This is a genomic window from Collimonas rhizosphaerae (genome assembly GCF_038896935.1).
Lineage (GTDB): Bacteria > Pseudomonadota > Gammaproteobacteria > Burkholderiales > Burkholderiaceae_D > Collimonas > Collimonas rhizosphaerae.
On the sequence record NZ_JBANDC010000027.1, the window covers coordinates 1 to 44,716 of the forward strand.

At 61.2% G+C, this 44,716-nt stretch carries 51 protein-coding genes; 19 read left to right on the forward strand and 32 right to left on the reverse strand.

Translation table 11 applies throughout. The annotated features are described in order from the left end of the window. Window positions 1–116: 116 nt before the first annotated feature. The 6 genes from V8G57_RS24525 to V8G57_RS24550 form a co-directional block, all read right to left on the reverse strand. Complete coding sequence (locus tag V8G57_RS24525) at window positions 117–1,325, reverse strand: hypothetical protein (RefSeq protein WP_342831592.1); 1,209 nt, start codon at window positions 1,323–1,325, stop codon at window positions 117–119. Window positions 1,326–1,365: 40 nt separating this feature from the next. Further along, window positions 1,366–2,064, reverse strand: a complete 699-nt coding sequence (locus V8G57_RS24530) for a hypothetical protein (protein WP_092400651.1) — start codon at window positions 2,062–2,064, stop codon at window positions 1,366–1,368. A gap of 39 nt (window positions 2,065–2,103) precedes the next feature. Then, a complete protein-coding gene (locus V8G57_RS24535) occupies window positions 2,104–2,637 on the reverse strand; it encodes a hypothetical protein (RefSeq protein ID WP_092400649.1) in 534 nt (177 codons plus the stop codon). Next, window positions 2,634–2,912, reverse strand: coding sequence for a DnaJ domain-containing protein (locus V8G57_RS24540; RefSeq protein ID WP_092400647.1), 279 nt, complete (start codon window positions 2,910–2,912; stop codon window positions 2,634–2,636). The genes V8G57_RS24535 and V8G57_RS24540 overlap by 4 nt, the downstream gene beginning before the upstream one ends. Before the next feature lie 351 nt (window positions 2,913–3,263). Next, window positions 3,264–3,890 (reverse strand): tRNA-uridine aminocarboxypropyltransferase, encoded by a 627-nt coding sequence (locus tag V8G57_RS24545; RefSeq protein WP_342831593.1) that lies wholly within the window; start codon window positions 3,888–3,890, stop codon window positions 3,264–3,266. Between the two features lie 49 nt (window positions 3,891–3,939). Next, a complete protein-coding gene (locus tag V8G57_RS24550; protein ID WP_092400626.1) occupies window positions 3,940–4,902 on the reverse strand; it encodes a LysR substrate-binding domain-containing protein in 963 nt (320 codons plus the stop codon). A 112-nt stretch (window positions 4,903–5,014) separates the two neighbouring features. Here V8G57_RS24550 and V8G57_RS24555 point away from each other — a divergent pair, with 112 nt between their 5' ends. Then, the gene (locus V8G57_RS24555; protein ID WP_342831594.1) at window positions 5,015–5,284 is read left to right on the forward strand and encodes a hypothetical protein; all 270 of its coding nucleotides are present in this window, start codon (window positions 5,015–5,017) and stop codon (window positions 5,282–5,284) included. A gap of 12 nt (window positions 5,285–5,296) precedes the next feature. On the opposite strand, the gene V8G57_RS24560 is transcribed toward V8G57_RS24555, so the two are convergent. Further along, window positions 5,297–6,199 carry a 1-aminocyclopropane-1-carboxylate deaminase/D-cysteine desulfhydrase gene (locus V8G57_RS24560; RefSeq protein ID WP_342831595.1) on the reverse strand — a complete coding sequence of 301 codons (903 nt, stop codon included), beginning with the start codon at window positions 6,197–6,199 and terminating at the stop codon, window positions 5,297–5,299. Between the two features lies 1 nt (window position 6,200). Next, window positions 6,201–7,208: an LLM class flavin-dependent oxidoreductase gene (locus V8G57_RS24565; protein ID WP_092400622.1), complete on the reverse strand. Its 1,008-nt coding sequence runs from the start codon at window positions 7,206–7,208 to the stop codon at window positions 6,201–6,203. Window positions 7,209–7,429: 221 nt separating this feature from the next. Between V8G57_RS24565 and V8G57_RS24570 the strand changes: the two genes are divergently transcribed. After that, window positions 7,430–7,909, forward strand: a complete 480-nt coding sequence (locus tag V8G57_RS24570) for an HAD domain-containing protein (protein ID WP_342831596.1) — start codon at window positions 7,430–7,432, stop codon at window positions 7,907–7,909. Window positions 7,910–7,950: 41 nt separating this feature from the next. Then, window positions 7,951–8,808: a cysteine hydrolase family protein gene (locus tag V8G57_RS24575; RefSeq protein ID WP_342831597.1), complete on the forward strand. Its 858-nt coding sequence runs from the start codon at window positions 7,951–7,953 to the stop codon at window positions 8,806–8,808. Here V8G57_RS24575 and V8G57_RS24580 read toward each other — a convergent pair. The 3 genes from V8G57_RS24580 to V8G57_RS24590 all read right to left on the reverse strand — a co-directional run bounded on the left by V8G57_RS24580 (window position 8,802) and on the right by V8G57_RS24590 (window position 11,789). Beyond that, entirely contained in the window at window positions 8,802–9,284 is a 483-nt protein-coding gene (locus V8G57_RS24580) for a hypothetical protein (protein ID WP_342831598.1), read from the reverse strand. The genes V8G57_RS24575 and V8G57_RS24580 overlap by 7 nt on opposite strands. 12 nt (window positions 9,285–9,296) lie before the next feature. Beyond that, complete coding sequence (locus tag V8G57_RS24585) at window positions 9,297–10,694, reverse strand: eCIS core domain-containing protein (RefSeq protein ID WP_175501117.1); 1,398 nt, start codon at window positions 10,692–10,694, stop codon at window positions 9,297–9,299. 171 nt (window positions 10,695–10,865) lie between these two features. Next, complete coding sequence (locus tag V8G57_RS24590) at window positions 10,866–11,789, reverse strand: LysR family transcriptional regulator (protein WP_342831599.1); 924 nt, start codon at window positions 11,787–11,789, stop codon at window positions 10,866–10,868. Window positions 11,790–11,927: 138 nt separating this feature from the next. On the opposite strand from V8G57_RS24590, the gene V8G57_RS24595 reads away from it, so the two are divergent. Next, window positions 11,928–12,686: a 3-oxoacyl-ACP reductase family protein gene (locus tag V8G57_RS24595; RefSeq protein WP_342831600.1), complete on the forward strand. Its 759-nt coding sequence runs from the start codon at window positions 11,928–11,930 to the stop codon at window positions 12,684–12,686. 33 nt (window positions 12,687–12,719) lie between these two features. Here the strand turns inward: V8G57_RS24595 and V8G57_RS24600 are convergent, their stop codons facing one another. Next, complete coding sequence (locus V8G57_RS24600; RefSeq protein WP_342831601.1) at window positions 12,720–13,496, reverse strand: dienelactone hydrolase family protein; 777 nt, start codon at window positions 13,494–13,496, stop codon at window positions 12,720–12,722. A 91-nt stretch (window positions 13,497–13,587) separates the two neighbouring features. Next, on the reverse strand, window positions 13,588–14,004 hold the full coding sequence (locus tag V8G57_RS24605) for an ester cyclase (RefSeq protein ID WP_342831602.1): 417 nt from the start codon (window positions 14,002–14,004) through the stop codon (window positions 13,588–13,590). A gap of 148 nt (window positions 14,005–14,152) precedes the next feature. Here V8G57_RS24605 and V8G57_RS24610 point away from each other — a divergent pair, with 148 nt between their 5' ends. Then, on the forward strand, window positions 14,153–14,992 hold the full coding sequence (locus V8G57_RS24610) for a helix-turn-helix transcriptional regulator (RefSeq protein WP_092400608.1): 840 nt from the start codon (window positions 14,153–14,155) through the stop codon (window positions 14,990–14,992). A 51-nt stretch (window positions 14,993–15,043) separates the two neighbouring features. Then, window positions 15,044–15,406, forward strand: coding sequence for a VOC family protein (locus tag V8G57_RS24615; RefSeq protein WP_342831603.1), 363 nt, complete (start codon window positions 15,044–15,046; stop codon window positions 15,404–15,406). Between the two features lie 75 nt (window positions 15,407–15,481). Here V8G57_RS24615 and V8G57_RS24620 read toward each other — a convergent pair whose 3' ends face one another. From V8G57_RS24620 to V8G57_RS24630, 3 genes are all read right to left on the reverse strand, one after another. Next, window positions 15,482–17,350 carry a DUF885 domain-containing protein gene (locus V8G57_RS24620; protein WP_342831604.1) on the reverse strand — a complete coding sequence of 623 codons (1,869 nt, stop codon included), beginning with the start codon at window positions 17,348–17,350 and terminating at the stop codon, window positions 15,482–15,484. Window positions 17,351–17,632: 282 nt separating this feature from the next. Beyond that, window positions 17,633–17,917, reverse strand: a complete 285-nt coding sequence (locus tag V8G57_RS24625; RefSeq protein WP_014004094.1) for an HU family DNA-binding protein — start codon at window positions 17,915–17,917, stop codon at window positions 17,633–17,635. A 313-nt stretch (window positions 17,918–18,230) separates the two neighbouring features. Next, complete coding sequence (locus V8G57_RS24630) at window positions 18,231–18,890, reverse strand: Rossmann-fold NAD(P)-binding domain-containing protein (RefSeq protein WP_092400602.1); 660 nt, start codon at window positions 18,888–18,890, stop codon at window positions 18,231–18,233. Between the two features lie 132 nt (window positions 18,891–19,022). Here V8G57_RS24630 and V8G57_RS24635 point away from each other — a divergent pair, with 132 nt between their 5' ends. Continuing rightward, entirely contained in the window at window positions 19,023–19,646 is a 624-nt protein-coding gene (locus V8G57_RS24635; RefSeq protein ID WP_342831606.1) for a TetR/AcrR family transcriptional regulator, read from the forward strand. On the opposite strand, the gene V8G57_RS24640 is transcribed toward V8G57_RS24635, so the two are convergent. From V8G57_RS24640 to V8G57_RS24655, 4 genes are all read right to left on the reverse strand, one after another. Beyond that, window positions 19,540–20,637 (reverse strand): amidohydrolase family protein, encoded by a 1,098-nt coding sequence (locus tag V8G57_RS24640; protein WP_342831608.1) that lies wholly within the window; start codon window positions 20,635–20,637, stop codon window positions 19,540–19,542. The genes V8G57_RS24635 and V8G57_RS24640 overlap by 107 nt on opposite strands. Before the next feature lie 53 nt (window positions 20,638–20,690). Beyond that, on the reverse strand, window positions 20,691–20,825 hold the full coding sequence (locus V8G57_RS24645; protein WP_342831609.1) for a hypothetical protein: 135 nt from the start codon (window positions 20,823–20,825) through the stop codon (window positions 20,691–20,693). A 74-nt stretch (window positions 20,826–20,899) separates the two neighbouring features. Further along, entirely contained in the window at window positions 20,900–21,403 is a 504-nt protein-coding gene (locus tag V8G57_RS24650) for a hypothetical protein (protein ID WP_342831610.1), read from the reverse strand. A gap of 167 nt (window positions 21,404–21,570) precedes the next feature. Beyond that, window positions 21,571–22,536 carry an SDR family NAD(P)-dependent oxidoreductase gene (locus tag V8G57_RS24655; RefSeq protein WP_342831611.1) on the reverse strand — a complete coding sequence of 322 codons (966 nt, stop codon included), beginning with the start codon at window positions 22,534–22,536 and terminating at the stop codon, window positions 21,571–21,573. A gap of 100 nt (window positions 22,537–22,636) precedes the next feature. On the opposite strand from V8G57_RS24655, the gene V8G57_RS24660 reads away from it, so the two are divergent. Next, window positions 22,637–23,560: a LysR family transcriptional regulator gene (locus tag V8G57_RS24660; protein ID WP_342831612.1), complete on the forward strand. Its 924-nt coding sequence runs from the start codon at window positions 22,637–22,639 to the stop codon at window positions 23,558–23,560. Continuing rightward, on the forward strand, window positions 23,548–24,462 hold the full coding sequence (locus V8G57_RS24665) for a LysR family transcriptional regulator (protein ID WP_342831613.1): 915 nt from the start codon (window positions 23,548–23,550) through the stop codon (window positions 24,460–24,462). The genes V8G57_RS24660 and V8G57_RS24665 overlap by 13 nt, the downstream gene beginning before the upstream one ends. Here V8G57_RS24665 and V8G57_RS24670 read toward each other — a convergent pair. The 3 genes from V8G57_RS24670 to V8G57_RS24680 all read right to left on the reverse strand — a co-directional run bounded on the left by V8G57_RS24670 (window position 24,441) and on the right by V8G57_RS24680 (window position 27,014). Beyond that, the gene (locus tag V8G57_RS24670) at window positions 24,441–25,544 is read right to left on the reverse strand and encodes an alkene reductase (protein ID WP_342831614.1); all 1,104 of its coding nucleotides are present in this window, start codon (window positions 25,542–25,544) and stop codon (window positions 24,441–24,443) included. The genes V8G57_RS24665 and V8G57_RS24670 overlap by 22 nt on opposite strands. A 39-nt stretch (window positions 25,545–25,583) precedes the next feature. After that, window positions 25,584–26,144, reverse strand: a complete 561-nt coding sequence (locus V8G57_RS24675; RefSeq protein ID WP_342831615.1) for an ester cyclase — start codon at window positions 26,142–26,144, stop codon at window positions 25,584–25,586. Window positions 26,145–26,399: 255 nt separating this feature from the next. Then, entirely contained in the window at window positions 26,400–27,014 is a 615-nt protein-coding gene (locus tag V8G57_RS24680; protein WP_092400590.1) for a TetR/AcrR family transcriptional regulator, read from the reverse strand. A 582-nt stretch (window positions 27,015–27,596) separates the two neighbouring features. Here V8G57_RS24680 and V8G57_RS24685 point away from each other — a divergent pair. After that, on the forward strand, window positions 27,597–28,019 hold the full coding sequence (locus V8G57_RS24685; protein WP_092400588.1) for a DUF4148 domain-containing protein: 423 nt from the start codon (window positions 27,597–27,599) through the stop codon (window positions 28,017–28,019). A 110-nt stretch (window positions 28,020–28,129) separates the two neighbouring features. On the opposite strand, the gene V8G57_RS24690 is transcribed toward V8G57_RS24685, so the two are convergent. Beyond that, a complete protein-coding gene (locus tag V8G57_RS24690) occupies window positions 28,130–29,044 on the reverse strand; it encodes a LysR family transcriptional regulator (RefSeq protein ID WP_092400586.1) in 915 nt (304 codons plus the stop codon). Between the two features lie 129 nt (window positions 29,045–29,173). Here V8G57_RS24690 and V8G57_RS24695 point away from each other — a divergent pair, with 129 nt between their 5' ends. Further along, window positions 29,174–29,917: an SDR family NAD(P)-dependent oxidoreductase gene (locus V8G57_RS24695; protein WP_342831616.1), complete on the forward strand. Its 744-nt coding sequence runs from the start codon at window positions 29,174–29,176 to the stop codon at window positions 29,915–29,917. A gap of 66 nt (window positions 29,918–29,983) precedes the next feature. Further along, complete coding sequence (locus V8G57_RS24700) at window positions 29,984–30,196, forward strand: 2-hydroxymuconate tautomerase family protein (RefSeq protein WP_342831617.1); 213 nt, start codon at window positions 29,984–29,986, stop codon at window positions 30,194–30,196. 27 nt (window positions 30,197–30,223) lie between these two features. On the opposite strand, the gene V8G57_RS24705 is transcribed toward V8G57_RS24700, so the two are convergent. Then, on the reverse strand, window positions 30,224–31,654 hold the full coding sequence (locus V8G57_RS24705) for an aminotransferase-like domain-containing protein (RefSeq protein WP_092400580.1): 1,431 nt from the start codon (window positions 31,652–31,654) through the stop codon (window positions 30,224–30,226). A gap of 157 nt (window positions 31,655–31,811) precedes the next feature. Between V8G57_RS24705 and aptA the strand changes: the two genes are divergently transcribed. Both aptA and V8G57_RS24715 read left to right on the forward strand, forming a co-directional pair. Next, a complete protein-coding gene (gene aptA / locus V8G57_RS24710; protein ID WP_342831618.1) occupies window positions 31,812–33,140 on the forward strand; it encodes an omega-aminotransferase AptA in 1,329 nt (442 codons plus the stop codon). Window positions 33,141–33,152: 12 nt separating this feature from the next. Continuing rightward, window positions 33,153–34,664 (forward strand): CoA-acylating methylmalonate-semialdehyde dehydrogenase, encoded by a 1,512-nt coding sequence (locus V8G57_RS24715; protein ID WP_342831619.1) that lies wholly within the window; start codon window positions 33,153–33,155, stop codon window positions 34,662–34,664. A gap of 39 nt (window positions 34,665–34,703) precedes the next feature. Here the strand turns inward: V8G57_RS24715 and cysS are convergent, their stop codons facing one another. Beyond that, window positions 34,704–36,083 carry a cysteine--tRNA ligase gene (cysS, locus tag V8G57_RS24720; RefSeq protein ID WP_342831620.1) on the reverse strand — a complete coding sequence of 460 codons (1,380 nt, stop codon included), beginning with the start codon at window positions 36,081–36,083 and terminating at the stop codon, window positions 34,704–34,706. A 253-nt stretch (window positions 36,084–36,336) separates the two neighbouring features. Between cysS and V8G57_RS24725 the strand changes: the two genes are divergently transcribed. Further along, complete coding sequence (locus V8G57_RS24725; RefSeq protein WP_342831621.1) at window positions 36,337–37,314, forward strand: aldo/keto reductase; 978 nt, start codon at window positions 36,337–36,339, stop codon at window positions 37,312–37,314. A gap of 3 nt (window positions 37,315–37,317) precedes the next feature. Here V8G57_RS24725 and V8G57_RS24730 read toward each other — a convergent pair whose 3' ends face one another. Beyond that, window positions 37,318–38,016: a right-handed parallel beta-helix repeat-containing protein gene (locus tag V8G57_RS24730; protein ID WP_175501116.1), complete on the reverse strand. Its 699-nt coding sequence runs from the start codon at window positions 38,014–38,016 to the stop codon at window positions 37,318–37,320. Window positions 38,017–38,027: 11 nt separating this feature from the next. Further along, window positions 38,028–38,399, reverse strand: coding sequence for a DOPA 4,5-dioxygenase family protein (locus tag V8G57_RS24735; protein ID WP_342831622.1), 372 nt, complete (start codon window positions 38,397–38,399; stop codon window positions 38,028–38,030). 15 nt (window positions 38,400–38,414) lie between these two features. Between V8G57_RS24735 and V8G57_RS24740 the strand changes: the two genes are divergently transcribed. After that, complete coding sequence (locus V8G57_RS24740; RefSeq protein WP_342831623.1) at window positions 38,415–38,582, forward strand: hypothetical protein; 168 nt, start codon at window positions 38,415–38,417, stop codon at window positions 38,580–38,582. A gap of 169 nt (window positions 38,583–38,751) precedes the next feature. Then, the gene (locus tag V8G57_RS24745; RefSeq protein WP_342831624.1) at window positions 38,752–39,951 is read left to right on the forward strand and encodes an AI-2E family transporter; all 1,200 of its coding nucleotides are present in this window, start codon (window positions 38,752–38,754) and stop codon (window positions 39,949–39,951) included. Between the two features lie 79 nt (window positions 39,952–40,030). Here V8G57_RS24745 and V8G57_RS24750 read toward each other — a convergent pair whose 3' ends face one another. Continuing rightward, the gene (locus tag V8G57_RS24750; RefSeq protein ID WP_342831626.1) at window positions 40,031–40,621 is read right to left on the reverse strand and encodes a BPSL1445 family SYLF domain-containing lipoprotein; all 591 of its coding nucleotides are present in this window, start codon (window positions 40,619–40,621) and stop codon (window positions 40,031–40,033) included. Between the two features lie 316 nt (window positions 40,622–40,937). Here V8G57_RS24750 and V8G57_RS24755 point away from each other — a divergent pair, with 316 nt between their 5' ends. After that, window positions 40,938–41,414: a MaoC family dehydratase gene (locus V8G57_RS24755; protein WP_092400561.1), complete on the forward strand. Its 477-nt coding sequence runs from the start codon at window positions 40,938–40,940 to the stop codon at window positions 41,412–41,414. Between the two features lie 45 nt (window positions 41,415–41,459). After that, entirely contained in the window at window positions 41,460–41,867 is a 408-nt protein-coding gene (locus V8G57_RS24760; protein ID WP_342831628.1) for a VOC family protein, read from the forward strand. Between the two features lie 101 nt (window positions 41,868–41,968). Here the strand turns inward: V8G57_RS24760 and V8G57_RS24765 are convergent, their stop codons facing one another. The 3 genes from V8G57_RS24765 to V8G57_RS24775 form a co-directional block, all read right to left on the reverse strand. Beyond that, a complete protein-coding gene (locus V8G57_RS24765; protein WP_342831629.1) occupies window positions 41,969–42,892 on the reverse strand; it encodes a hypothetical protein in 924 nt (307 codons plus the stop codon). Continuing rightward, window positions 42,889–43,950, reverse strand: coding sequence for a DUF2515 family protein (locus V8G57_RS24770; RefSeq protein ID WP_342831630.1), 1,062 nt, complete (start codon window positions 43,948–43,950; stop codon window positions 42,889–42,891). Before V8G57_RS24770 ends, V8G57_RS24765 begins: the two co-directional genes overlap by 4 nt. Next, window positions 43,943–44,716, reverse strand: a 774-nt coding sequence (locus tag V8G57_RS24775) for a DUF2345 domain-containing protein (protein ID WP_342831632.1), incomplete at its 5' end; no start/stop codon positions are given. The genes V8G57_RS24775 and V8G57_RS24770, both read right to left, overlap by 8 nt.

Consider the following 44,716-nt stretch of genomic DNA (forward strand, 5'->3'; position numbering starts at 1 on the left):
TTTGCTTTCATGGGTTCCTCTCGAGGACATATTGTCCCCTATTTGAGATGTCCATCAAAGCCGGGCTACCTCAGAGTAATTTTCGCAAAAGACGCGAAAAAAAACTCCGACCCCATTTAACTGCTTTTGACTTTGACGTTGCAGTTCTCTTTCAGGAACTTCATGGCCCGCGCGTATTTGAGATCGTCATCGTCGACCAGGTACTGCTCCGCCTCCGGCAGGAATTCCTCCTCCCACAAAGACACCAGGTTGTCCTTGATTTCAAACGGCGCCGAATCCCTGATAAAGGCCAAAACCGCCCCGCTATCAAACCCATCCTTGCGCACCTTCCGAACCATGGCCCGCGCCTCAGTCTCAGACACCGTCGTCTTCGGCGTCACCCCAACAGCGATACACATGAAAACCGTCAGCCGCGAATACGGATCTTCCTTGCCCTTGGTAACCTTGTGCCACTCCTTCGACACCAGCGCATCAAACCCCTCCACATCCTCCAGCCCGCCCTCCCGCACGAAATAGCGCAACTCGACAAGGTTCAGCAAGGAATCGAGCCCCACCGCAGGATCAGCCAGCCCATCCTGCTTCTCGATATCGCGCCGGACCTTGTCCGCAACGCCGCGATATTCCAGCGGCACGTCGTCCAGCAGCTTTTTCGAAATCTTCAATTTCCCGGCGCCGCTACTGCCGCGCACCGCCGCGACCAGCCTGGCAAAACCAAGCCGGTCGGGAAACTCCTCGCCGCCGCCGAGACGCACCAGCAAGGCCGTGCGAATCACCGTTTCCGCCCCCGCGAATTCAAGCTCCGAACGCTCCAGGCCCAGGACCTCGGCAAACCACAGCGCCGCGGCAATCACCGCCGCGCATTCTTCGCGCGCCTTGCATTCTTTCCGGTAGGCGTTGAGGGAAAACGGCTTGGCCAGCGTGCGCTCGTCCTGGAACTCCTTGAGTCCCTGGCCCTTGGTATCGCCGAAAACGGTAGAGTCAGGCAAGGCATGCAGAGCCTTGAGCATCTCGTTGCCGCCGCGCGAATGCGACAGGAAAGTATTGTCGCGCAAGGACTGCGCCGCTTTTTGCAGGTCGCCGCTGAACGTATGTTCCAGGTAAAGGCTGATCAGGTTGACGATGCGCTGCCGCGCATTCTCAAGATCGGTGTGCAGGTGGCTGGTGCCGAAGAATGCGGCGACCTGCACCGTGCCCTTGGCGGCGTCGGCGATCATCGCGCGGCATTTTTCCTGGTCCAGGATGCGGTTCTTGAGGCCAAAACCAAGCGTCTTTTCAAAGAAAGGACGCTTGTCGACGACTTCTATATTCCGGTGCTTGTCGGACATGGGATGCGTGGGTTCCTGCAACAGTGAAAACGGTGCGTGCTTAGAGCGCCGACTCTTCGCCCGGATCGGCAACGGCGGCTGGCTGGGTTGCAGCCGCCGGACGATCCTGCGATTCGAGGTTTTTCTGTTCCTGCAGCTCCAGCTCTGCTTCGCGCCGCAGGCGTTCCTTCATGCGTTTTTTCAGCACCGGCCAGATCTGCTCGAACATGTCGGGGTGCTCATGCTTGAGCAGCCAGGTCAGCTCTTTCCAGTCGCGGTCGCTGACTTCCGACTTGTCGACTTCGTCGCCCTCTTCGGTCCGGTTGACGTTGAACGTGTCATAGGTGACGAAGTGCACAACTTCTTCATCGCGGTCCGACAGGTAATCGATCAGCGCTTCGCAGCCGCCGTCGACATCGCCGATCGCTTCCAGGAATTCACCGGTCTGGCTGTCGTCGCGGAACAGCACCGCGTTCACCATGCCGCGCAAGCGCACATGGCTATGGTCGCCATACAGCCGCTCCATGACCACGGCGCGCGCAAACTGCTCCGGTGTCACCAGCAGGTTGACCACCGATTCTTTCGACGTGTCGTATTCGCGGATAACCGCCAGCAGGTCTTTCGGCGGCAGCGTATCGAGCGCCGCCACCAGCGCGTAATCGCCCTCGGTTTCAGCCAGGCTGACCAGGGCGAATTCGGCGCCGGCGATATCGCCGTTGCGGATCAGGTTTGCAGCTTTTACTACTAGCGCGTTTGTCATGGAGTCACTATGTCAAAAAATATCCAGGTCTGAGATTGCTTAGCCCAGGCGTTCGAAGCCTTGCTCCGCGAGCCAGTCGGCGCCTTCGATTTCCAGGTCGCGGCCGTCGTCCTCGTCGTCGCCCTCGACTTCATCCACCGCATCATCCGAATCGGCCTGGCTATATGTGCCCTGGTAGCTGCCGTTGCTTTTCTCATGCAGGTATTCAAGGCAAATGGTGGTGATCAGGAAACGCTCGCCGCCCGGCTCCTGCAAGGCGACCTCAGCCAGTTTTTGCGCCCACGGCTCGAACTGCACGGCGTCGGCGACTTCTGTCCAGGATGGGAAGTCGTCCGGTTCTTCGCCCAGCAGCATGGTGAGCGCCTGCGGATTGGTAAAGTCGACGCCGCCGTGGAAAGCCACCGCCACCATTTCAGGATCGGTTTCTATCATCGGCATCATCAGGGCAAACTGCGCGCGCTTGCTTTTCAGACGCGAGGCCAGGATGTCGTTGCCTTCGGAATCGCTTTGCAAATCCTCCAGCTCAGCCTGGTAAGCCTTGGTCAAATCTTCAAAAAAAGCGGAAAGCATCATTGCAGAACCTTGTTCATATAGGTAGTCCAGATTTGCTGGGCGGTCTCAAGCGGGTTTTCCAGCAGGCTGCGGCGCCGGTTTTCGTCGTATTCCTGGCGTTTCACCGCATCCGACAGCAGGTCGTACGCTTCCTGGATATCGCGGAACCGCGCGGGCGCGTCGGGCGCGGCATTGCGGTCGGGATGGAATTCCGCGGCCTTCTTGCGGTAAGCGGTTTTCAGGGCGCCGGCCGTTGCATCGCTGTCTATGCCGAGAACGGCGTAATAATCCTTCATGCGTCCTCACACGTTGGCGTTGCCGGTCACTGGCGACCGTCGTCTTGCTGCTGATGGATTGCTTGCGGGGTAAGCGTTTATTGCCGAAAAGACACAAACACTTTGGAAGAGTCTGCGGAGGATACACGAGCGGGCGCAGGAAGTCGATGCCGCGCGTGGCCGGAAAACCACGTTTACTAGTGGACTGTAACAGCCGAATCGAGAGTGAAGGGCGCGTACCCGGCGCGCAGGGCAAGGCGGATGGCCGCCCCGCGCAAAGCGGAGCAATAGCGAGACTATTGCGAGCATTTGCAACGCCGCCATGCGCGTCGGGTACGTGACAAGCGTTCTTGATTTGGCTGTTACAGTCCACTAGCCTCGCCCATAGGCCAGCTGCTGCGCCACGAAGCCGTCGAACGCGGTCAGCAACGGCAGGTATCCGTCCTCATTATGCTCCAGCTGCATCAAGGCATGGCAAGTCGCCTCCAGCGTGGACAGCTGCCCCGGGCCGTGGGCCTTGCGGACCAGGTAGCGCGACGCCGGCGGATTGTGCAGCGAGAGCCGCGGCAGCTGCTGCAGCAAGGGATTCAGGTAGAGCATCTTGCGGCTCTTGCGCCAGGTGCCGTCCAGCACCACCAGGCGCAATTGCGCCGGCGCATCCAGCAGGGCCTGGTCCGGCGCGGGCGGTGTCGCCAAGCCCAATCCCTTGTCATCGGGACTTTCCGGGTACAGCAGGATGGAATGGCGGGCAGCCGGTGCATGAAGCAGCGCCCGCAATGCCTGCTCCTCGAATATCTCGCCGACCACCAACCGGCTGCCGGTCAAGCTCAGCTGCAGCAGGCGGGCGCTGTTTTTGGCGTTGGCGACTTCCAGCGGGTGCTGCAGGATCAGTACTTCAACCGCGGGTTCAAGCGGCGTGATCCAGCCGCAGATGCAGCTGCGCTGCGGGCGCAGGCACCTGGAACATGCAAGGCGTTTGATGTGCTCCGGCGGCGTCATGAGAGGATGGGATCTGCAACAGCCCTGATTTTACCTGCTGCCATTTCCGCTACGGCGCCTTCTTGCGGCGCCGCTCGGGCGGCGGCGATTCCTCCGCTGCCGCAACAGCCGGCATCTGCAGGGCGCAGACCTCGTCATGCAGCCAGCTGCGCAAAGCCTGCAGCGGCGTCCAGTCGCACAATGCGGGCGGATAGACCAGGAAGTAAGAAGCGAAGTCGGCGTCCGGCGCCAGCCGTTGTTCCGACAGCTGTACCAGCAAGCCGTCGCGCAAGGCGTCGGCCACCATGAATTCACGTCCCAGCGCAATCCCCAAGCCTTGTTCGGCGGCCTGCAGCATCAAGCCGGCGTCGTTGAAACTGGCCACCGGATTGGTCCTCACTGTCAGCCCGCTTTCGCTGAACCAGAGATCCCACTGGTCGGCATCGCCCAGCAGCGCCTCATGCACCAGGGCGGCAGCGCCGCCTCCTTGCAAACGGCGCGCGGTAGCCGGCGAAGCCACCACCACCAGCGGACTGTCGAACAGGCGTTCATCGCTCAACCCCGGCCAGCCGCCGCGCCCCTGGCGCAGCGCCGCGTGAAAACCGTCGCGCTGCAGGTCCATCACCTGCTGTGAAGAGTGCAGCTCCAGCGCGATATCGGGATGGCGCTCGCGCCAGCGCTGCATGCGCGGCAGCAGCCAGCGTTGCAGGAAAGACGGCATCACCGTCAGCCGCAGCCGCTGTGCGACACCGGTGGCGGTGGCGGCGGCAGCCAGCACGCCGACATCGAGCTGCGCCAGCGCCGATTCGACGCTGCACAGCAGCGCCTGGCCCGCCGGGTTCAGCACGATGCGGCGGCCGCGCCGCTCGAACAGCGCGAAACCGAGCTGCTGCTCGAGCACGCCGATCTGCTGGCTGACGGCGCTGTGGGTCAGGTGCATTTCGACCGCGGTGGCACGCAGATTCTGCAGGCGGGCGGCGGTGCGGAAGACGGGCAGGGTATGCAATGGGAGTCGGCTCATGATGGTAAGCATAGCTGACCAAGATGGTTAGAACAAGTCGTTTCCCTAAGTGACTGTGGTTCGATATTCTGACCAGTATTGAAAGCGCTGCGAATATTCCTTACAACCAACTTGTGAGCTTGCCATGAACTGCGTATCGACACCGGACCAAATCGCGACAACATTGCCACGCCCGCAAGGCTTGCTGGGTGGACTGTTCCAGGCCGTTAAAAACACTGACGGCTGGTGGCAGCAACGCCTGGTCCCGCCACAGCCTGCCGCAGCGCCGCCAGCCGAGGAGAAGGCAAGATATGTGCTGAATATCCGCGACCTGAGCGACCACCTGCTGCGCGACATCGGTTATATCGACTCCGTGCAGCCGCGCGAGCAGGTGCGCCGGGATACGATTTATTGATTGCCACCCGGGCTAGCCGGCAAACCCGCGCGCTCCTTGCATGCCTCCGGTATGCACAGCGAGCACTCGCTCACCTGGATGGAAAGCCTGCGCCTGCTGCAAGCGCCTGAGAGCGTGAAACAGCTTGCCCGTATAAACCGGTTCTATCGGCACCGCGAATTCTCGTGAAAAATCGCGGCAGAACTGGCGCAGCTCGGGCGGCGCCTTGCCGTAGCCGCCGTGATGGGCGTCGGTAATCAATTCGTAATTCCGGTAGGCAGGGTAACCCGCCTGCAGCAGCAAGCGGGTTATCTCCTGATGCAGGTAACCGGCATTCTTCAAGACCGCGACGCCGATCACCCGGCCCCGGCCCTGCAATCCGGCCAGGATGCCGGCCAGTGTGGCGCCGGTGCCGCAAGCGACCATGACCACATCGGGACTGAAAGGGAGCTCGGTTGCCAGCTCATCCACCAGCTCGGCGACGCCGCGCAACGCCGCCGGCGCGCTGCCGCCTTCGGGCAGCCAGGCATGGCTATCGCCGGCGGCAGCCATATGGCGGCGCCAGGCTTGCGGGTCCTCGCGCAACTGCCGGTAATCCTCGCGCGACACAAACTGGATGCGCATGCCCAGGCGCCGGCAATCGTCCAGCGTGGCGCTGTCCAGCCCCGCCGCACCGCGCACCAGGCCGATGGCCGGCCAGCCGCCCAGGGCCGCGGCATGGGCCAGCGCATGCAAATGATTGGACCACCGGCCGCCCATGGTGACCAGCGTTGCCGGCTTCCCTTGCAATGCCGATAGCTGGTATTTGAGCTTGCGGAATTTATTCCCCGAGACCTCGCCATGCAGCAGATCGTCGCGCTTGACCCAGATCTCGCGTCCGAGGAAAGCCGTGCTTTCCAGCAGCTGGCAGGGCGAAGGCAGGCCGGGCAGCTGCACGTCAGAGCGACATCGGGATCGGTTCCACGCTGCGCGCCACGTCAGCGATGATCTCGTAGGAGTGCAGCCGCGCCTTGTGTTCGAAGATGTCCGAGACAATCATCAACTCGTCGGCGCCGGTGCGCAGCAGGAATCTTTCCAGCCCTTCGCGCACGGTTTCCGGCGAACCGATGATGGAACACGCCAGCATGTGCGAAGCCTGCGCCTTTTCCAGCGGCGACCAGTAGGTTTCGATATCGTCGATAGGCGGCTTGCTCAGGCCGCGCACGCCACGATGCATGTCGGTGAAGGACATCTGCTGGGTAGTCGCCAGGCGGCGCGCTTCGGCGTCGGTGTCGGCGGCGATGATGTTGACGCCGACCATGGCATGCGGCCGGGCCTGCTGTTCGGACGGCTTGAACTGGGCGCGGTACAGCTGCAGCGCCATTTCCAGCGAATCGGGTGCGAAATGCGAGGCAAAAGCGTAGGGCAGCCCGAATTCCGCCGCCAGCCGGGAACCGAAGGTGCTCGATCCCAGGATCCACAGCGGCACCTTGCTGCCGTGGCCGGGCACGGCGACGATGCGCTGGTCCGGCTCGGCCGGCGCCAGGAAAGCCTGCAGCTCCAGCACGTCCTGCGGAAACGATTCGGCGCTGGCCGGATCGCGCCGCAGCGCCCGCGTGGTGATCTGGTCGGTGCCGGGCGCGCGCCCCAGGCCGAGGTCGATACGGCCCGGGAACAGCGCGGCGAGCGTGCCGAACTGTTCGGCGATCACCAGCGGCGCATGGTTCGGCAGCATGACGCCGCCGGCGCCTACCCGGATGGTGCTGGTGCCGGCCGCCACATGGCCGATCGCCACCGAGGTGGCGGCGCTGGCGATGCCGCGCATATTATGATGTTCCGCCATCCAGAAACGGCGGTAGTTCCAGCCCTCGGCGTGCAACGCCAGATCGCGCGCATGGTCGAGCGCGTTGCGCGCGTCGCTGCCTTGGCGGATGCGGACCAGGTCCAGAATTGAAATTGGGATCACAGCGACTTCCTTGTTCAGCTTGCGGTTTTCGAGTATATCCGCAGCGCTTTAAGCCTGCTGGCCGAGCGCTGTTTTGACGCCGGCGCCGGGATCCGGGCACTGCCGCGATTCCCTTGGAGTAAACTTGATGGTCTAATAGCGCCATTCCTGTGCCTGGCTTTGACGCCCGCGCCACCAATCCGAGAGCGAAATCTCGATTCAACCTTGATAACCGACGCTTTATGAAAATTATCTACCTGGACTACAACGGCGTCCTGCATGACGCCAAGGTAATCCGCAACCGCCAGCGCGGCCTCTACATCGCCACCCCGGACCGGGCATTCTTTGAATGGATGCCGATCCTGGAAGAATTGCTGGCGCCCTATCCGGAAGTCAAGATCGTGCTCTCCACCAGCTGGGTCAGGGCGCTCGGTTTCGACGCTACCCGGCAGGAGCTGTCGGAAAGCCTGCGCGAACGCGTGATCGGCTCCACCTTCCACCACCCCAAGCTGACGCCTGCGGAATTCGACACCATGCCGCGCGGCATGCAGGTCTGGCGCGACGTCGAACGCCGCAAGCCGACCAGCTGGCTGGCGCTGGACGACGACGCCTTCGGCTGGCCGGCCGCCTGCCGCGACCGCCTGCTGGAGACCAAGGGCAGCCTGGGCCTGAGCGATCCGGCGACGCAGGATGCGCTGAAAACCATGCTGGCGGCGCTGTAAGCGCAACAGGCAAACCGTTCAGCCTGCAACCGGAGAAACAGATGCGCCGCAACCTGCACCTATTGATCATCGATCCACAGAACGATTTTTGCGACCTGCCTGCCGCTTACCTGCCCGATAACCCGGTCGGCGGCGGCAAAATGGCGGCAGCGCTGCCGGTGCCCGGCGCCCACGCCGACATGCTGCGCGTCGCGGACCTGATCAACCGCGGCGGCGCCGGCATCGAGGCCATCAGCATCACGCTCGATTCGCACCACCGGCTCGATATCGCCCATCCCGGATTCTGGACCACCGCAGCCGGCAACGAAGTTACGCCGTTCACCCAGATCTCGGCAGCCGAAGTACGCGCCGGCAGCTACCTGCCGCGCCTGCCCGCAGCATTGCCGCGGGTATTGCATTACCTGGACCGGCTGGAAGCGGCAGGGCGTTACCGGCTGATGGTGTGGCCGGTCCATTGCGAAATCGGCTCATGGGGCCACAATGTCCACGCCGATGTGCGCGCCGCCTACAACCGCTGGGAAGAACAGACCCTGCGCAGCGTCGGCAAGGTCAGCAAAGGCAGCAACCCGTGGACCGAGCACTATTCCGCGGTGCAGGCCGAGGTGCCCGATCCGGACGACGTGCTGACGCAATCGAACCAGGCATTCCTGGACAGCCTGGTCAAGGCCGACTGCATCTACATCGCCGGTGAAGCGGGCAGCCATTGCGTCAAGGCCACCACCGAACACATCGCCAACCATTTCGGCCCGGAAAATATGGGGAAACTGGTGCTGGTTACCGATTGCATGAGTCCGGTGAGCGGGTTCGAGGAACAGTATCGTGAATTCATCGCGGATATGGCGGCGCGTGGGGCGCGCATTGCAAATGCCGCGGACGTGCTGCTGGAGTTATCTCAATAGACCTGCACATGCAGCAGTTTCCCGTCTGCGTCGAGCACTTGAACTTGCAGCAGCTGGCCGTTCTTGTATTCAAAAACGTCTTTCCGAAATAATTTCCCCTCGCCGTCGCGATATTCAACCAAGGTGATGACAGAATTTTTGTGATACTCGCGGATGATCTCCAGCAGCTCGCCTTGTGCTGAATAGCGCGATGTTTCTTCGATCTCGCCGCCGTCCGCAGGGCCTTGCAGCATTTTGATGATCATTCCGCTGGCGGGATATTCTTCATGGTGGACCTTGAACAGGTCTTCCGGGATATGCGCGCCGTGATAGACGACTTGCCTGATCTGGCCTTCAACGACGATTTCAAGCCGGCCTGGCGCATCGGCGTGATCATGTACCGCCGCCACATAAGCAGACCTCAGGGACAGGTCTTCGGGCTTGAGCTCAGTCCCGGGACTCAGTGACTGATCAGGAAAAAAACGGCGCTGCACCATGGAGCTCTCGCATCAGAAATTTAAAAATGGTGCGCTGTCGAAGCCTGAACCAATCAGGATGACGGATACCTGCACCTTTAAATCCACCCCGCCGGCAACGGCTGCTGCCTTGGCCAGCTCAAAAACCCGGATGACATTGTCAGCGCTCTTGTTCAGGAATGAAAGCTGGCGAGGATCAATTTTACCTTTGGCCAGCGCCTTCGCAGTCTGCTTCTGCGCACGGGTCGAGGTTTCCGCCGCGCTCAAAATGACGCCGAGCCGCGTGTACTCCGCCTGGTCCACCATCACGCCTATGTCGATGTCGCCCGGAGCCGGATTGCGCAAGCTCGAGCCCTGCACCCGGATCGCAGTAGGGTGGATCCCCAGGGCTTCGACCAATGCTCCAATTCTTGCCTTGAAGCGGCCAAAGTTCTCTGGGCTGGCGAACGGAAATGGATACCCCCTCGGTTCGACAACATCTTTCCACGCATTGAGATGCGCCACCAGCTCATCCAGGCCCAGTCCTTTGATGCCGGCCAGGCGCGTCAGGTCTAACGCCAATTCGGGGGCTTTGACCTGGGCGATGTCGTCGAAGATCATCACCTGGTACATCTCCAGAGGAATATTTCCGGTCCGGGCCATGCTTGCAAACAACCGGATGTAACGACGCCATGGGTTGGTCGTGTATTCGGAAAGGGCGCCTTCGAGACCTGCTACCGTATATTCGTCGAGGACTTGCGCCTCCGATTTTCTCGCACCGCCATACACCTTGGCCCATTCTATCCAGTCCCGGTAGATACTCAATTCGCCTGGATCGAGCTGCGCCAGTTCATCCTCGCCCATGCGTTGTACGGCGCCGTCGCCTCGTCTCCGCGCAATCGCTCTACCGTCCAGATGCAAGGGTCCGGTAGCGGGATTTGCCGCCATGGCCCTCGCTCCCATTGCGTCAGCTTCATGCTCCAGCCCGGCGTCGTTGTTCACCTGCGCGCCGCCCTTCATCTGCATGGTTGGTTTTACGCGGCCCTGCGCCTGCTGCACCACATGCCATGCCTCATGCGCAAGATGGCGTTCCTGTCCGGGGGCGATAAATATATCTGTGCCTTGGGTAAAGGCTAACGCGTGGAGGCGCGCCGGTTGCGCCGAGTTGTAGTGGACCCGGACGTTGTCCAGCGACATGCCGGACAACGCTTCGACACCGGACTTGAGCTTGTCCGGCAGTCCGGTGCTGCCAGCTTCGGCGCCGGACCGGCTCCCGGGCCGGGCCGCCGGCGTTTCCCTGCGCTGTATCGCGCTGCTTGCGTAGCTGTAGTTTTCCATTGCACTCAGATAATTGGCATTGGACGCCATCGCAGGCGGCAAGACTGGAGCAGTCGATATCTGATGCTGGCTGTCGGCCGCCGTCTTGGGTGTTTGCATCAGCTTTGCTGGCATGATTGTTCATCCCGACCGGTATGAGGGAGGTGCAACGTTAAATTAGCACAGTTTCCAATTGGAAATACCGCCCTTTTAAGCGCCAGCCGTTACCTCAACTCGCTGGCGATCGCATCGTTCATGCATGCGGCGCAATACGCTGCGCTATTGACGCCCTACGCTTTACCAGGTTCAGAATGCCGAAAAATGCCTGGCCAGTTCCTGCGCCCGGAAATGTTCCACCACATAGTCGACAAACACCCGGGTCTTGGCCGGCAGCAGTTTTTGGGCGGCAAAGTAGAGCGACAGGGTGCCGCCGTCGACGTACCAGTCCGGCAGCACGCGCACCAGGGCGCCGCTGCGCAGGAACGGCAAGGCGTTCGGCACGCTGACCAGGGCGATGCCGAGGCCCATCTGCGCACTCTCGCAGGCAGCTTCGGGATCGCTCATGGTCATGCGCATGCGCAGCGTCACCGGCGCCTGTTGATTGGCGCGGTTGCGCAGCGGCCAGGGGCGCACCCGCCCGGTTTGCGGCGAACGGATGAAAATGCCGTCGAATGCATGCAGGTCTGCCGGCGAAGCCGGCGCCGGCCGCTCGCTGAAATAGCCTGGCGCGGCTACCAGCACACGATGCGCCGGCCCGAGTTCACGCGCCACGACGCCGGGCGGCAGTTCGAAACCGCCGCCGATGGCGGCATCGAAACCTTGGGCGATCAAGTCGACCTGGCGGTTATCGAAATGCCAGTCGGGCGAGATCGCCGGATACTTGGCCAGGAACGGCGCCAGCAGCGGCACCATGTAGGTCCGGCCGAAACCCGTGCCCATGCTGACCTTGAGCATGCCGGCCGGCTGCCCGCCGGCGCTGGCCAGGTTGTCGACGGCTGACTGGATCGACGTCAGCCCATCCCTGATTTCATGCAAAAAACTTTCGCCGGCCTCGGTCAAGGCCAGGCTGCGGGTGCTGCGATGGAACAGGCGCACACCCAGCCCGGTCTCCAGCCGCGCCACGTTCTTGCCGACTGCCGCCGAGGTCATGCCCAGCCGCCGCGCCGCTTCGGAAAAGCTGCCGGCCTCGGCGCTGCGGACGAAACACTGCATGCCAATCATTGTTTCCATAGGATTATTTTAAACCTTTGGTATCAATTGAATATGAGGATTAATGGCTAGTAACGACATAATGATCGGCAGATACTTCGCTTGTCAACCGGGCGCCGGCCACTTCGGCAAGCGCCCCCACCAACAAGGAGAAATATCATGGCCACCAATCAAGAAACTGCCGTACTTTCCAATAAAGTCGCTTTCGTCCAAGGCGGTTCACGCGGCATCGGCGCCGCCATCGCCAAACGGCTGGCGCGCAACGGCGCCGCTGTCGCCCTGACCTATGTCAGCTCGGCCGAACGCGCCGCGCAAGTGGTCAGGGACATCGAAGCCGCCGGCGGCCGCGCGCTGGCGATCCGCGCCGACAGCGCCGACGCCGACGCCATCAAGGCGGCGATCGGGCAAACCGTCGCCGCTTTCGGCCGGCTCGATATCCTGGTCAACAATGCGGGCGTGCTGGCGATTGCGCCGCTGGCAGAATTCAGCCTGGAAGATTTCGACCGCACGCTGGCGATCAATGTGCGCAGCGTGTTCGTGGCGACGCAGGAAGCGGCGCGGCACATGGTGGAAGGCGGCAGGATCATCAACATCGGCAGCACCAACGCCGACCGTGTGCCGTTTGCCGGCGGCGGCCCCTATGCGATGAGCAAATCGGCGCTGGTCGGCCTGACCCGCGGCCTGGCGCGCGACCTCGGCCCGCGCGGCATCACCATCAACAACGTGCAGCCGGGCCCCGTCGACACAGAGATGAATCCGGCCGGCAGCGAATTCGCCGCCACCCTGAAAGCGATGATGCCGGTCGGCCGTTATGGCAAGGATGAGGAAATCGCCAGCTTCGTGGCGTACCTGGCCGGCCCGGAGGCGGCGTACATCACTGGCGCCAGCCTGACTATCGACGGCGGATTTGCCGCCTGATGACAGCGTTGGGGCGGTTTGTCCCCAACACCGTCATGCCGGACCTGGTTCGTGAAGCTCTTCGGCGAATAAGGCCTGGACCCGCTGCCAGGCGTCGTCGCGCGATGCTTCATGGAAGGTCTCGCGCTGTTCGCAAAAGAAGCCGTGCTGGGCGTCCGGATAGAGCACCATTTCATGCCGCACATGGGCATCTTCGAGAGCGCCGGCCAGGAGCTCGCGCTGCTCGCGCGTGACGGCGTGGTCCAGCGCGCCGGCGAAGTAAACCAGGCGCCCGCCGTGTTGTGCAATGCCAGGCGTAAGCGTTATGGTCGGCTCGGGCCGGCCGAGCTCGATGTCGGTATTGGTGATCCATCCGCCATAAAAACATGCGCATGCGGCGATATCGAACTGAGTCGCGGCCAGGTAGGCAATGTGGCCGCCCATGCTGAAGCCGAGGATGCCGGTGCGCCCGGAAACCTCCTGGCGCGACTGCAGGAACGCCATGACGGCTCGCAGGTCCGCAATCACCGTAGTCCGGCGCAACTGGTGCAAATACTCAAAGCCTTGGTCCCGGCCTTCGGCGCCGAACGGCAAGAAGCCGCCGGGCAAGCTGCGATGATAAAAATTCGGCGCGATGGCTACGTAGCCAAGCCTGGCTACGCGCGCGGCGATGTCGCGTATGTGCGGATTGACGCCGAACAGCTCCATGCCGACGATGACGGCTGGATATCGGCCCGGCTGCTGCGGACGGACCAGGTAAGCATCTATCTGGGTTCCATCTTCGGATACCGGAATCGTGACCTGCTCTTGCTGGGTTTCGTAGGGCATCATCTATCCTCTTGGCGTGGGGAAAGCGGTGGCGCTAAATTAACATGTTTCCCATTGGAAATTATCTGATTTTGCAACGATACGACATGCCCAGTCAAACCGGCAGGGCGCCTATCTGCTGCAGCAAACCCAGGCGGTCGACCTGCACCCAGGCGCGGCTGATCTTGCCATCGCTGATTTGAAAGATCACATTCGCCGTCTGCGTCACGCTCGCCTGGCTGGCGGCGGTCCCGGCAAACGGTCCGCCGTGCGTTCCCCGGAACGTCCAGCGGACAGCAACCCGGTCGCCCTCCGCGACCAGGTCTTCAATTTCAAACCGGACGTCGGGAAATCCCTTGCGCACCGCGGCTATGCCGTTTGCAAATTCAGACGCGCCCTTTTCGCCGGGGCTGGCCATAAAATCTTCGGCGATCAGCTGCGCCAATAATTCCGGCCGCCCGCGGTTGATGCAATCCTCGTACAGCCGGCGGACCAGGAGCTTGTTGTTTTCAATCAGATGCGTGGTCGACATGGATTCACTCCAATCAGGTTATGGAAGCGTTGCAGAACCAGCAGTGTAAAACCTCAACTTAACTTGAAGTCAAGCGCTCGCAAAAACCGCATGCGCGCCTTGGCGGCAAGCCATTCACGCTTTTTCAATTTGGCGTAGACTTGGCCGGATGGATACCCTGATTCTTTCGCAAAGCGCGTCGGCCACGGTGATCGACTACCGCTGCAGCGCCAGGCCCGGCGACCGCCCGGTTACCGAGTCGCACCACAGGCATTCGGTGTCCTACGTGCGGCGCGGCAGCTTCGGCCTGCGCTATCGCGGCGTGCAGCACGAGCTGGTGCCTGGGTCAGTGATGATCGGCCACCCCGGCGATGAATATTGCTGCACCCATGACCATCACGTGTGCGGCGACGAATGCCTGTCTTTCCAGTTTTCCCCGGAATGCATTGAATCGATCGGCGCCAAGGAATCGCTTTGGCGCAGCGGCGCCCTACCGCCGCTGAACGGCATCATCATGCTCGGCGAATTGGGGCAGGCCGCGGCCGAGGGACGCAGCGATGTCGGGCTGGAAGAGATCGGGCTGATGCTGGCCGCGCGTTTCGTCGCACTCGGCTCCGGCAAGCATTCCGCGCCGGCGCCGACCACCAGCCAGGACCGGCGCCGCGCAGTCAATGCCGCCATGTGGATTACCGCGCATGCACACGAAGAGATGGATCTCGAACGTACCGCAGCCGAAGCGGGCATGAGTCCTTTCCATTTCCTGCGGCTGTTCAGCCGCGCGCTCGGCGTCACGCCGCACCAGTACCTGCTGCGTTCAAGGCTGCGCAATGCGGCGCGCCTGCTGGCCGATGGCCGCTCGGTCACCGACACCGCCTACGACGTCGGCTTCAACGATTTATCCAATTTCGTGCGCACCTTCCATCGCGCCGCCGGTGTCTCGCCCAAGCATTTCCAGCGCGTGGCTCGCGGCGAGCGCAAGATTTTCCAAGAAAAACTGGACGCGATCTGAAATGATGGCTGCCTGACGCATCCAACCGGGTGCGATGACAAGGAGATCATCATGTTCGACCACATCGGATTGAAAGTGAAGAACCTGGACGCCAGCGTGCGCTTCTACCAGGCAGCGCTGGACCACCTGGGATATGTCCTGGCCGCCGAGGGCGACGGTTATGCCGGCTTCGGCCTGCCGGACCAGCCCGCGCTCTGGTTATATGCTGCTGCAGATGCGCCGGCCGGAGCCACCCATGTCGCTTTCCGCGCCGCCGGCCACAAGCAGGTCAACGGTTTTCATGCGGCCGGCCTGGCGGCAGGCGGGCGCGACAACGGCAAGCCGGGCCTGCGCACCGAGTACAGTCCAACTTACTACGGTGCGTTCCTGATCGATCCTGACGGTAACAACGTCGAAGCGGTTTGCCCGGACTGACTGGCGCACAAGAAAGGAACCGCTTGCTGAAACCGCACGACAGCGTGCCGGTTTCAGCAAGCCACGCTGCGCCTTTTATACGGTCCGCAAGCCCGCGATGTAGCGATCGATCACGCTCGGCAGCACCGTCAGCGGCACGCCGCCGCATTTCACCAGCGCGTCATTGAAGCCGGCCAGGTCGAACCTGCTGCCCAGCGCCGTTTTTGCCCGTTCGCGCTGGCGCAGGATTTCGTTGTGTCCCATCTTGTAGCCGCAGGCTTGTCCCGGCGACACGCAATAGCGGTCGATCTCGCTGGTCATGGCGGCCATGCCGCGGCCGGTGTTTTCGACCAGGAACTGGATCGCTTGCTGCCGCGTCCACTTCATTGCGTGCAAGCCGGTGTCGACCACCAGGCGGCAGGCGCGGAATTGCTGCGCCTGCAGGTAGCCGACCTGGCTGAACGGATCCGTTGCGTACAGGCCGAATTCATCCACCAGCTGTTCGGCATACAGCGCCCAGCCTTCGACAAAGGCATTGAAGCCGATCAGCGACGTCATCAGCGGCATCTGCGCATGGTGCTCGGCCAGGTATGCGCCCTGCCAGGTGTGGCCGGGTATGCCTTCGTGTGCGGTCAGCGTGGCGATTTCAGATTTCGGCCAGAGCGTGGTCGATTTCAGGTTGATGTAATAAATCGCCGGCCGCGATCCGTCCAGCGCCGCGAAGTTCATGTAGCCCAGCGCCGCGCCGGCTTCGATATCGGGCGGCACGCGCTTGATCACCAGCGGCGCCTTCAGGTCGAGATGCGAAATTTTCGGCATCAGCGTCCGGATGGCGGCGACACGTTCATTGCAGTAGGCAATCAGCTGCTCGCGGCCGCGGTCATCATCGGCATAGAAGCGCTTGGGGTCTTTCGACAGCCCTAGTATGCGTTCGCCGACCGTGCCTTGCGTGATGCCCTGTCCCTTGAGGATGGCGTCGATGCGCGCCTGCAGCCTCTTGTTCTGCTCCAGCCCGATCGCATGGATTTCGCTGGCGCCATGGGTGGTGGTGGTTCCCAGCTTGAGCGCCCATTCATAATACGCCGCGCCATCGGGCAGGCGATGTACGCCGGCGACATCGGTAGCCTTGGCGGTGGCTTTGGCGAAGGTGTCGATCTGCCGGTCCAGCGCCGGATACACCAGTGTATCCACCAGCTTGGTCGCGCGCGCTTCCCAGTCCCCGGCGATGCCGAGTTTCCTGGTGCGCCCGGTAATCGAGGTCACCAGTTTTTGCGCTGCCGCCGGCGTCTTGCGATAGTTGCGCAGCTGGCCCAGCGCGGTATGTGCGATGAAATCCGGCGGCAGGATGCCCTTGGCGGCTTGCTCGGCGATGCGCGCGCTTTCCTGGTCGAGCACGCGCGCCATCGCGCTCACGCGCTCAAGATAAGCCTCGGCATCGGCAGCGCTGGCGATCTTGTGCTGCGAATCGAGGAATTCAGGCACCGCGGTCAGCGCCCCATCCTGCTGGGTCACCGGGAACGGCGCCGTGCCGCCATTAACACCGCTGGCCGCGCCACCGTAGGAAAAGCGCAAACCTTCCACGCCTGCGCTTGCCGCATATTTCACGCTGTCATAGCGGACTTGCGCATCGGCGCCGAGTTTGGCGCGTTCCACCGGAGCCAGGCGAGCCAGCATCGATTTCACCTGGCTCGCCCAGGCGGCGTCGCCGGCGGGAGAGACGTCCGCCAAGCGCGATTTGAGCCCCGAGCGAGCGCCGGAATCGAGCCCTAGCGAGGTCGCCGAAGTCGGCGCCAGGCGCAGGATTTCTTCGGCAAAATCGGCCAGCAGGGCGGAAAATTGCGCATCGGCCGGAAGTGCTTCCTTGGCCTGTGCGCCGGCGATGCGAGGCAGTACTGCCACGGCGGCGGCGGACAGTGCGCTCAGCAGCAGCTCGCGGCGGGAAAAAGTATTGGGGGTGTCGTTCATGGAATCCTTTTATTGCTGGGAGAAAAGAATTTATGCGTTGCCGACCTTAGCGCGAGTGCCGGAATAGTGTCAATCGAATTTCACGCCTGCATCCTGATGTGGATTACAGATCCGGTTCCGCGTATGGAGTGAGCGCAGATCTGGCGCTGGAAAGGATTCGCTTTGCCATGGACAGCAAGCTGATGATTTACGGGGGTGCTGCAGATGGGAATGCGGACAGTCGAGAATTCTCCTGCCGAAAAAAAAGCCCCCTGAATTTCTCCAAGGGGCTTTTTTATTACATCATTTCTTCTTCTTGTTCACTGCATCTTTGAATGCTTTACCAGCTGTGAACTTGACGGTCTTGGCTGCGGCAATCTTGATTGCTTCGCCGGTACGTGGGTTACGACCGGTGCGTGCAGCGCGTTTGCCGGAAGAGAACGAACCAAATCCAATCAACTGAACAGTACTACCTTTAGTCACGGCCTTGATCACGTTGTCGACAACGGATTCCAAAGCGCGCTGTGCAGCGGCCTTCGAAATTTCGCAATCAGTGGCAATGGCGTCGATCAATTCGGTTTTGTTCATTTCGTTAAATCCTCAAAAAAAGTGGTGAGTTGCAAATTCTAGCACCGTATTTGCTTGGAATCGGCGATGTAGACTACCGCAAACGCGGGATTGAGACAAATTGCTTTTGAAATTCCGTTTGCAGGCAGTTGTATCTGTAGCACAAAAATCCGGTTTTGCGATAAAAAATGCGCGCCTTCATGCGTAAATTTTGAGCAGGGCGCTGTCGACCGATGCCCGCAAAGTGCAGTCGCCATGCGGCGCGCCGGACTTTCCGGATCTCCGGCAGCACCATGATCAGCAGCTTGACTTGCGGTTTTTGCGGCGCAGGAAACTAGACCGCGTTGATGTCGGCGGTCTCGAGCACCTGCTTCGCTCCGCCTTGCCGCGCCAGCTTGATCATCGCGCGTCCCATCTGTTCGGTGGTGGTGACGTGCCTGGGGAACAGCCGCCTGGCCAGCGGCAGCAGCGGCGCCGCCAGCGTGTAGAACAGCTGGTAGGAGCGGGTCTTGGAGCGCACGCCGTGCAGCGGCTGGATCACGCCGGGACGGAACATGAAGGCAGCCTTGATCGGCAAGCGCAGCAAAGCATTTTCGGTGCGGCCCTTGACCCGCGCCCACATGCTGCCGCCGTGCTCGCTGGAATCGGTGCCGGCGCCGGAGACGTAGGTCAGGGTCATGCCGGGATTGCGCGCCGCCAGCGTCTTGGCGATGGCCAGGGTGAGGTCGTAGGTGAGTTCGGTATAGCGTTCTTCCGACATGCCGGCCGACGATACGCCGAGGCAGAAGAAGCAGGCGTCGTAGCCTTGCAATGCTTCGGCATGGTCGGCGATACGGGCCAGGTCGGGAACCACCAGTTCCTGCAATTTGCCGGACGCGCCGACGCTGGCGCTGCGGCCGACGGCCAGCACGGACTCAACCTCGGCGTCCAGCAGGCATTCGCGCAGCACGCCTTGCCCGACCATGCCGCTGGCGCCAAACAGGATTACTTTCATTGCGGGTTCCGATCTTGTTGTACTGCGGCCGGCGATCCGGCGAATTTATTACACTGCACAGTGTAGTTTCTATTTCGAAGAAAGTAAACTGACTGGTGTAGAATTCACTTATCCGTCATCTTGAAGCAAACCATGGCTACAGTCCAACGCCTCACCGACCGCAAACGCGATGCCATCCTCCAGGCAGCGATCGCCGAATTCCGCGCCAACGGCTTTGAAACCACCAGCATGGACAAGATCGCCGCCCGGGCAGAAGTGTCCAAGCGCACGGTGTATAACCATTTTCCCGGCAAAGAGGAACTGTTTGCCGAAATCCTGATGCAGTTATGGACCAGCAGCGCAGAACAGCATGCGCTCAGCTATCGCCATGATAAGCCGCTGCGCCTGCAGTTGCTGGAGCTGATGCAGTCCAAGATGCGCATGCTCAGCGACGGCAATTTCCTCGACCTGGCGCGGGTGGCGATTGCGGCCACCATCCATTCGCCGGAGCGGACCCAGGACATGGTCGCCAAGCTGGGCGAGCGCGAAGAAGGCGTCAATACCTGGATCGCCGCGGCCCAGGCCGACGGCAGGCTGAAGCCGGCCGATCCCGCATTCGCCGCGCACCAGCTGCAAAGCCTGCTGAAGACTTTCGCGTTCTGGCCGCAGGTCACGCTGGGGCAGCCGCCGCTGGCGATGGCACTGCGGCAGCAGGTGGTGGATTCCGCAGTGGACATGTTCTTGGCTTATTACGAAGTGGCGGGCAAGACTCGCTAAACCGGGAGCTCAGCGCTTGGTCCTCGGCGGTGCCCATCTCTGGGCGGCCAAAAATCTCATACCCGGTATTGCGCAGCACTTGCTCTCTTTCCGGCTCGTTCAACAACGCCGTTGCCGCGATTGCCTTGTCCACTATTTCTGCATAAGGCAGCGGCGTATTACCCAGATCCGATCCCCACATGATCCGATGGGCGCCATACGTATCGACGGCATGGCGTAAGAACCCGCTGGTTGAAATGCCGTGCGCGCCAAGCGCGTTAAAATTAACTGTTGTTACCTTGAAAAAGATGTTCTTCTGCGCTGCGAGCCGGCGATAGACACCTTCGATTCCGTAGTCGGGAGCGCCGGAGGGACCGGGCCATCCGAAATGGTCCAGTACGATCTTCGTATCCGGATACCGGCGCGCAAGCTCCAGCACTTTCTGCATCGCCTCGCTTGCAGCGCCGTAAGGATCTGGGCCGCGCACCGAAGGGAACACAATGACAGGCAGATGCAGCGAATTGGCGACGGCCCAGACCTTGAGCGTACGCGGCGAATCCAGTCCCGGGTAGGCGCCGTTCTTATCCCGTGCAGCCGCAAGACGGATTCCGACCACACTATCGCGCTTCACCAGCTTGCGAAGCGTCTTCGGCGCAGCGGTGCTGTTCGTATCCAGCATGACGACGGGCGCGATTCGCTGGGGGTAGTGGTGCGCAACCGAAAGGACATAGCTATTATCGGCCTGATAGGCGGTACCGTATTGGACGCCAGCGCCGGCTTCCACTCCGTTTTCGTCCCAGAGCTTCAGCACGTACTCGGGCGTATTCGGTCGATCGGCGACGATTTCGATCAGTCGCTTCGCGCCCATGTACGCATGCTCGGGATGCAGCGGGTATTCCAGGAAATCGTCCGTATAGAAATGCGCATGGCTATCGAACACCCTGAACGGCAATGTCTGCGCCATCGATGGCAGCGCAGCGCCCAGCCCAGCGATAGCGATGATCGTTTTCACAACCCATCTCTTCACGTGTCCTCCCGCTCTGTCAATTGCATTTATATTAACACTTAAATCCGACCTTGGTCAGCCACCGGCAAAGTCGCCGGTACGGACACGCGCGGCAGAGATTGGGTAAAACCGGAGAAGGAAATGCCGTATTTGCCGGTCGGGGCGACGGCGGCGAAAACGGCTGCACGCATCATGCTGGCGTGCCTCGAGGTAACTTGATCCGATGGGTATTGCGGCCCGGCGTCCACGCCAGGCCGCGGCACGGCAATCAGAAATACCGTTTGACTACCTCGCCGAAGGCATCTTCGGCGGAACTGCCTTTGAGCATCAGCTCGGTGATTTCGGCGGTATGCTCGCCGATGCCGTCCGGCAGCGCCTGGCGGTTGCTGCGGAAATATTCATAGCGCGCAGCGTCGACCAGGTCCTTGGCTTTCATCGCCACCGCACCTCCGCGCGTGCCGCCGCTGCGGCTGACGACGCGGCCGCCGGCGGAGCTGCGGGTGGCCGTGCTGGAGCGGAAACCGCCGGCGGCGATGGCTGCCTTGATTTGTTCCAGCGTGAATACCGGCGTGGCGTTGGCGCCGGTGAATTCATCTTCCTTCGGGTGCAGCAGGTGGTTATTGCTGTCGAACGCCATTTTCTTTTCGGCGCTGTTGGTCAGCTGGTAATACGGACGCGGCCCCGGGCTTGCCAGTCCGAATTGCACGCGGTCGCCGTATACCTCCATCTTGCCCATGACATCTTTCAGGTATGCCGTTGTCAGGGAGTCCATCTTGCCGGTCCAGCGTTTGGTTCTTGTCGTGTTCAAAATGCGTTACTTCCAATAATGATGGCTGCATATTGCAACAGCAGCCGTTTATGAATCGATTGCAGTACGCATTATCTCCCGACACGATTTGCTGGGCATGGCTCACGGCAAAATATATTGTTGCCCGCAGATCATTTTTTCAGGCAGCCCATGCCGGCAAGCGTCGCCTCCAGCGCCACGTCCAGCTCGGTATGCGGCTCGCTGCCGAGCAGCTGCAGCAAGCGCCGGTTGTCCAGGCGCAAAGGCTGGCGCCACAGGTAGCTGACTTCGCGCAGTTCGCGGAAAACCGTGACAAACGGCGACGCCAGCGGCAGCAGCCACCAGGGGAAGCGTTTTACCTTCATGCCCGGCTGGCCTGCCACCCGCCCGATGGCTGCCACCATTTCAGTGCCGTCGGCGTCCCAGTGGCCGTTCATGTGGAAGGTATCGAATGCAGCCAGCGACTGTTCGCGCTCGATCAATTGCATCATGGTCTCGGCCATGTCCGGCAGGTAAGCCCACTGGTGGCCGATGCCGCGCTGCCCGGGGTAGGTGACCGCCGTCACCGGCCGGCCCGGCTTGACCATGCCTTGCGAAAACCAGGAATTGGCCAGGTGCGGTCCAAAAAAATCGCCCGCGCGCACTACCAGCGAACGCACTCCGTCCTGCGCGGCCTGGCGCAGCCGGCGCTCCATCTGCACCCGGATCGCGCCTTTGCGGGTGCTCGGGTTTTGCGGCGAGGTCTCGCGCAGGTCGGGAAAGGCGTCCGTGCCGTAGTTGTACACCGTGCCGGGCAAGATGATGCGGGCGCCGGATGCGCGCGCCGCGGCGATGCTGTTTTCTATCATCGGCATCACCAGCTGGGCCCAGTTGCGGTAGCCTGGCGGGTTGACCCCATGGACGATGATGGCGGCGCCGGCGGCAGCGGCCACCACATCCTGCTCCTGCATGGCGTCGCCCTGGCGCCAGACGATGCCGCTGCCGCGGCTGGCGGCGGCCATCTGGTCGGCGCGCCGGTGCAGCGCCCGCACCTGCCAGCCGCGCTGCATCAGTGTTTTCGCCATGGCGCCGCCGATGCCGCCGGTGGCGCCGAGCACCAATGCGATTTGCTGTTTCATGATGTGCACTCCTTTAAAAAAATGTTGTAGGAGTCCAGCGTAACAGTCTGGCTATTAGTTTAAAATTGGCTATCTTCACATATCTTCTATACATATTTGTATGACTACCCAAGAACCTGGATGGGACCTGTACCGGGCGTTCCTGGCAGTGCTGGAAGAAGGCTCGCTATCCGGCGGCGCCCGCAGCCTGGGGTTGACCCAGCCCACCATGGGACGCCAGATCGAAGCGCTGGAGCTCGCGCTGGGGGTGAAACTGTTCACCCGCTCGCAGACCGGGCTGGCCGCCACCGACACCGCGCTCACCTTGCGGCCGTTCGCTGAAAACCTGCGCGCCACCGCCAGCGCCTTGCGCCGCGCCTCGACCGGCGCCGGCGGCGGCGGCACGGTGCGCGTCACGGCGCCGGAAGTGGTCTGCGTCGAGGTCTTGCCGCCGATCCTGACCGCGCTGCGCGAAACGCACCCGGCCATCAAGATTGAACTGGTGGCGTCGAACCGGACCCAGGACCTGCTGCAGCGCGACGCCGATATCGCCGTAAGGATGGTGCAGCCCAGCCAGGCGGCCCTGGTCGCGCGCCGGGTGGGCGCCATTCCGCTCCGCCTGTTTGCGCACCGCCGCTACCTGGACCTGGCCGGCATGCCGGCCAGCATCGCCGCGCTGAAACAGCACACGCTGATCGGCTTCGACCAGGAAACCAACTACATCCGCGCCATGCAAAAGCGCGGCCTGCCGCTGTCGCGCGACATGTTTTCGCTGTGCACCGACAACCAGCTGGCGCAGCTGGCGGCGATCCGCGCCGGTTACGGCATCGGCATGTGCCAGGCGCCGCTGGCCAGGCACAACCCGGATTTGTCGCCGGTGCTGCCGGAAACGGTCAGGGACCAACTCGAAACCTGGATCGTGATGCATGAAGACCTGCGTTCCAGCGAGCGCTGCCGGATCGTCTTCGACGCCTTGGCCAACGGCGTCTCCCGCTACATAACCGATGCCGACCATCCAGCCAGGAGCACGCCATGGACCGACTAAGTGTGATGAGATTGTTTGTCGATGCCTCGACGCTAGGCAGTTTTTCCGCCGCCGGGCGCAAGCACGGCTTGTCGCCGGCCGCCTCCAGCGCCGCCATCCAGCGCCTGGAAACGACGCTGCGGGTCAAGCTGTTCGAACGCACCACGCGCCGCCTGCGGCTGACCGAGGAAGGCCAGCTCTACAAGGAATACAGCCAGCAGGCGCTGGAGCTGATGGACCAGGCCGAACAGATGCTGCAGGCAGGCAAGAGCCTGGTGCAGGGCATAGTCAGGATTTCAGCGCCGTCGGACCTGGGGCGCAATCTCCTGCTCACCTATCTCGACGAATTCCAGCGCCAGTATCCGCAGGTGCAGTTCGCCTTGTCGCTGACCGATTCCACCGCCAACCTGGTGCAGGACGATATCGACCTGGCGATCCGCTACGGCATGCCGCCCGACAGCGCCATGGTGGCGCGGCCGCTGCTGCCCAACCGGCGCGTGGTCTGCGTAGCGCCGGAATGCGCGGCACGTGTCGGCCTGCCGCAGACGCCGGAGCAGCTGGCCGGCCTGCCGACGCTGGTGCTGCTCAACGCCGCCGGGCCGATGAACGAATGGCGCTACCGTGCCGGCGGCAAGCCGAAAGCGGTACGCGTCAGCCACTACCAGCAGAGCAACGATGGCGAAATCATCCGCAAATGGGCTTTGCTCGGCCACGGTTATGCCTACAAATCGCTGCTCGATATCAGCGCCGATTTGCGGGCTGGCCGGCTGATTACGGTACTGGATGAATTTTTCACCGAAAGCGCGCCGCTCAACGTGCTGTATCACCGCAGCAGTTTCCAGCCGCCGCGGGTCAAGCTGCTGATCGAGTTTTTGCAAGAGCGTTTCGCCACTGGCTTGGCTCAGGCGGAAGCCGGCGGATAGTCGGTATACCCGGCACGCTCGCCGCCGAACAGGGTAGCGCCATCGTGGCCGGCCAGCGGCAGCTTCTCTGCCAGCCGCCGCGGCAGGTCGGGATTGCCGACAAACGGCCGGCCGAACGCCACCAGGTCCGCCAAACCTTGCTCCAGGATCCGCGCCGCACGTTCGCTGTCGTAGCGGCCGGCGACAATCAGGCTGCCGTTGAACACTGCGCGCAGGTCGTGGCGGAACTGGTCGGGAACGGTGGGCGCATCGTCCCAGTCCGCTTCCGCCAGATGGATGTAGGCGATGCCGAGGCGGTCCAGGCCGGCGGCGGCGTGCAGGATGGCCGGCACGATTTCAGGATCGGCCATGTCCTTGAAGGTGATGTAGGGCGCAAGCCTGATGCCGAGCCGGTGCGCGCCGATTTCGTCGGCCACGGCGGCCGCCAGTTCCAGCAGGAAGCGGGTGCGGTTTTCGATGGCTCCGCCGTACTGGTCGCCGCGCTGGTTGGAGACGGTGCGCAAGAACTGGTCGACCAGGTAACCGTTGCCGCCATGGATTTCAACGCCGTCGAAACCGGCGGCGATGGCGTTTGCCGCGCCTTGCCGGAAATCGGCGATCACATCCTGGATTTCCGCCACCGACAGCGCGCGCGGCACCGGGCAATCGACCATGCGGCCGACGCCGTCGTCGCCGACGATCCAGACCTGGGTGCCGCGCGGCTGTATCGCCGAAGGCGCCACCGGCGCGCCGCCGTCCTGGAATACGCCATGCGAGACACGGCCGACATGCCACAGCTGCAGAAACATCTTGCCGCCGGCAGCGTGCACGGCGTCGGTGACCAGCCGCCAGCCGGCCACCTGGGCCGCATCATAGATGCCGGGCGTGAAGGAATAACCCTGGCCCTGGCGCGAAATCTGGGTCGCTTCGCTGACGATCAGGCCGGCGCTGGCGCGCTGCGCATAATATTCGGCCATCATGGCATTCGGTATATCGCCCGGCTGCGAACTGCGGGCGCGCGTCATGGGCGCCATCACGATGCGGTTGGCCAGTTGCAGGCTGCCCAGTTGCACCGGGTCGAACAGAGTGTTTGCTGAAGACATGATTAAATTTCCCGTAAGAAGTGAAGATCGATGCTGCGATCAAGGCTGGGTTGCACCGAATTGCTGCATCAGCGCCAGGTTGTCTTCCAGGTGCCAGTTGTCGGCAATGCGGCCATCGGCTATCCGGTACAGGTCGAAGGCCCGGAAATCGATTGCCTGGCCCTTGCCCTTGAGCTTGCCGAACTGGCCGCTGAAATGGCCGCGGAAGTGCAGGTGGAGCGAGATGCGGTCGCCGGCGACCACCATGTCGTCGATCTCCATGGACAAGTCCGGCACCGCGCTACGGAAGCCTTGCGATGCCTGCAGCGGACCGGCCACGCCTTGCAGGCGTCCGGCGGGCAAAGTGCGGTCGATGAAATCGGGAGCGAGCGCCAGCCGCGCATATCGCTCGTCGCCGGTGTTCCAGAAAGCGGCGTAGCGGCGCGCCGCCAGGATCAGCGGCGCAGCGTCGGCCGGGTTGCCGGCGATGGCAAGATGATGCGGCTCAGGCAGGTTGCGGTCATCAGCCTGGGCGGCCATGCTGCAAACCGCCAGGCTGAACAACGGTGCTGCGACCGCCGCCGATAGCAGGCGGCGGGTGGGAAGAAGTGTGGATGCCATGAAAAAATCCTCGCTGTTGATTGAACGGTGTACCAATGGAAGCATTGTCCGTTCTAGCGAGGATTTTGATAATTAGGCGTGGTATTGAATCATTTGCTTGTTTTTGTTGAATATAACCATCCAGGCGCAGAAGGATTTGCGGCAAGCACATTCCTGCGCCGGCGCCAAACCGCAGGCACACCAAATTGCAAACCCGGAGGAAAAACTGAAGACTTGCCGCCGCTCATGGCTGCCTGCATAAGCGGCGTCCTGGAATCAGGATAAGGCGGCGTCGGCTGTCGCTGCTTGCTGTTTGCCGCTTTCCGGCGTCACGGCAGAGCGCAGCATTGCTGATGCCGCGTCAAGCCGGCAAGGTTTGCCGAACAGGCGCGCGGAAATCAGGCCGCTTTGCAGGGCGCCGAGGATAGTCATGGCATAGACCGGCGGCGCGGCAGGCAATTTGACGCCCTTGTCGGCGACCGCGCGTTCCAGCCGCTGGGTGATCCAGGCTTCGTGCATGCTGTAGAAAGCCTGCAAGGCAGTCAGCACGTTCTGCGGCAGGCTGGTAGCTTCGGCGGCCAGCATGCCGCACAGGCAGACGCGGCCGGTGCCGAGGTTCTTGCGCCACAGCGCCAGGTATTTCTCGACCTGCTCCTTGAGCGGCCCGTTGACATCCATGTCGCGCATGATGTCGCCGATATTGGCCGCGTAGGCTTGCACCGCGGCCAGCGCCAGGTCTTCCTTGGTCGGGAAATAATAATGGATGCTGGAAGTCTTGACGCCGACCAGCTCGGCCAGGTCGCGGTAGCTGAAGCCGTTATAGCCGCGCGTGCCCAGCAAGACCAGCGTGTGCTCCAGCAATTGTTCGCGTACGGGGGAAACGGCCTTCATGATTTTTTTACCTATAAAGAGATAGCGATGCACGACACCGGCAAAGGCAGCCGGATTTCAGGCAGCCACGCTTGCTGCTGCCATGCTACGTCTTTTATACCCCGGCCGGCAATATTCTGGCGGCACGGGCGTGGAATCTAAAATCAAAAAGACGCTACGTCTATATATTATCTACTGAAAGGTAGATAATCAAGGCGTTTATGGGTTGCGCCTGCCTTTTGATAAGCAATTATCGTTATTAATAAATTCTATTTGACTACCTAGCAGTAGATAACTATAGTTAGGTCACAGTAGTTGCAGACACGTTGTTTTAAGCAGCAAGCGACCCAGGTTTGGTTTTTATTCAGCAACAACTGGATCGCACAACGTGCCCGGACTGCCGGTGGTGGATTAGTGGACTGGAAAGCGTCAAATATGAAAGACGCTTTTTATTTTCCCGGTTTATCTATCTAGTGATAGATGTAAATCAAATCCTCGCCGGCAGCCAGGACGGTGCAGCAGCAATGCTTTTCCGTCAGTTCATGCGCTTGTGTGACCGCTGCATTTGGCACTTTGTCATTAACTTAAAAAGAAAGAACCATCATGAAAACCCAACTGATCGCCGCATTGGCACTGGCTGCAATTGTTTCAGCTCCTTCATTCGCTTCCGACAACGTCACCCCGCTCACCCGCGCTCAAGTCCAGGCTGAACTGGCCCAGGCTCGCGCTGCCGGCCAACTCGATTTCGCCGGTTCGCAATATCCGGTGTTCCTGCCATCCAACGCCCAAAGCGCCGCCCCTGGCACTGCAGCCCTTGGCAAGACCCGCGCTGAAGTGCAGGCAGAACTGGCAAAAGCCCGCGCTGCCGGAGAACTCGATTTCGCCGGTTCGCAATATCCAGTGTTCACCGTCTCCAACACTGCTGGCAAGAGCCGTGCTGAAGTCCGCGCAGAACTGGCTGACGCACGCAACTCCGGCCTGGTCAATTTCGCCAACTATCCGCTTGAAACAAACACAGGCAATTGATCGCATGCAGTCCATTCCCGGCAGCATGCGGGAAGCGTTGCAAATGACAAAACCCGCGCCTCATGAGGAGTGCGCGGGTTTTTTATTGTCGCGGCTTTTGTGCCGGAACCTCAGGCCCGGCCCAGGTGCTTGACCATGAAGTCGACGAAAGTACGCACCCGCAGCGACAGATGGCGGGCGTGCGGATACAGCAGTATGAAGGGCCGCGTGCTGCCGCCGAACTGCGGCAACAGTTCGACCAGTTCGCCCTGCCGCAGCGCCTGCTCGACCACGAAGCGGTAGGTTTGCACCAGCCCCGCGCCGCCGCGCGCCAGGGTGGCGACGGCGAGCACGTCTTCCGAGCAGCAATAGCCGCCGTCGGTCACGATATCGGCCTCCTTGCCGTCGACCATGAAAGTCCAGGGGATGCGGCGGCCGGTGCTGGGCCGTTCGAACTGGATGCAATCGTGCCGCTCCAGGTCGGCCAGCGTCTGCAGCGCCGGCGCCCGCTGCAAATAAGACGGCGCCGCCACCAGCACCAGTTCGGCGTCTTCCAGCTTGCGCGCGATCAGGTTGGAATCCTCCGGCGCGCGGCCGCGGATCGCCAGGTCGTAGCCTTGGTCGGCAAAATCGATGTTGCTGTTGCTCAGGTGGACATCGATCCGCACCTGCGGGTATAGCGCGCGAAACTGCGGCAGCAAGGGCAGCAGACGATAGTGGCCGAACGGCGTCGGCATGCTGATGCGCAGCAGCCCGGCCGGCGCCGCCTGCTCGCCGGTCACCTCGCGCTCCGCGTCCACCAGTTGCGACAAAGCCTGGCGGCACTGCTCGAAATACACGCGGCCGCTATCGGTCAGGCGGATCTGGCGCGTGGTGCGCACAAACAGGCGCACGCCCAATCTCTCCTCCAGCCGCGACACCGACCGGCTCACGGCCGCAGGCGTGACGCTGGCCGACATCGCCGCTGCCGTGAAACTCCCCAGTTCGGCAGCCAGGCAAAACAGCTCGATGCTGCCCAGCAGGATGTCGTCGAAGTTGCGTTTCATGAAAGCGCCTTATTCATTACATGGTGTATCAAGTTAATTGTGAAAACCTGTATTTATCTACCAATACCGCATAAGTATAGTGCATTACATCGGGACCAGAGAGCCCGCTTAACCACAAGGAGTGTCACCATGAGCAGCAACCAGAAAACCGTCATCATCACCGGCGCCTCAAGCGGCATCGGTTTCGCCCTGGCCGAAGCGTATCTGCAGCGCGGCTATAACGTGGTCGGCAACGCCCGCACCATCGAGCGCCTGCTGGCAGCCGCCGAAAAACTCGGCAATCCGCCCAATTTCCTGGCGGTGGCCGGCGATATCGCCCGGCCGGCAACGGCGAAAGCGCTGTTCGAGCGCGCCATTGCGGCGTTCGGCAAGGTCGACATCCTGGTCAACAACGCCGGCGTGTTCATCGCCAAGCCGGTCGGCGACTATACCGAGGACGATCTCGACGCCCTGGTCAGCACCAACCTGAAGGGCTTTTTCTATCCATCGCAGCAAGCTGCCGTACACATGGCCGCCAACAAAAGCGGACATATCGTCACCATCAGCGCCAACATCGCAATGCAGCCGACGGTGAAAGTGCCGGCATTGCTGCCGGTGCTGATCAAGGGCGGCCTGATCAATGCCACGCGGGCGCTGGCGATCGAACTGGCGGCATCCAACGTGCAGGTCAACACGGTAGCGCCCGGCATCATCCAGACGCCGCTGCACGGCGACTATGAAAATTCGCGGGCCTTCTTCAACACGCTGTCGCCCTCAGGCCGCACCGGCAGCACCAAGGACGTGGTCGACGCCGTGCTGTACCTGACCGATGCCGGCTTCATTTCCGGCGTAGCATTGCCGGTGGACGGCGGCGCCACCGCCGGCACCTGGTAATTCCAGGCGCAAAAAAAAAAGCGGGCCGATGCCCGCCCTCAAACCATTTACTACAGGAGTTCCAGCATGCCATACGTCAATATCCGCGTCACCCGCGAAGGAGTCACCGCGGAACAGAAACAGCAACTGATTGCCGGCGTCACCGAGTTACTGGCGCGCGTGCTCAACAAGAAACCGGCTACCACCTTCGTCGTCATCGATGAAGTCGATACCGACAACTGGGGCGCGGGCGGCGAAAGCGTCACCGTCATCCGCAAACGCGAAGCGGCGGCGGGCTAGCCGTCAGCCGTCGGAGAAAAGGGCCGGCTAAGCGCCGGCCGGCAGTTTGCGGAAAAAATCGGACAGCTTGGGCAAGTCCGAAAAAGCCACATTGAAACGGAACCAGGCGTGTTCCGGTTGCGATACATAAAAGAATTCTCCCGGCGCCAGCCAGATGCCTTGCTGCAAGGCCAGGTCGCCGATTGCCTTGGCGCTCAGCGCCGCATGCGGCATCCTCGCCCAATAAAACATGCCGCCGCGCGGCGGGCCGAACGGCAGCAGGCCGACTTCCTCCAGCCTGGCGCTGACCTGCGCCTGCGCGGTGAGCAAGGTGCTGGCCAGGCGCTCGACGTGCCGCCGGTGATGGCCTTCGGTCAGCGCGTTGTACACCAGCCGTTCGGTGATTTCCGAATTGGTCAGGGTCAAGACCATCTTGGTGCGCGCAAATTCCTTGGCGAGGTCCGCCTGGCAGGCGATGAAACCCAGCCGCAGCGAGGGGGCGATGGTCTTGGAAAAACCGCTGACATAGATTACCCGCCGCAAACCGTCCAGCGCCGCCAGCATCGGATCGGTGGCTTGCGCCAGCTCGCGGTATAGATCGTCTTCCACTACCCAGAAGCCATGCCGTTCAGCCGACTGCAGCACCCGCATTGCACAGGCCGGGGTGTAAGTGGTGCCGGTCGGATTCTGCAGTACCGGGTTGGTGAAAAAAATCTTCGGCCGGTGGATCTGCGCCAGCTCTTCCAGCCGCTCCAGGTCGACTCCGCTCACGGTGCGCGGCACGCCGACCACATGGATATTGGCCAGCCGCAGCATGGCGATCAGGTTGCAATAACCCGGCTCTTCGATGAACACGGTGTCGCCCGGTTTCACCAGGGTGCGCATGATCAGGTCCAGCGCCTGGGTCACGCCGTGGGTAGTGACTATCTGGTCGGGGCCGATGTCGAGCGACCAGTTGGCGAACGATTTGGCGATCGTCTGCCGCAGCGGACCGTAACCGAACGGATGGCCGTAGCCCACTTGCTGGGCGCCGGGCGAGCGGATGATGCGCCGCTCCGCCGCATGCAAACCCTCGCCGTCGAGCATGCTGCTTGGCAGCCAGCCGCAGCCGGCCTTGATCGGCACCCGCTCATCGGCAAACACTTCGGAAAACAGCCAGGCCGAATCGATCACCGGATTGGGCATGATCGAAGGCATGCCGCTGCTCTCGGGCTGCTCGCGCTTGGCGATGAAAAAACCGGACCCGCGCCGGACAATCAGCAAGCCGTTGGCCACCAGCCGTTCGTAAGCTTCGACAATCGTCGAATTGCTGACTCCCTGCTGCAGCGCGAACTGGCGGATCGACGGCAGCCGTTCGCCCGGCCGCAGCTTGCCGTTTTCAATCATGCGGCCGAGGCCCGCCACCACCTGCTCGACCAGGCTCAGCGCCGACTGCGGCTGCAACAGCGGAGGAAAACGCGAAACCTGGGTATCAGTCATGGGACCTTCAAGTGTATTCAGTACAGATTGCTGTCGGCAACAGTACACTTTCCGCGATTTGTACAAAGTGTATCTAACAATCTGGATTGTAGCTGCAATAATCGACGCCATGGCGAAACTTCGCCAACCATCGTCAATCACCGCAACCGAGCCCATCATGCACACACACCAATCGGATCAGGACCTGTCGGCATTCTGGATGCCATTCACCGCCAACCGCCAGTTCAAGGAAGCGCCGCGCATGTTCGTCTCGGCCAAAGGCATGTATTACCAGACCGACGACGGCCGCCCGATACTCGACGCCACCGCCGGCCTGTGGTGCGTCAACGCCGGCCATTGCCGCGAAGAGATCACCGCCGCCGTGACGCGGCAGATCGGCAGCATGGATTACGCGCCATCATTCCAGATGGGCCATCCGCTGGCGTTTGAAGCTGCGCGCAAGGTGGCAGGACTGATGCCAGCCGGGCTGGACCGGATTTTCTTCACCAATTCCGGTTCGGAAGCAGTCGACAGCGCACTCAAGATTGCCCTGGCTTACCACCGCGCACGCGGCGACGGCCAGCGCACACGGTTCATCGGCCGCGAACGCGGTTATCACGGGGTCGGTTTCGGCGGCATCTCGGTCGGCGGCATCGTCGGCAACCGCAAGGCTTTCTCGGGCAACCTGATGCCCGGCGTCGACCACCTGCAGCACACCCTGAATATCGCCGAAGCCGGCTTCAGCCGCGGCCAGCCCGCCTGGGGCGCGCACCTGGCGGACGAACTGGAACGGCTGGTGACGCTGCACGACGCCTCCACCATCGCCGCCGTCATCGTCGAGCCGCTGGCCGGCTCGACCGGGGTGCTGATTCCGCCGGCGGGTTACCTGGAGCGCTTGCGCGAGCTGTGCAGCAAGCACGGCATCCTGCTGATTTTCGATGAAGTGATCACCGGGTTCGGCCGCCTCGGGGCACCTACCGCCAGCGCCTATTTCGGCGTCACGCCGGACCTGATCACGCTCGCCAAGGGCATCAACAACGCCGCGATTCCAATGGGCGCGGTGGCGGTGAAACGCGAGATCCATGACGCGGTGGTGCAATCCGCCGCCGCCGGCGCCATCGAGCTGATGCACGGTTATACCTATTCCGCCCATCCGGTGGCCGCCGCAGCCGCCATCGCCGCCATCGACCTGTACCAGAGCGAAGGCTTGTTCGAGCGCGCGCGCGAATTGTCGCCGCTGTTCGAGAAAGCCGCCCACGGCGTGGCCGGCGCGCCGCACGTCAAGGATATCCGCAACCTCGGCCTGGTGGCCGGGATCGAGCTGGAACCGCGGCCGCAGGCGCCGGGCGCGCGCGCTTACGAAGTATTCCGCAAGTGTTATGAAAAGGGCGTGATGGTGCGCTATACCGGCGACATCCTGGCTTTCTCGCCGCCGCTGATCGTCCAGCCGGAAGAAATCGAACGCATGTTCAGCACGGTGCGCGAAGCACTCAACGAAACCAGATAATCGAGACCTGCCATGAGCCTTACTTTGAACACCCCTCAAATCAACCACTTCATTTCCGGCGCATTGGCGACTGGCCGTTCCGAACGCTATTCGGATGTCTACAATCCGGCCACCGGCGCCGTGGTCGCCCAGGTTGCGCTGGCCTCGGCGCAGGAAGTGGATAAAGCCGTCGCCGGCGCCCGTGCAGCGTTCCCGGCCTGGGCCGAAACCTCGCCGCTGCGCCGCGCCCGCATCATGTTCAAGTTCAAGGAACTGCTGGAACAGCATCACGACCAGTTGGCGGCCTTGATCACGCGCGAACACGGCAAGGTGTTTTCCGACGCCAAGGGCGAAGTGGTGCGCGGCATCGAGGTGGTGGAATTCGCTTGCGGCATTCCACACCTGCTGAAGACCAGCCACACCGACAATATCGGCGGCGGCATCGACAACTGGAACCTGCGCCAGCCGCTGGGCGTGGTGGCCGGCATCACGCCGTTCAACTTCCCGGTGATGGTGCCGATGTGGATGTTCCCGGTGGCGATCGCCTGCGGCAACTGCTTCATCCTGAAACCGTCCGAGCGCGATCCTTCGGCCAGCCTGCTGATCGCCGGCCTGCTCAAGCAAGCCGGCCTGCCTGACGGTGTTTTCAACGTGGTGCAGGGTGACAAGACGGCTGTCGACGCCTTGCTGGCGCATCCCGATGTACAGGCGCTGTCGTTTGTCGGTTCGACCCCGATCGCGGAATACATCTACACCGAAGGCGCACGCCGCGGCAAACGCGTGCAGGCGCTGGGCGGCGCCAAGAACCATCTGGTGGTGATGCCGGACGCCGATCTCGAACAGGCGGTCGATGCGCTGGTCGGCGCCGCCTACGGTTCGGCCGGCGAGCGCTGCATGGCGATCTCGGTGGCGGTCGCGGTGGGCGATGTCGCCGACCGCCTGGTGGAGCGGCTGGCGCAACGCGCTGCCGCGCTCAAGATCGGCAACGGCGACCAGGCCGATTCCGAGATGGGGCCGCTGGTCACCGCCGTGCACAAGGCCAAGGTCGAGGCTTATATCGCCAAGGGCGTTGAAGAGGGCGCCAGGCTGCTGGTCGACGGCCGCGGCCACAGCGTTGCCGGCCACGAGAATGGCTTTTTCGTCGGCGGCACCCTGTTCGACCGCGTGACCCCGGACATGACCATCTACAAGGAAGAAATCTTCGGCCCGGTGCTGTCGGTGGTGCGGGTGCCGGACCTGGCCAGCGCGGTGGAACTGGTCAATGCCCACGAATTCGGCAACGGCGTTTCGCTCTTTACCAGCGACGGCGGCGTGGCGCGCGCATTTTCACGGCAGATCCAGGTCGGCATGGTCGGCATCAACGTGCCGATCCCGGTGCCGATGGCATGGCATTCCTTCGGCGGCTGGAAACGTTCGCTGTTCGGCGACCACCACGCTTACGGCGAGGAAGGCATCCGCTTCTATACCCGCTACAAGAGCATCATGCAGCGCTGGCCGGACAGTATCGCCAAGGGCGCTGAATTCACCATGCCGGTGGCCAAGTAAACCGGCTTGCCCGGAGCGGCTGGCAGCCGGCGCTCCGGCTCAATTGTTATCCGGCTTAAGCACCCAGCCCGAAACGCCATCTTCCACCTGAAATCCCTGCGCCTTGATTTCCTGGCGCAGGCGATCGGCTTCCTGCCACTGCTGCGCTTCGCGCGCGGCCTGGCGCTGGCTGGCCAGCGCCTTTACCGCCGCGGGAATTTCATGGCTGGACGGACGCCAGTTGTCCAGGTCGAATCCCAGCACCTGGTCCATGGCGCGCAATGTGGCTTTGCGCACGGCGGCATCGCCCTCGCTGCGCACCAGCTCCCAGACGACGGTCAATGCACGCGATGAATTTAGGTCGCTGTTGACGGCATCGCGAAAGCGCTCCAGGAAAACCTGGTCAGGCTGCATCCCGTCGGGCCAGCGATGGTACGCTTCCCGCAAGCGCTGCAAGGCAGTCGCCGCTGCCTGCAGGCCGTCCCAGCTGAATTCCAGCTGGCTGCGGTAATGCGCCGTCAGGCACAGGTAACGGTAGGCCAGCGGATCGATGCCGCGCTCGGCCAGCGACCGGAGGCGCAGGAAATCGCCGCCCGACTTGGACATTTTTTCGCTGCCGGTCTGCAGGAAGTAGCCATGCATCCAGAAATTCGCCAGGCGCGTGCCGTGGCAGGCCTGGGTCTGCGCTATCTCATTGCTGTGATGGACCGCGATATGGTCTTCGCCGCCGCAATGGATATCAAACCAGCTACCGAGATGCGCCGCCGACATCGCCGAGCATTCGATGTGCCAGCCGGGAAAACCGCGGCCCCAGGGACTGTCCCACTCCATCTGGCGCCGGGTGTCGGCAGGGCTGAATTTCCATAAGGCGAAATCGGTCGGGCTGCGCTTTTCTCCTATCGCCACGCGCACGCCTGCCTGCAAGGCGTCGCGGTCGAGCCGAGCCAGGTAGCCGTAGTCGCTTTGGCGGCTGGTGTCGAAGTAGATGCCATCGCCGGTGCGATAGACATATCCTTTTTCTTCCAGCGCCTGGATAAAGGCAATCTGCTCGGGAAGGTATTCGGTGGCGCGGCACCAGGTCTCCGGCTCCAGCAGGTTGAGGGCACGGCAATCCGCCATGAACGCGGCGCTGTAAAACGCCGCTATTTCCCAGGCGCTCTTGCCGCTGCGCCGGCTGCCTTTTTCCATCTTGTCTTCGCCTTCATCGGCATCCGAGACCAGGTGGCCGACGTCGGTGATATTGACCACGTGCTGCACACGGTAATGGTTATAGCTCAGCGTACGGCGCAGCAAATCCTCGAAAACATAGGTGCGCAGGTTGCCGATGTGGGCGTAATCGTAGACCGTCGGTCCGCAGCAATACAAGCCGACGCGCCCCGGGACAATGCTTTCAAAGCGCCTGACGCGGCGCTCCCAGCTATCGTATAGATGGAGTTCCATGCGATTCTTTTTAAAAACCAGTTAAAGGCGCCAGGGAAAAACAACCTGGCCGTGCACAGGCCAGCGGGCGAGGAAAATCAGGCGCGCTGCATTGGCGTCGTGCAGCGGCAACAACGTGCGCAGACGCGGGAGCGGGGAGAGAAGAGGAATAACGTAAGCATCGCTTATACTAACTTGCAGCGCTTTTCCCGGTCAAGCCTCTGCACTGGTCCTGGCCGGAAGCATCATTTATCACTATCCGGAGCGAACCACGATGAAGCAGCGGAAACTGGGATCAAGCGGGCTGGCGGTATCGGCGATCGGCCTTGGCTGCATGGGCATGAGCACTGCCTACGGCGCGGCCGACGAAGCCGAATCTGTCGCCACGCTGGAACGGGCGCTGGACTTGGGCATCAATTTTTTCGACACCGCCGAGCAGTACGGCCCCTATGAAAACGAAGCGCTGCTGGGACGCGTCTTCAAAAGCCGCCGGCATGAGGTGGTGCTGGCCACCAAATTCGGCTTCAAGATTGAGAATGGCGTCACCACCGGCATCACCAGCGAGCTCAGCCATATACGGCGCGCGGTGGAAGGTTCGTTGCGCCGCCTCGGCACCGACTACGTCGATTTGCTGTACCAGCACCGGGTCGATCCGGCGGTGCCGATTGAAGACGTGGTCGGCGTCATGGCTGACCTGGTGCGCGAAGGCAAGGTGCGCTACCTGGGCTTGTCCGAGGCTGGCGCCGCGAATATCCGCAAAGCCCATGCGGTGCATCCGATCAGCGCATTGCAAAGCGAATACTCGCTATGGGAACGCAACCTGGAAGCCGATATTTTTCCAGTCCTGCACGAGCTCGGCATCGGCCTGGTGCCGTTCAGCCCGCTCGGCCGCGGCTTCCTGAGCGGCACGGCGCAGCGCGCGGAGAGTTATCCGGAATCCGATTTCCGCCATCGCGATCCACGCCTGCAGGGCGACAATTTCGACGCCAACATGCGGGCCGCAAAAGTGGTCGGCGAGATCGCCGCGGCGAAGGGGACAAGCAGCAGCCAGGTGGCGCTGGCCTGGGTGCTGCAGCAGGGCGCCGACATCGTACCGATTCCCGGCACCAAGCGCCGCGCTTACCTGGAGCAGAACGCCGGTGCGGTCGAAGTCATGCTGTCCGCCAGCGAAACCGCGTTGCTGGAAGACGCCTTGAAGCAGGTGGCCGGGGAACGTTATAGCAAGGAACGCATGGCCTGGGTCGACCGTTAGTATCTACTGGCAGGCCGCTCCGTTGCATACATTGCGATCGGCGGCGGCCGGCTTCAGGTTGGTTTGCGCGGCGTTGCCGTTATTGCCCTTGAACTGGTTGTTGCTGAAAGTGGAATGGCCATATGCGGACAGTCCCAGCATCTGGTTGCCGCGCATCATGCTGTTGCGCACCTTGAGATCGACGCCGAAGATGCCGTCGCCGCCATTCGCTTCGGCAACGCTGTTGCTGATCGAACCGCCGAACAGCACCGCGCCGCCATGGCCGTTCCTGGCCATCACTATCCGGTCGATGCTGGCCGCATTGGTTTCCAGGTAGACGCCGTAATTTCCCATGCCCTGGATGATGCCGTTCCTGACCGAGATGCCGCTGCGGTTGACCGCATGCACGCCATTTCCGCTGCCGCCCGGCCAGCACGGCGCCGGCAATTGCTGGCAGCGAACCGGTCCCTGGATGGCGTGGCCGTTGAGGTCCAGCGTCACGTTGTCGGCGTTGATCTCGATTGCGGTGGTGTTGGCGTCAGGTACTTTCAGGTTGCCTGACAGCCGGTAATATCCGGGTTCGTCGATGACCACCAGGAAACCCGGCTTGTCGGCGCGATCAGGAGCAATCATGGTGGCTCGCCCGGCCGCCGAGCTCATGCCGGGAATCAACAGCGCGGCCAGCAGCGCCGTCGCTACGTATTGCTGCAAGCTATCACTCATAGGGCCGCTCTTCATTGCTCGTAAGCCGCTTCAGGCTCCCCGGAAAATATCGACAGTTTCAATGGCCGCACCGCGCCCATCCAGATCGCATGGTCGCGATGGTCGCGCAGGTCGTCGCCGGTGAGCGGATGGACGAACACCACCAGGCCGGCGCGATGCAAGGCCAGCCATGGGATCACTTCGCCAAACAGCGGCGCATCGAAAGCCAGCTGGCAGCTCCAGTCCGGATGCGGCCCGACAGGGCGCTGATGGACCCGGCCCATGGCCAGCGCAAACCGCCGCGCCGCCTCTTCGCACAAGGCTTGCGCCCGCGCCAGGGTGCCGGCATCGAAGTAGATGTGCGCGTGGTAACCGGTGATGCTCGGCGCGGATGGTTCGGTCATGCAGGAAACTCCAAAATGTGGGATCGGGACTGCGCGCAGATGCGCCTGGCGCAGGCTGTTTTTCGTATGGTTATTGCTGCGCTTCTTGCTGCGTTTCTTGCTGCGTTAACAATCAAGAATACCCTCTTTTCCATAGCCAGGGAAATTGCATCCGCAAGACCGGAATCCTGCTTGTCTTTCTGATCATTTCCACCACAATGAAGGCCGGCATGATCACGCATGGGGCCACGGTTTCGCTCCTCCCGGAAGAAAATAATGCGGGCTTTGTACGGTGACGTACTTAACATTCCAGTCCCGGCAGGTAATCTGCTTTTATCGGCTTGCCTTGAAGAGCTGCGCCAGAAAATATCCCATGAAACCACCTATCATGCCCGCCGACGCGAGCCCGGCCGCCGCTCCTGAAACAAGTACGACGGCGGATGCGCCGATGACCGGGCCGCTGGCGCCGCTTTCCGCTACCGGTTCCACCAATGTACGTAACCTGTGCCTGAGGGTACTTACCGTCCTGGCGCTGGTGTTTGCGCTGCAATGGGCGCAGAGTTTCCTGATCCCGCTGGTATTCGGCATTTTCATCGCCTACACCCTGAATCCGCTGGTGGCGTCGCTGGAACGCATCCGCATCCCGCGCCTGGTCGGCACCTGCATCGTGATGGCGGCCTTGCTGCTTGGCCTGGCGCAGGTTGCCTACTCTTTGCGCGGCGAGTTCCAGTCGATCGTCGAGCGCTTGCCGACCGCCGCCCATCAGCTGGCGCGCTCCATGGCCAGCATCCAGGCCAGGACGCAAGGCCAGGCCAGCACCATCCAGAAAATGCAGGCGGCGGCAAACGAAATCCAGACCGCCGCCGGCCAGGCTGCCGGCGTAAAACCGGATCCCAAACGGCAAGCCAGTCCCGCACCACCATCGTTTCAGCTGGGCGAATGGCTATGGACCAGTTCGATGGGCGCCATGCTGTTCCTGGGCCAGGTGGTGATGGTGATCTTCCTGGTGTTTTTTCTCCTGTTGTCGGGCGATACCTTCAAGCGCAAGCTGGTGAAGCTGACCGGGCCGTCGCTTTCCAACAAGAAGATCGCCGTCAACATCCTGTTCGACATCAATACGTCGATCCAGAGTTACATGTTCATGCTGCTGGTGACGAATGGCTTGCTGGCGGTCTTGATGTGGATCGCGTTTCGCCTGATTGGACTTGAAAACGCCGGCGCCTGGGCTGTTGCGGGCGGTTTCCTGCATGTCATCCCGTACTTCGGTCCGCTCCTGATCGCTGTCGCTACCGGCCTGACCGCATTCATGCAGTTCGAATCGTTCTCGATGCTGCTGCTGGTGTCAGCCACGACACTGGCCATTGCGACCCTGATCGGCACGTTCGTGACGACCTGGATGATCGGCCGCATCGCCAAGATGAATGCGGCGGCGGTGTTCATCGGGCTGCTGTTCTGGGGCTGGCTGTGGGGTGTATGGGGAATGCTGCTGGGCATTCCGATCATCGTCATCGTCAAGGTCATCGCCAAGCATGTCGACCGCATGCATCCGGTCGCCGAACTGCTGGGCGATTAGCCGATCCGGTACGGACGCAGTGAAGGGATAAAAAAACGGCATCCGAAGATGCCGTATCAAACCAGGTTAGAGGCGGGAATTAAAGCGAGATCTTGGCGATCTTGGCGCCTTGCAGCGAGACGCCCGCGATCAGGCCGCCGTTGGTAGTCACGAAGCCGATGATCGGCTGTTGCGCGGTATTGGTGTCGATGCTGCCGTTGGCGCCGATGTTAGCCAGCGCGACGGTAGCATCGGCGCCGACGGTCCAGCCGTTGCTGTTGCGGAATTTATCGAGCGCGTCCTGCGTCATGAACAGCAGCACGATGGCTTTCGATTGCGCCCCGGCCTGGAAGCCGATGGAACCGGCTGTGGTGCTGTAATAACCATCAGTGCGGCCGCCTACGCGCAATGCGCCCTTGCCGTATTCGCCGCCGATCACGAAGCTGGCTTGCAGCACCGCAGGGAACACCAGCACGCCCTTGGCGCGCGCTACCAGGTCACGCGAAGCAGGCGCGGTCTGATACAGTTTGGATAAAGTGGCGTCCACTCCGGCATTGACGTCGTTGCGGCTGGTTTGCGAACTGGCGTCCTTGCCCGGCATGGTAGTGGTGCAGCCGGCGAATGTCAGGCTGGCCATTGCGACGGCAACGGCTGCCAAGCCCTTTGAAGGGAATGAGGATTTTTTTTGCATTTTTTTCTCCATCAAAAATAATAATTGGACAACGTTATGAATTGTATATTGCGTTGCAAGACATCTGCATGAACCGCATTTTTGACTGAGCTTCCATGACCTCCCAGCTCCTGACGGTATCCCTGGTTGAATCGGCCGCAACGAAGGCGACGCCGCGGCATCCAAGCTGCGGCGCATCATTATCCGCAATCATGGTGTCACTCTAGGCGGGATGTAAGATTGCATCTGTACGGTAGCACACATTCAAACAACAATTACTTGCCTGCCTCCGACGCTTGAGGACGGCAAGCCTTGATCACAGCAAGAGGAATCCGCAATGAACGAATACAACGCCAATCCGCAGCCCAGGCTCTACCTGGACGACCTGAAAGCCGGCGACCGCTTCAGCAGCGCCGAGCATGCGCTGGATGAACAGCAGATCCTGGCGTTCGCCCGCCAGTTCGACCCCCAGCCTTTCCACCTGAGCGACGCCGCCGCCAAGAACACGCTGTTCGGCGGCCTGGCAGCCAGCGGCTGGCATACCGCCGCCATCACCATGCGCCTGCTGGTCACCAGCGGCATGCCGCTGCAGGATGGCATCATCGGCGCCGGCGGCGAAATCAGCTGGCCGCAGCCGACCCGCGCCGGCGATATCCTGCGCGTGGAAAGTGAAATCATGGAAATCACGCCGTCACGCTCACGCCCGGACCGCGGCATGGTCAAGCTGCGCAGCGAAACCCGCAACCAGCGCGGCGAGGTGCTGCAGCTGTTCGTGTCGAAGCTGGTGGTGTTCCGCAAACCGGCAGCTGCGTGAAATCGCCCACAGATCTACAATAAAGCTTTTTGAGCGAGCGCCAAGATGATACGCATCCGTGAAATCGACCACCTCGTATTGCGCGTGGCCGACCTCGACCAGATGCTGCGCTTTTACTGCGATGCGCTCGGCTGCACCGTTGACCGCCGCCTGGACGGCATCGGCCTGGTCCAGCTGCGCGCCGGCAGCTCCATGCTCGACCTGATTCCGGTCGACGGCAAACTCGGCAGCGCGGGCGGCGCGGCGCCAGGCAAGGAAGGGCGCAACCTCGACCATTTCTGTTTTCGTGTGGAACCCTTCGATGAAGCGGCGATTCGCGCTCATCTTGCCGCCCATGGCGTGGCGGCTGGCGAGCTTGCGTCAAGAAACGGAGCGGAAGGGGAAGGGCCGTCGATTTATGTCACGGATCCGGAGGGGAATGTCGTTGAGCTCAAGGGGCCGCCGTATGAATGATAGTAGACCGCACACCTGGCGACACTACTCACTGGCATATAAAATGAATTGCTGAATCTATGGATATTCCTATACCCATAGATTCAGCAAGTAATCATATTTTATTCATCTGGATTGCGATACTCGGTATCAATCTTGTACCCCAAGGCATGGAGCTTTTCTTCTGACTTAACGCGTTCCTCTGCTTGTTTTTTCCTGGCGGCCGGATACAGTTCTTTCCATTTCGGCCGGTCTTCATAGGTTTGCTCGCTGCGTTCAAAACTATCTTTGCTCTCGAGTCCGAGGGTAAGAAAATAAGCGCCCGGCAGGTTAGGATCCAACCTTTTTTTATCCCGCATGAGCTGCACATTCATGTACACCCCGTTCAGATAAAATTGCCACCCCGTCATATCCTTGATCTTCATCCAGATATCCAATGAAGGCACGTAACTCGGATCCAATGACATCAAGCCGGCTCCGTTTTCGATCTCGCTCATCTGATAGCGTAGCGCATCCGCACCGTTTAGACGCGGCATGCCAGGGTCTATCCACCGCTTCCAGCCGGCTTCCTGAATGTGCTGAAGCAGGGAGTAGAATTTGAGACGTGCGTCGTCATGCGGCACGTTATTCCGCGGCGGTAGTGCCATGCTGATGGAATAACTCGAGATCCCCTCTGCAGGATAGGTATCATCGGAATCGCCCATTGCGGACAGAACCGAATCAATAACAAGGCTGCTGGAGCCATTTTTTACGGTAACTGTGCCTAGTGTGCCGTCGGACCAATTGACTCTATAAAAATGAGATCCGGGATTACGGTCATTGACGTCGACCATTCCTTGATATTTCTGTGCAAAACTCTTGCCAGACTCGCCGATCTCAACCATGACGTTACTGTACATGATGGGTTTTTTCTCCAATAAATTAAACACACCGGCTTTGATGTCGCTGCCAAACATAAACCACAACGCAATGACGATTGGCACAATGATCCATGCCGCCAATGCACCAGGCACCCAATTTTTAGGGAGTAATTTTTTTAACTTCATTGAGGCGGACGCTCATCAGGATAGATGACGCCATCGTGGGTGCCCACCCATCCTGCCATGGTGGCTAGTTCGCCCTCCATCTGCGCCTTGAATTTAATCATTCGGCTGTGAAACTGATCTGCTACCGACTTAATCCACAACATGCGGCTGTCGTATTCTTCCAATTTTGTTTCTTTGGGAGCGGTGTTCTTCAATTCGGGAACGCCCGTGTCACATTCACTCGTAAATGCAATCTCCAATCCAGGACTGAATATGCTGGCAGCGAAGGCAAATGCTCTAGTGGCATAACCGGATGTTTGCCGCAACTCTTTGTCGTCGGCTCTTTGAATTTTTATCCACCATGCAAAATCCGGTTCATCGTAGATCAGTTTCTGCAGAATGTTCCCCTGCTCGTGATTAGCCATCGCCATTAAATGTTGCAGCTGCAATTTTTGTTTCTTGCTGCTGTCCGGCATGGCCTCTATTTGCTTCACCAAAGCAAAACCTTCCAAGACTTCCGGTTTGATCTTTAAATGATCAATCTTCGGCAGTGACTTTGCTTCCCATGGCATTTTTTTGACCTGGTCTTTGACTTTTTGGACATACGTATCGGTGTCGCGTTCACCCGCGCATTGATCAAACGATGTCGGGCTGACGCTATAGAACCAGTGCCATGCTGCGATATCCATAAACAACCAGAAATTGCCCTGGCCCAGCCCTTCTCGAACGGTACTGCCCATGACCATGCGAGTGTATGAAAGCTGTACAGTTTCCAATGTGCAGCCCACGGTTTTACTGGCAAAAGCGCCTAACGCCATCCAATAGTAGCGTCCCTTTTTTTCGGGGGCGCCATGTTCTTCAGTTTCCAGATACATCCGAGCATAGGTTGCGGCGATACGTCGCGACCTGGCTGGATAAAGATTGATGAGCCGATAAGCGCCATTATTTTTCTTGTTGGAGAGGCGTGTATAGCAAAACTGTTGCGCCATCGACCACAGGGCCGGACAGTCGCAATGGACATCGACGCAACTATCCGGTTTGTCATTCGTCATCGCCTCGATCGTTGTGCCATCAGCCATTTTTGTCCTTCGGTGTATTGTTGGATGCGCCTTGATTCGCCTCTTCAGTGGTCGAGATTTCGGCCCAATGCAATGAAAACTTCAGTTTCTCCGGCGCGTCAGTATGAACCCTGGGCGTACCGCCCTTGAGTGTAGTAGCAGCTTCATGGCCGGCATCGTCAGCGCCGGTAACGCTATATTTGATGTTGCTCATCGGCTTGCCGCTCGGATCGAGCAGGTTGAAGGTTTCGTTGTACGCTTTGACGGCAGGAAAACCGCGCGTATCGACTCCCATGGACTGTGGCCCCGGCAAGCTGTGCGAGGCGGCGTGAGCAACATAATTGCCGTTGGTGCCTTTTTCAATTCCGCCAGCGTTGAATTTGACGTAACTGCCGCCGCCATTGATCACCAGCTCTTCTTTAGCTGAAATCGTGATGCGGTTGGCCGTCTGCGTAATATTGAGTTTGGCCAGCAGGTTGATACTGTCCGAAAGCGTCTGCACATCGATATCGCCAGCCGCGGCAACCATCTTCATTCCCGTCTTCTGCACAAACAGCCGGAAGGTGTTTTTGATGCTGGCAAACAGACTGTCTCCGCTGGCAATGGACAGGCTCTTGCCGGTGGTGATGGCCGTATGCTCATCGCTGGCAATGTGCGTCGATTGCGCGGTGGTGGTTTCAATCCCCGCAGGGCTGGCCAGCACCAGATGCGGTTGGGCCAGTTCCGGGAAACTGCCTTCCTGCGCAGCACCGCCCTTGATCGCCTCGTTCTGCGCCTTGAGGATCTG

Excerpts from the sequence above, each read along its gene's own strand:
- V8G57_RS24525 (WP_342831592.1), bottom strand. The coding sequence starts at position 1,325 with ATGTCCGACAAGCACCGGAATATAGAAGTCGTCGACAAGCGTCCTTTC.
- V8G57_RS24530 (WP_092400651.1), bottom strand. The coding sequence starts at position 2,064 with ATGACAAACGCGCTAGTAGTAAAAGCTGCAAACCTGATCCGCAACGGC.
- V8G57_RS24535 (WP_092400649.1), bottom strand. The coding sequence starts at position 2,637 with ATGATGCTTTCCGCTTTTTTTGAAGATTTGACCAAGGCTTACCAGGCT.
- V8G57_RS24540 (WP_092400647.1), bottom strand. The coding sequence starts at position 2,912 with ATGAAGGATTATTACGCCGTTCTCGGCATAGACAGCGATGCAACGGCC.
- V8G57_RS24545 (WP_342831593.1), bottom strand. The coding sequence starts at position 3,890 with ATGACGCCGCCGGAGCACATCAAACGCCTTGCATGTTCCAGGTGCCTG.
- V8G57_RS24550 (WP_092400626.1), bottom strand. The coding sequence starts at position 4,902 with ATGCTTACCATCATGAGCCGACTCCCATTGCATACCCTGCCCGTCTTC.
- V8G57_RS24555 (WP_342831594.1), top strand. The coding sequence starts at position 5,015 with ATGAACTGCGTATCGACACCGGACCAAATCGCGACAACATTGCCACGC.
- V8G57_RS24570 (WP_342831596.1), top strand. The coding sequence starts at position 7,430 with ATGAAAATTATCTACCTGGACTACAACGGCGTCCTGCATGACGCCAAG.
- V8G57_RS24575 (WP_342831597.1), top strand. The coding sequence starts at position 7,951 with ATGCGCCGCAACCTGCACCTATTGATCATCGATCCACAGAACGATTTT.
- V8G57_RS24580 (WP_342831598.1), bottom strand. The coding sequence starts at position 9,284 with ATGGTGCAGCGCCGTTTTTTTCCTGATCAGTCACTGAGTCCCGGGACT.
- V8G57_RS24585 (WP_175501117.1), bottom strand. The coding sequence starts at position 10,694 with ATGCCAGCAAAGCTGATGCAAACACCCAAGACGGCGGCCGACAGCCAG.
- V8G57_RS24590 (WP_342831599.1), bottom strand. The coding sequence starts at position 11,789 with ATGGAAACAATGATTGGCATGCAGTGTTTCGTCCGCAGCGCCGAGGCC.
- V8G57_RS24595 (WP_342831600.1), top strand. The coding sequence starts at position 11,928 with ATGGCCACCAATCAAGAAACTGCCGTACTTTCCAATAAAGTCGCTTTC.
- V8G57_RS24600 (WP_342831601.1), bottom strand. The coding sequence starts at position 13,496 with ATGATGCCCTACGAAACCCAGCAAGAGCAGGTCACGATTCCGGTATCC.
- V8G57_RS24605 (WP_342831602.1), bottom strand. The coding sequence starts at position 14,004 with ATGTCGACCACGCATCTGATTGAAAACAACAAGCTCCTGGTCCGCCGG.
- V8G57_RS24610 (WP_092400608.1), top strand. The coding sequence starts at position 14,153 with ATGGATACCCTGATTCTTTCGCAAAGCGCGTCGGCCACGGTGATCGAC.
- V8G57_RS24615 (WP_342831603.1), top strand. The coding sequence starts at position 15,044 with ATGTTCGACCACATCGGATTGAAAGTGAAGAACCTGGACGCCAGCGTG.
- V8G57_RS24620 (WP_342831604.1), bottom strand. The coding sequence starts at position 17,350 with ATGAACGACACCCCCAATACTTTTTCCCGCCGCGAGCTGCTGCTGAGC.
- V8G57_RS24625 (WP_014004094.1), bottom strand. The coding sequence starts at position 17,917 with ATGAACAAAACCGAATTGATCGACGCCATTGCCACTGATTGCGAAATT.
- V8G57_RS24630 (WP_092400602.1), bottom strand. The coding sequence starts at position 18,890 with ATGAAAGTAATCCTGTTTGGCGCCAGCGGCATGGTCGGGCAAGGCGTG.
- V8G57_RS24635 (WP_342831606.1), top strand. The coding sequence starts at position 19,023 with ATGGCTACAGTCCAACGCCTCACCGACCGCAAACGCGATGCCATCCTC.
- V8G57_RS24645 (WP_342831609.1), bottom strand. The coding sequence starts at position 20,825 with ATGATGCGTGCAGCCGTTTTCGCCGCCGTCGCCCCGACCGGCAAATAC.
- V8G57_RS24650 (WP_342831610.1), bottom strand. The coding sequence starts at position 21,403 with ATGGACTCCCTGACAACGGCATACCTGAAAGATGTCATGGGCAAGATG.
- V8G57_RS24655 (WP_342831611.1), bottom strand. The coding sequence starts at position 22,536 with ATGAAACAGCAAATCGCATTGGTGCTCGGCGCCACCGGCGGCATCGGC.
- V8G57_RS24660 (WP_342831612.1), top strand. The coding sequence starts at position 22,637 with ATGACTACCCAAGAACCTGGATGGGACCTGTACCGGGCGTTCCTGGCA.
- V8G57_RS24665 (WP_342831613.1), top strand. The coding sequence starts at position 23,548 with ATGGACCGACTAAGTGTGATGAGATTGTTTGTCGATGCCTCGACGCTA.
- V8G57_RS24670 (WP_342831614.1), bottom strand. The coding sequence starts at position 25,544 with ATGTCTTCAGCAAACACTCTGTTCGACCCGGTGCAACTGGGCAGCCTG.
- V8G57_RS24675 (WP_342831615.1), bottom strand. The coding sequence starts at position 26,144 with ATGGCATCCACACTTCTTCCCACCCGCCGCCTGCTATCGGCGGCGGTC.
- V8G57_RS24680 (WP_092400590.1), bottom strand. The coding sequence starts at position 27,014 with ATGAAGGCCGTTTCCCCCGTACGCGAACAATTGCTGGAGCACACGCTG.
- V8G57_RS24685 (WP_092400588.1), top strand. The coding sequence starts at position 27,597 with ATGAAAACCCAACTGATCGCCGCATTGGCACTGGCTGCAATTGTTTCA.
- V8G57_RS24690 (WP_092400586.1), bottom strand. The coding sequence starts at position 29,044 with ATGAAACGCAACTTCGACGACATCCTGCTGGGCAGCATCGAGCTGTTT.
- V8G57_RS24695 (WP_342831616.1), top strand. The coding sequence starts at position 29,174 with ATGAGCAGCAACCAGAAAACCGTCATCATCACCGGCGCCTCAAGCGGC.
- V8G57_RS24700 (WP_342831617.1), top strand. The coding sequence starts at position 29,984 with ATGCCATACGTCAATATCCGCGTCACCCGCGAAGGAGTCACCGCGGAA.
- V8G57_RS24705 (WP_092400580.1), bottom strand. The coding sequence starts at position 31,654 with ATGACTGATACCCAGGTTTCGCGTTTTCCTCCGCTGTTGCAGCCGCAG.
- aptA (WP_342831618.1), top strand. The coding sequence starts at position 31,812 with ATGCACACACACCAATCGGATCAGGACCTGTCGGCATTCTGGATGCCA.
- V8G57_RS24715 (WP_342831619.1), top strand. The coding sequence starts at position 33,153 with ATGAGCCTTACTTTGAACACCCCTCAAATCAACCACTTCATTTCCGGC.
- cysS (WP_342831620.1), bottom strand. The coding sequence starts at position 36,083 with ATGGAACTCCATCTATACGATAGCTGGGAGCGCCGCGTCAGGCGCTTT.
- V8G57_RS24725 (WP_342831621.1), top strand. The coding sequence starts at position 36,337 with ATGAAGCAGCGGAAACTGGGATCAAGCGGGCTGGCGGTATCGGCGATC.
- V8G57_RS24730 (WP_175501116.1), bottom strand. The coding sequence starts at position 38,016 with ATGAGTGATAGCTTGCAGCAATACGTAGCGACGGCGCTGCTGGCCGCG.
- V8G57_RS24735 (WP_342831622.1), bottom strand. The coding sequence starts at position 38,399 with ATGACCGAACCATCCGCGCCGAGCATCACCGGTTACCACGCGCACATC.
- V8G57_RS24740 (WP_342831623.1), top strand. The coding sequence starts at position 38,415 with ATGTGGGATCGGGACTGCGCGCAGATGCGCCTGGCGCAGGCTGTTTTT.
- V8G57_RS24745 (WP_342831624.1), top strand. The coding sequence starts at position 38,752 with ATGAAACCACCTATCATGCCCGCCGACGCGAGCCCGGCCGCCGCTCCT.
- V8G57_RS24750 (WP_342831626.1), bottom strand. The coding sequence starts at position 40,621 with ATGCAAAAAAAATCCTCATTCCCTTCAAAGGGCTTGGCAGCCGTTGCC.
- V8G57_RS24755 (WP_092400561.1), top strand. The coding sequence starts at position 40,938 with ATGAACGAATACAACGCCAATCCGCAGCCCAGGCTCTACCTGGACGAC.
- V8G57_RS24760 (WP_342831628.1), top strand. The coding sequence starts at position 41,460 with ATGATACGCATCCGTGAAATCGACCACCTCGTATTGCGCGTGGCCGAC.
- V8G57_RS24765 (WP_342831629.1), bottom strand. The coding sequence starts at position 42,892 with ATGAAGTTAAAAAAATTACTCCCTAAAAATTGGGTGCCTGGTGCATTG.
- V8G57_RS24770 (WP_342831630.1), bottom strand. The coding sequence starts at position 43,950 with ATGGCTGATGGCACAACGATCGAGGCGATGACGAATGACAAACCGGAT.